Genomic DNA, 55406 nt, shown 5'->3' with positions numbered 1-55406 from the left:
ACTCCTGGACCGGATGCGCGAGGCGGGCCTCAAGCCGTACGGCACCCACCACGCCCACGGGCTGCACAGCCCGTACTGGTGGCTGAAGTGCGCCTTCGGCGTGGGCAAGGACGGTAAGGACGCAGCGTTGCCGGTCCGCGCGTACCACAAGCTGCTGGTCTGGGACATCATGAAGAAGCCACGGGCCACCCGCCTCGCCGAGCAGGCCCTCAACCCCCTCATCGGCAAGAGCTTCGTCGCCTACGCCACCAAGCCGCACGCCCCGGCCGCCCCGGCCGTCCCGTCCAGCACGTCCGCTGCCGGCGAGGGACGAGCGTGACGACACCGGGCCGTACCGAGCGCCTCGTCCTCGCCGGGGTGCTCACCGCCGAGCAGGTCGCGCAGACCGTCGCGGGCATCGCCGCCACACAGTGCCCGGACGGCGCCATACCCTGGTTCCGCGGCCACCACCTGGACCCCTGGGACCACGTCGAGGCCGCGATGGCCCTGGACGTGGCGGGCGAACGGGACCGCGCCGAGGCCGCCTACCGCTGGCTGGCCGAGCACCAGAACTCCGACGGCTCGTGGTACGCCGCGTACGCCGACGGCGACCCCGAGGAGCCCACCGACCGGGGCCGGGAGACGAACTTCGTCGCCTACGTCGCCGTCGGCGTCTGGCACCACTACCTCGCCACCGGCGACGACGCCTTCCTCGACCGCATGTGGCCGACCGTCTTCGCCGCCGTCGAGTTCGTCCTGGGCCTGCAGCAGCCCGGCGGCCAGGTCGGCTGGAAGCGGGAGGACGACGGCACCCCCGTCGACGACGCGCTGCTGACCGGCTCGTCCTCCATCCACCACGCGCTGCGCTGCGCCCTCGCCATCGCCGAGCACCGCGAGGAGCCGCAGCCCGACTGGGAACTGGCCGTGGGCCTCCTCGGCCACGCGATCCGGCACCACCCCGAGCGGTTCCTGGACAAGGACCGCTTCTCGATGGACTGGTACTACCCGGTCCTCGGCGGCGCGGTCACCGGCGCCGCCGCGAAGGAGCGCCTGGAGGCGGGCTGGGACCGCTTCGTCGTCCCGGGCCTGGGCGTGCGCTGCGTCTCCGACCGGCCGTGGGTGACCGGCGGCGAGAGCTGCGAACTCGCCCTCGCGCTCTGGGCGATGGGCGAGTCCGACCGGGCGGTCGCGATCCTCCAGTGGATCCAGCACCTGCGCGCCGAGGACGGCATGTACTGGACCGGCTACGTCTACGAGGACGACGCCGTCTGGCCGGAGGAGCGCACCTCCTGGACCGCCGGCTCACTGCTCCTGGCCGTCGCCGCACTCGGCGGCGACGAGGCGACCACCACGGTCTTCGGCGGCGAACGCCTCCCGTACGGCCTGGAACCGGACTGCTGCGCCTGACCCGCCGGCCGGCCGGGCGAAGCCGGCCCGTCCGGCCGCATCCGGCGCCGCGAGCCCGCTGACCGGCAGCAGCATGCCGGCCGGGTCCCGGCGGCCGCCGGGCGGGACTGCGGAAATCCGGAACCCCACTCGAACGGCCCCCGCCGAGTCGCCCGGCGCCCCCGCCCGCGTCACGCTGGGAGGAGTCAAGCCCACCACCCCCGGAGGGAGCCGCTCCGCCCCAAGGGCCGTCCCGGCCAAAGGGGTTGTCAGTGGCCCGTTCTAGAGTGACGTCATGAGCCTTCTCAGTCACGACCGTTACTGCTCCGAGGTCGAAGCCCAGACCGGACTGCTGCGTTCGGCACTGCACGGCACCGACCTCTCCACCACCGTCCCCACCTGCCCCGACTGGTCGCTCAGCGAGCTGGTCCTGCACGTCGGCGGCGCGCACCGCTGGGCCGAGACGATCGTGCGGACGCGTGCGAGCGAGCCCGTGGGCCCCGATGCGGTCCCCGGCGCGGCCGGCCCGGATCCGCTCGACGCGGCCGGGCTCGACGCGTGGCTGGCCGAGGGTGCCGAGGCGCTCGCGCGGACCCTGCGCGCCGCGGATCCCACCGAGGAGGTGTGGAGCTGGGCGCCGCGGCAGACGCCGGGCTTCTGGGCCCGCCGGATGGCGCACGAGACGGTGATCCACCGGGCCGACGCCTTTGTGACCGCCGGCCTCGACTTCACCCTCGACGCCGATCTCGCGGCGGACTGCATCGACGAATGGCTGGAGATCGGCAGCTATCCGCAGACCGTGGAGCGCAAGCCGGAGCTCAAGGAGCTGCTCGGCCCCGGCCGCACCATTCATCTGCACGCCACGGACACCCCCGCCGAGCTGGAGGCGGAGTGGTTCGTCGACCTCACCGGTGAGCGCGCCACCTGGCGGCGCGCCCACGAGAAGGCGGCCGTCGCCCTGCGCGGGCCGCTCACCGACGTCCTGCGGGTCTTCTACCGCCGCCTCCCGGCGGACACCGACCGCGTCGAGGTGCTCGGCGACCGCGAGCTGCTCGACTTCTGGCTGGAGCGGGTCACCTTCTGATGCGAACCGACGAGCACATATCCGACGGCGGGCGCCGGACGCTCGCACCGCGCCGACTGCTGCGCGGTGCACTGCCGGCGGCCCTGCTGCTCGTCGCGGCCTGTACGGGCGACGGCGGCGGTGGCGTGGCCGCTGCCGCCGCCGGGCAGCCCGGGGTGGCGGGTGTCGGCGATCCGCTCTTCCCCCGCCTGGGCAACGGCGGTTACGACGTCCGCCACTACGGGCTCACCCTCGACTACGTGCCCGAGGGGAACGAGCTGCACGGCATCGCCGTCGTCAAGGCCCGGGCCAAGCAGGAACTGAACGCGTTCAACCTCGACTTCAAGGGCCTGAAGGTACGGACCGCGCTGGTCGACGGGAAGTCCGCACGGGTCTCCCGCAAGGGCGACGAGCTGACGGTGACGCCCCGTTCGACGATCGGCAAGGGAGACGAATTCGAGGCCAAGATCGTCTACGACGGCACGCCCCAGCGCGTCGTCGACGCGGACGACGGCAAGGAGGGCTGGGTCGAGACCGACGACGGCTCGGTGAGCCTCGGCGAGCCCATGGGCTCGATGACCTGGTTCCCCGGCAACCACCACCCCTCCGACAAGGCCACCTACGACATCGACGTCACCGTCCCCAAGGGCTTCACCGCCGTGGCCAACGGCGAGCTGAAGCGCAAGAAGGTCGCCGAGGACGGGCGGACCACCTTCGCCTGGCACACCGCCGAGCCCATGGCCAGTTATCTCGCCAGCGTCGCCGTCGGGGACTTCACCGTCTCCGAGACGAAGACGAAGGACGGCCTTCCGGTGTACGTCGCCATCGACCCGGACGAGGCCGAGCGGAGCAAGGGCGTCGAGAAGCTCATACCCAAGGTCGTCGAGTGGGGGAGCGGACTCTTCGGCCCGTACCCCTTCAGCGGCACCGGCGCCGTCGTCGACAACAACCCCGACGTCGACTACGCCCTGGAGACCCAGGCCAAGCCGTACTTCCCGCACGCGCCCGACGACCTGCTGGTGGTGCACGAGCTGGTGCACCAGTGGTTCGGCAACTCCGTCTCCCCCCGTACCTGGCGGGACATGTGGCTCAACGAGAGCTTCCCGAGCTACGCCGAGTGGATGTGGGAGGAGAAGACCGGCGGCCGGACCGTGGAGAAGATATTCCAGGACTTCTACGACGGCACCGACAAGCTCAGCAAGAACATCTGGGACTTCCCGCCCGGCAGCCCGCCCGCCGACGACGTGTCCGGCGACCCCGTCTACGGCCGGGGCGCGATGGTGCTGCACAAGCTGCGCGTAGCCGTCGGTGACAAGACCTTCTTCGACATCCTCCGCACCTGGACGAAGGAACACCGGCACGGCAACGCCGAGACCCGCGAGTTCATCGACCTGTGCGAGAAGAAGTCCGGCAAGGACCTGGGCAAGCTCTTCGAGGCCTGGCTGTACGGGAAGGCCAAGCCCCCGAGGGGCGCGACAGCGGTGTCGTAGGGCCTTGCCGCCGGGCCGGGCTCCCGTTCACGTGTTGAGCTCGGCCAGCACCCGCAGCGTCTCCGGGTCGGGCGCGGTCACCAGCAGATCCGTGACCGGCCCCGCGCGCCACGCCGTCAGCCGCTCGGCGATCCGCTCCCTCGGCCCGACCAGGGAGATCTCGTCGGCGAAGGAGTCCGGGACCGCCTCCACCGCCTCCGCCCGCCGCCCCGCGAGAAACAGCTCCCGCACCCGCGTCGCCGCGTCCCCGAAGCCCATCCGCGCCATCAGGTCGGCGTGGAAGTTGCGGGTCGCGTGCCCCATCCCGCCGATGTAGAAGCCGAGCATCTCCTTCACCGGCCGCAGCCCCTCGGCGACATCGGCACACATCCGCGCCCGCACCATGGGCGCGACCATGAACCCGGAGGGCACCTCGCCGAGCGAGGCCGTGTAGACGTCCGCGCGCTCGGGCGACCAGTACAGCGGCAGCCAGCCGTCGGCGATCCGCGCGGTCTGGGCGATGTTCCGGGGGCCCTCCGCGCCGAGCAGGACCGGCAGCCCGGAGCGGAGCGGGTGGGTCACGGACTTCAGCGGCTTGCCGAGGCCGCAGGCTCCGGGGCCGGTGTAGGGGAGGGAATGGAAGCGGCCGTCGAGCGTGACGGGGGCCTCCCGGCGCAGCACCTGCCGGACGACATCCACATACTCGCGCGTAGCGGTCAGCGGACTCGCCGGAAACGGACGCCCGTACCACCCCTCCACCACCTGCGGCCCCGACAGCCCCAGCCCGAGCAGCACCCGGCCCCCGGAGAGGTGGTCGAGCGTCAGTGCGTGCATCGCCGTGGCGGTCGGTGCGCGGGCCGCCATCTGGGCCACGGCCGTGCCGAGCAGGATCCGCCTCGTGCGGGCGGCGATCCAGGTGAGCGCGGTGAAGGCGTCGGAGCCCCAGGACTCCGACGTCCACACCGAGTGGTAGCCCAGCCGCTCGGCCTGCCGGGCGAGCTCCACGTGCCGCGGGTCGGGGCCGCGGCCCCAGTAGCCGAGTGCCAGGCCGAGTCGCATGCCGTGCCGCCCCCTCCGCTGGAACTGACGAACCGTCAGGCAAGGTCCGGCGACTGTACGGGCGACCGGCCGGCCCCGGCAAGAGGGACCCGGTGCCGGGAACGGCGAAGGCCCGCCGGGCAACCCGGCGGGCCTTCGATGGCGGAGCTTCCTCCGGCGCGTGCCTCAGCCGCGCTGGATGCCCGTCGTGTCCTGCAGCACGCCGCGTCGGCCGTCCTGCGTCTGCGCGACGAGCGCCTGACCGCGCTGGTCCACCGCGAGGTACCACGTGCCGGGCGCCAGCTCGGCGATCTGCGTCGGCGAGCCGTCCTCCCCGTACAGGGGGCGGGCCACCGGCACCGCGAACCAGAACGGGGCGAAGTCACCGGCGGGCGCCGCGGCGGGCTGGGCCCCCACGGGACCGGCGGGCTGCGCCTGAGCCGGAGCCGACTGGTCCTGCTGCTGGTGCTGCGGCTGACCGGTCTGGCCGGTCTGCGCGCCGTAGGGCTGCTGCTGCGCGCCGTACGGGGCCTGACCCTGCTGCATGCCGCCCGGACCCGGGTAGCCGTAGCCCGGACCGGCACCGTACGGGGACGGGGCCTGCGGGGCCGGAGCGCCCATCAGCGGGGCCTTCAGCGCGGGGATCCGCTGCGTGAGCAGCGCACCGGCGGCCATCACGAGCAGCGCGATGAGCGCCAGGATGCGGCCGACGCCGGCACCGACCTTGTCGTTGTCCTCCAGAGCGCCACCGAACATCGTCCACAGCGAGGACCACGCGGCGAACACCGTCAGAGCGGTGCCCCACTGGTCGAGCGTGAGCCCGAGCAGATTACGGCCCTGGGGCTGGAAGCGGCCCGCGATGATGAGCACCGCGCCGACGATCCCGGCGAGGACGACGGTGGGCAGCACCGGGAAGAGCTTCGAGTCCCACAGGTTGGGAAGTTCCGACTTGTCGCAGAACTGGCCACTGCAATCGACGGAGTAAAAATCGAGGAACGAGGCGATGAACAGCAACACCGCTGCTCCGATCACCACGCCGTCGCCTCGAGTGAGGGAGCGGATGTTCACCTAAAATCCTTTGTCAGATCTGTCAGAAGTCGTCGCGGTCGCCGATACGCGAGCTGCGGGGGCGCGGGGGTGGCCGCCCCATCGTACGGGTGAACCTATCGCCTGGGCGGTCGGGGCGTCTCCTTCGTATCACCCTCGTGACACGGCCGTGGCCTGCTGGTATCTACCCTCGCAGGAAGTCCGTAATGCCGTCCGCGATCCCTCGCGCCGCCTTCTCGCGCCACACGGTGTCGGTGAGCAGAGCGGCGTCCTTCGGGTCACGCATGTTGCCGCATTCGACGAACACCTTCGGCTGGGTGGACAGATTGAGGCCGCCCAGATCGCCCCGGGTGTCCAGGCCGGTGCCGCCCCCGATGTAGTTGGACGGCGCGCTCCCGGTCGTCCGTACGAAGTTCCCGGCGATCCGCGCGCCGAGCTCCTTCGACGGCCCGACGATGGGCGCGGTGTCCGCCCGGCCGCCGCGCACGGTCGCGGGCAGGATCACATGGAAGCCGCGATTGCCGACCGCCGAACCGTCCGCGTGCACGGACACCACGGCGTCGGCCTTCGCCTTGTTGCCGATCGCGGCCCGCTCGTCCACGCACGGCCCGTACGGCCGGTCGCCGTCGTGGGTGAAGCTGACGGTGACGCCCTGGTCCTGGAGCATCGACTTGATGCGGTGGGCGACGTCGAGCGTGAACGTGGCCTCGGCGTAGCCGTCGTCGGTGGACGTGCCGGTGGTGTCGCACTCCTTGCGCCCGGTGCCGATGTCGACGGACCGGTTGATCTCGGCGGTGTGGTCACGGTTACGGGTGTTGTGACCGGGATCGATGACGACGACCTTGCCCTTGAGCGGGCCGTCGGCGCGGGGCCGGCCGGCCGGCCCCGCCGCCGTCGCCTCGTCGGCGGGACGCGACGCCTGGTCCGCCGGCTTCGACGGGGGCGTCACGAGCGGCGAGGGACGCGCGGGCGACGGCTGCTGGGACCGGCCCGCTCCGCTCGGCTGCCCGGACCGGTCCGAGGGTGCGGAACGCGTCGCGGAGGAGGCCGCGACCGGCGACTTGGCGTCGTCCGCACCACCGCCCGAGGCGGCGTCCCACAGCAGCCAGCCCGCCAGGGAGAGCGCCAGTAACGCGGCCAGCCCCAGGAGAAGGGGGGTGCGGATGCCGCCCAGGCGGCCGGGCATGCGGGAATTCCTGCCGTTGGACACCCGGCGATGCTAGCGCCGTGGCCCGCGCCGCGAGACCCCCTCGGTGAAGTACCTACGCGGGCCGGGGTCCGGCCACCCGGCGCAGCACGCGCAGCGAACGCGTCACCGAGACCTCGGTGAACTCGCCGGACTCAAGGGCCCGGAGGTACACGCGGTACGGCGCCTGCCCGCCGTCCGCCGGGTCGGGGAAGACGTCGTGGATGACGAGCAGCCCGCCCGGGGCGACATGCGGGGCCCAGCCCTCGTAGTCGGCGTTCGCATGCTCGTCGGTGTGCCCGCCGTCGATGAAGACCAGCCCGACCGGCGTCCCCCAGACCGCCGCGACCTGCGGCGACCGGCCGACGATCGCGATCACGTGCGGTTCCAGGCCCGCCTTGTAGAGCGTGCGGCGGAAGGTCGGCAGGGTGTCCATGCGGCCCACGCCGGGGTCGTCGTCCACGACGGACGGGTCGTGGTACTCCCAGCCGGGCTGCTGCTCCTCGCTGCCCCGGTGGTGGTCGACGGTCACGGCCGTCGTCCCGGCCTCCCGCGCGGCGGCGGCCAGCAGAAGCGTGGAGCGCCCGCAGTACGTACCGACTTCGAGCAGCGGCCCGAGCGCCGCCGCCTCCTCGGCGGCGGCGTAGAGGGCGAGCCCCTCGTCGACCGGCATGAAGCCCTTCGCCGCCTCGAAAGCGGCGAGTACCTCGGGTTTGGGGGGCATGCGGTCCTCCTGGCGGTGCGGGTCGTGGCGGCTCATGCTGCCGCATGTCGGTGACGGGCGCCGTGTCGGGGGCCGGGCCCTGGGCCTCCGGAGCAGGAGCCGGGGCCGTATATTTTCGGGCCCGTTACCCGGTACCCCGTCGCTTGCCCTCACCTTGGGCCCGCAAATACACGTCAGCGCCCCGGCCCCTGCCCCTGCGGCCCCGTGCCCTCCCGCCGGTGGGCCGACGGCCCGGGTGGGATCGGTCGGCGCCCGTTACAGCCAACCGTTCTGCCGTGCAGCCCGCACCGCCTCCATGCGGTTCCGTGTCGCCGTCTTCCCTATCGCCGCCGACAAATAATTCCGCACCGTCGCGGGCGACAAATGCACCCGTGCCGCGATGTCCGCCACCGTCGCCCCGTCCACCGCCGCGGCCAGCACGTCGCGTTCGCGCTGGGTGAGCGGATTGGGGCCGGCGCTCAGGGCCGCCGCGGCCAGGGCCGGGTCGATGACGCGTTCTCCCGCCAGCACCCGGCGGATCGCCGCGGCGAGTTCCTCCACCGGGCCGTCCTTGACCAGGAATCCTGACGCCCCCGCCTCCATGGCCCGGCGCAGATACCCGGGCCGGCCGAAGGTGGTGAGGATCAGCACCCGGCATTCCGGCAGCCGCTCCCGCAGGTCGGCCGCCGCGTCGAGGCCGCTGCGGCCCGGCAGTTCGATGTCGAGGAGGGCGATGTCGGGCCGGGTCGCCAGGGCCTGGGGCAGGATCTCGTCGCCGCTGCCGACCTGCGCGACGATCTCGATGTCGTCCTCCAGACCGAGCAGCAGCGCGAGCGCGCCCCGCATCATGCCCTGGTCCTCGGCAAGCAGCACGCTGATGACGCGGCTCATGCGGCCAGGCCCTCCTCTTCGTCGTCCACCGGGAGTTCCGCCACCAGGCGGAAGCCCCGCTTGCCGTCGGGTCCGGCGGCCAGTGCGCCGCCCGCGGCGGCCAGCCGCTCGGTCAGTCCCTTCAGGCCCGTACCGCCCTTCGCGCCGCCCGCTTCGGCGGATGCCGAGCCTACGCCGCGGCCGTCGTCGGTGATCTCCAGATGGACCCGGTCCGGCTCGCCGCGCACCTCGATCGCGCAACGGGCCGCGGCGCTGTGCCGGACGACGTTGGTGACGCCCTCGCGCACCACCCAGCCGAGCAGCGCCGCGGTCTGCGGCGGCAGGGGCGGGCCCGACTGGCGGATGTCGGTCGCGATGCCGGAGGCGTCGAGGAGGGAGCGGGCCCGTTCGAGTTCGGTGGTGAGACTGCCCTCGCGGTAGCCGGTGACGGCCTCACGGATCTCGGTGAGGGCCTGGCGGCCCACCGCCTCGATGTCGGCGGCCTGGCCGACGGCCGCCTCCAGGTCGCGCGGGGCCAGCCGGCGTACCGCCTCGGCCTTGACCACGATCACGGACATGGTGTGGCCGAGCAGATCGTGCAGATCGCGCGAGAACCGCAGCCGTTCGCGTTCGACGGCGGCGTGGGCCAGCTCCTCGCGGGTGGCGCGCAGCCGCTCCACCGTCTCGAAGAGGTTCAGCAGGGCCGCCGCGACCAGTCCCGACAGCCCGGTGCCCCAGGCGATGGCCAGGACGTCCTCGGTGTCGTTGTGCACGGCCATCAGCACTCCGACCGTGGTGCCGAACGTGCCCAGCGCCGCCCCGAGCCGGGGGCCGCTGCCGCGCAGGACGATGCCGGCCGCCAGGGACAGCAGGGGGAAGCACAGCAGCCAGTCGCCGCCGTAGCCGATGGTGAGCGCGTAGGTCACGGCGGCCAGGGCGGCGAGCGATGTCAGCGAGGCGCGCGTCTCGCGGCGCCGCTCGTCGAGGCCGAGGAAGACGGTGGTGACGTAGAGCGTGACGAAGGCCGCCAGGCCCGCGGCACCGAGCCAGGGCAGTGGCAGCTTCCCCCGGCACAGGTCGATCACGTCGCCGGTGAGGATGAGAAGCCAGGGCAGGAACGTCCGCCGGTTCGGCGGTCTCATCCGTTCGATCCGCTGCATCGCTCCACTCATGCTCCGACCCTATGGAACAGGGCGGTGAGCTGCGCAGATGCATCTGTCCAAGGCGTGCGGTGACTTTTGTCATGGCAGGTGACGAACCGTCAGACAATGCGGTCCGCGGCCTTCCGGCCCCCACGGCGATCGGCTATACAAGGGTGCATCGGACCGGCTGAAACGCCTTGGAACACGTTCCAGTGCCGAGCGCGTGTGGGGCCGGCCCGGCAGCGACCCCGGCGCGGCCTGCGGTGCGGACGGCCGGGCCGGGGTCTTCGGCCACACCGCGAAGGAGCCGTCGCCCCGATGCCCATCGACGTAAGCCAGGCGGTCGGGGCGCAACCCCGTAGCGTCGAGCTCTCCTGGGACCACAAGGACGTTCTCCTCTATCACCTCGGCATCGGGGCCGGCGCGGCCCGGCCCACCGACCCGGAGGAACTCCGCTACACCCTGGAGAGCAGGCTCAGCGTGCTCCCCAGCTTCGCGACCGTCGCGGGCGGCGGCATGGCCCTGGCCGGCGGCCTCTCCGCGCCCGGTGTCGACGTCGACCTCGCCCGCGTGCTGCACGGCGGACAGGCCATCGCGCTGCACCGGCCGCTGCCCGCCCGCGGCTCGGCCACGCTCACCTCCCGCGTCGCCGCCGTGTACGACAAGGGCAAGGCCGCCGTCATCGTGCTGCGCGCGGACGCCGCCGACGCCGAGGGCCCGCTGTGGACCAGCGACTGCCGGATCTTCGTCCGCGGCGAGGGCGGCTTCGGCGGCGAGCGCGGGCCCGCGGACCGGCTCCCGGAGCCCCCGCACGAGCCGGACCTGACGGCCCTGTGCCCCACCCGCCCCGACCAGGCCCTGCTCTACCGCCTCTCCGGGGACTGGAACCCGCTGCACGCCGACCCGGAGTTCGCCGCCTCCGCCGGCTTCGACCGGCCGATCCTGCACGGCCTGTGCAGCTACGGCATCGTCCTCAAGGCCGTCGTCGACACCGTGCTCGACGGCGACGTGACCCGCGTCCGCTCGTACGCCACCCGCTTCGCGGGCGTCGTCTTCCCCGGCGAGACCCTGCGCGTGCGGATGTGGCGCGAGAGTCCGGGCCCCGGCCGGGTCCAGGTGTCCGTGACGGCCGTCGAGCGCGAGGACGCGCCGGTCCTCACCGACACCGTCGTCGAGCACACCTGAACCAGGCCCCTACCCGCGAATCCTTGACCACCGAAGGGATACGCACCATGCGCGCAGCCGTCCAGCACGAGATCGGCCAGGACAAGCTCGAAGTCCTCGACGACGTCGAAGCCGTGGGCTTCGGCCCGGGAAAGGTCAGACTGCGCCTCAGGGCCGCCGGACTGTGTCATTCGGACCTGTCCGCGATGAGCGGCGTACTGCCGCAGCCCGCCCCCTTCGTCCCCGGCCACGAGGGCGCCGGCGAGGTCCTCGACGTCGGGGACGGCGTCACCGCCGTCACACCGGGCGACCGCGTCCTGGTCTGCTGGCTGCCCTCCTGCGGGACCTGCCCGTCCTGCCGCCGCGGCCAGACCCAGCTGTGCCTCGCCGGACTCGCGGCCGCCGGCGTCCCCAACTTCCGGCGCGCGGGCGGCTCCCCGTCCGACGTCTTCGGCTTCGCCGGCACCGGCACCTTCGCCGAGGAGGTCGTCGTCGGGGCCGTGTGCGCCGTGCCGATCCCGGACGACGTGCCCTACGAGATCGCCGCCCTCATCGGCTGCGGCGTCACCACCGGCCTCGGGGCCGCCCTCAACACCGCGCAGGTCGCCGCCGGTTCCTCCGTCGCCGTCATCGGCTGCGGCGGCGTCGGCATCAACACCATCCAGGGCGCACGGGCCGCGGGCGCCGCCCAGATCGTCGCCGTCGACCCCGTAGCCTCCCGCCGCGACGCCGCGCTGCGCTTCGGCGCGACGGAGGCCGTCGCCCCGGACGCCCTGGCCGACGCCAAGAAGCGGATCACCGGCGGCGAGGGCTTCGACTACGTCTTCGAGGTCGTCGGCACGTCCGCCACGGCCCGCACCGCCTACGAGACGACCCGGCGCGGCGGCACGCTGTGCGTCGTCGGGGCGGGCGCGCTGGACGACCATTTCCAGGTCAGCATGTTCGAGCTGTTCTTCGACGAGAAGCGGATCCTGCCGTCCCTGTACGGCGGCGGCGACGTGCTGCGGTCGTACGAGCGGGCCATCGCCCTGTGGCGGGCCGGCCGGATCGACCTCGCCGGGCTCATCACCCACCGGGTCCCGCTCGCCGGGATCAACGACGCGATCGACCAGATGCGCACCGGTGAGGCGCTGCGCACCTGCGTCGAGATCTGACCGATTCGATTCCGGGAGTGGGAGGCGCATGTCAGCGCAAGCGACCCTGCGGGGCCGGACCGCGATCGTCACCGGCGCCGGGCGTGGACTCGGCCGGGCCGAGGCCCTCGAACTGGCCCGGCTCGGCGCCCACGTCATCGTCAACGACTACGGACAACCGGGCCGCGACGGCTCGGGCGAGGCGTCCGCCGCGCCCGCCGAGGCGGTCGTGGCCGAGATCCGGGCGGCGGGCGGCAGCGCCACCGCCCACCTCGGCGACGTCGCCGACTTCGACGAGGCCGGCGGCCTGGTGCAACTGGCCCTCGACACCGGCGGCTCGCTGGACATCCTGGTCAACAACGCGGGCATCCTGCGGGACCGGATGGTCTTCTCGATGACCGAGGAGGAATGGGACTCGGTGGTCCGGGTGCATCTCAAGGGCCACTTCAACACCGTCCGCTTCGCCGCCGCGCACTGGCGGGACCGGGCGAAGGCCACGGGCCGCCCGGTCTACGGACGGATCGTCAACACCTCCTCCGAGGCCTTCCTCGCCGGCTCGGCCGGACAGCCCAACTACGCGGCGGCCAAGGGCGGCATCGTCGGCCTCACCACCTCGACGGCGGAGGCGCTGCGCAAGTACGGGGTCACCTCGAACGTGATCTGCCCCCGGGCCCGGACCCGGATGACCGAGGACGTCTTCGAAAGCGTCGAGGCGGCCGGCCAGGGGCTCGACCCGCTGGCGCCCGAACACGTCTCGCCGCTCGTGGGCTATCTCGCCTCACCGGCGGCCGCGCACATCAGCGGACAGGTCTTCGTGGTGCACGGCGGCATGGTCGCCGTCGTCGAACGGCCCAAGGTGGCGGCCAGGTTCGACACGGCCGGGGAGGCCTTCAGCGTCGAGGAGCTCGACGGGCTGCTCACCCCTTATTACGCGGGGCGGCCGTCGCGGGAGACCTTCGCGAGTGTGGAGGTGCTGGGCCTGTCCCACCGGACGGACGCCCGAGGCGGCCCGTCCGGCGGGTGAGGAACCTATGGATTCCTCTGGGCTCCTGACGAGTTGTCGTCCTGTCGAGGGGACGGGGTCAGTGGCCGTCCGTCGTATTGCGGCGGTGCTTGCCATGGGCGGGGGCGCCGTGGTCGTTCGGGGAAGCCGGGCCGCGGTGCCTGCCGGAGCCGGTGGCTGCGGCCTGGGCGGACGCCTCGCGGGGGCGCGCCTCGGTCGTGTCGGTTCGGGCGTCGGGCATGGGAAGAGTCACTCCGTGGGAAGGGGATGCGTGCACTGCGCGTCGGGGGCCGTGGCAATGGCGCACGGCATCGACGGACGTCAACACGCTGCACACGCTTCTCACGCGCGACCGTTCGGTTCACCGCCGGTGCCCGGCCGGTACAGCCGCACAGCCCCCGCCCGATTCTAACGGGGACCTTGATCGCGGAGCCACCCGGTTCGCCGGTGTGTTCGCATTTTCGCGACGCCGGAACCAAGCGGAAACGGGCGCGGACAGACGGGCGCCCGGCAACGCGACCAAGCGCGGTGCCGGGCGTCGTGGGCCCGTCGGGTCCGCCGGGGTGGAGCCGCTAAGGGGTCCGGCCCAGGGGGGCTTGCTGGAGCGGGACCGGCCGGGGCGCGGCGCCCGGGTCCGGCTCCGGGAAGCCGGCGCAGCCTTCCGTGAGCGTCGGCTGCACCGCCTGCCAGAGCGGCGGCGCCGGTGCCGTGTGCGGCGCGGGCCGCGGTGCCGCCCCCGGCCCTGCCTCTGCCGCCCAGGCCGTGGGAGGCGCGGACTCCTCGGGCCCGTCCGGCTCGTCGTGCGCGATCGGCCCGTCCGGCGCCGCGGCGTCCGGCGGGACGCAGACCGGCCCCTGTGGTGGGCCGCCCGGCTCCTGCTCGCCGTCCTCTTCGCGGGGCCGCTTGCCGTCCGCGCCCGGCAGCCGCAGTCGCGCCAGCCCGCAGGGCACGTACGGGGTGACGTAGGGCAGCCGCAGCTCGCCGTCGGCGGTCCACAGGCCCGCGCCCGCCAGCCATCCCACCGGCGCGGGGAACTGCTGCACCCGCCGCCCCGACGGCCGCCACACCCCCACCCAGCTGCCCGCCGCCCCGTCGATGCGGAGCGCCACCGCACACCCCTCGGGCATCAGCACCTGCCCCGGCTGCGCGGCGAAGGGGGTCACCGCCGCGTCGGACATCCGCAAGCACTCCGGGAAGCGCACCGGCCGCGCCGAGCCGAGCACCCCCCACCCGAGCCGGTCCTGCCCGGGCGCGTCGGACCGCACGAGCAGCAGCCCGCTGTCCGGGTCGGCCAGCAGCAAACGGTCGTTGCTCTCCTCGGTGATCTGCAGCAGCGGGCTCGTCTCGCCGCCCCGGCCCAGGTCGACCACCACGGCCTTGGTGCGCCCGTCCAGCTCGCGGTCGAGGGCGAGCATCCGGCCCGTGCGGTCGAGCCAGGCGCCGCCGGCGCAGCGGCCGGGCAGCTCGGTGACCCGCTCGGGCCCGAAGGCGCCGCCGTGCACCCGCCACAGGGTGGTCGACCGCTCGCCGTGCACGAGGGCGAAGGCGGACGAGCCGTCGGGCGCGGGGGGCAGGAGGGACAGCCGGGGGCACTCGATCGCGCCGAGCGGCAGCTCGCCGGTGCCGGGGCCGGTGGGGTAGAGCAGCGACAGCGTGTACCGCTCGGCGACCCGGCGGCGGATCAGCACCCGGCCGTCGGCGAGCGGGAGCACCTCGCTGTCGGGTTCCTCGGGCTGGCTGCCGGGCAGCGGGACCGCGTAGGGCTCGGGGCCGCCGAGCGTCCAGCGCTCCGGAAACCAGCCACCGCTGCCACGGCCGAGAGCCAGCCACGCGGCGTACGAACCGTCCGCCGTGACCGTGAACGAGGTGCGGCCGCGGTCCTTCGGTGGGCCGGATGGGGTGTTCGGTGGAGCGCTCTGGGGGACACAGACCGTCATGAGAAACGTCACCTCCGGCACTGAACGTAGTTATCGCACTACGTCCCGAACCTTGAGAGTGAGGCCGCTTCACGCGTAAGGGTGGTGTTCGCCAGGATTGCCTGCGGGGCTGGGGGTGGGTGTGCTCTTCGCTGGGCGTCTGTTTAAAGTAAGGCCGACCTAAGTGGCCGCGGGAGTGGCCGAGCAGGCTCCCTTGACCGCCCTGCCGCCCGGCGCGATTTCCGCCTACGGTTTTCCGCCTTGCGGCCGGCCGGTCACCCCCCTTCCCCCCGACCAGGAGCACTCCATGTCCCTCCGCCGCCGCGGCACCGCCGCCGTCGCCCTTTCCGTAGCCGCCGCGCTCTCGCTCGCGGCCTGTGGTTCCTCCGACGGGAAGGACGGCGAGGCGGGCAAGGACGGGGGCAACGGCTCCAAGTCCGTCGCCCAGGGCGGCAAGGACTTCGGCAAGGCGGCCGAGGAGACCGCGAAGATGGGCACGGACGCGAAGCCCGGCCAGTTCCCGCGCACGATCACCCACGCGCTCGGCAAGACCGAGATCAAGGAGATGCCCAAGCGTGTCGTCGTCCTCGACGTCGGCGAGCTGGACAACGTCGTCTCCCTCGGCATCAAGCCGGTCGGCTGGGCCCCGAGCGAGGGCAGCCAGGAGATCCCCGCGTACCTGAAGAAGGACGTCGGCGACCCCAAGAGCGTCGGCACCATCAGCAACCTCAACCTCGAGGCCATCAACGAGCTCAAGCCCGACCTGATCCTCGGCAGCAAGCTGCGCGCGGAGAAGAACTACAAGGACCTCTCGAAGATCGCCCCGACGGTGTTCTCCGTCCGCCCCGGCTTCACGTGGAAGGAGAACTACCTCCTCAACGCGGCCGCCCTGGACAAGACCGCCGACGCCAAGAAGCAGCTCGACGCGTACGGGGCCAAGGCCAAGCAGCTCGGCGAGGACATCGGCGACAAGAAGCCGACGATCACGATGCTCCGCTACCTGCCGCAGTTCACGCGCCTGTACGCGCAGCAGTCCTTCATCGGCACGATCCTCAAGGACACGGGCCTGCCCCGCCCGAAGAACCAGCAGGCCGACAAGCTCGCGGAAGAGATCAGCCCCGAGAACATCGACCAGGCCGACGCGGACTGGATCTTCACCGGCGTCTACGGCGACCCGGACAAGACCAAGCGCGACAGCGCCCAGGACAACCCGCTCTGGAAGAACCTCAAGGCGGTCAAGGACGGCCGGGCCAAGGACGTCCAGGACGAGACCTGGTACCTGGGCCTCGGCGTCACCGCGGCGAACAGTGTCCTGGACGATCTGCGCGGATACCTGGTGAAGAAGTAGTAGCCCTCTTGCCGCGCGGGCTTCGCCCGGAGTGGGCAGGTCGGTTGCGGCCCGGGAACCGGCGGCCCGCCGCGCGACCGGCGGGTTGCCGGCGCAGCGCCGAGCCGCCCCGGGCGGCGTCCGGTTTTCCGCCGACGAGCCGGCGGGCCCGGCTCCCACCGGGCGGCAGCCCGGCTTCGGCCGGGCGCTGCCGGGACGAGCCGCCCCGCCCGTGGGCGGATTCGCGGCTTCGCCGCCGAGGCGGCAGGCGGCCCGTTCCGCCCGGGTGGCAGCCCGACTTCCGCCGGGCGCGGCCTGGACCGGACCAGCCGTCCGGCCGTGGTCGGCTCCGCCGCCGAGGCGGCTCGCCCTCCGGGCGGCAGGCCGACTCGGACCGGGCGTCGCCCGGACCGGCCGGCCCGCCCGTGGGGCGGATTCGCGGCTCCGCCGCAGACGCGGCCGGTGGTCGGATTGTCGGCACCCCGCCCAGGCGACCCGTGGGGGCACGAGGGACAGGTAGCCTTTCCCCGTGCCCGTACTGTCTGAAGTCATCGCCGCCCTCGACGCCCTCTGGCCCCCGGAGCGGGCCGAGCAGTGGGACGCCGTCGGTACGGTCTGCGGCGATCCCGACGCCCCCGTCGGCCGGGTCCTGTTCGCCGTCGACCCCGTTCAGGAGGTCGCCGACGAAGCCGTGGAGCTGGGCGCGGACCTGCTCGTCACCCACCACCCGCTCTATCTGCGCGGAACGACGACGGTCGCGGCCTCCACCTTCAAGGGCCGCGTCGTGCACACCCTCATCAAGAACGACGTCGCCCTCCACGTCGCGCACACCAACGCCGACCGCGCCGACCCCGGTGTCTCCGACGCCCTCGCCGGCGCCCTCGACCTGCGCGTCACCGGCCCCCTCGTACCCGACCCGAGCGACTCCGCGGGCCGTCGCGGCCTCGGCCGGATCTGCGAGGTCGAGCCCCCGCTGACCCTCGCCGCGTTCGCCGCCCGCGCCGCCGAACGGCTGCCCGCCACCGCGCAGGGCATCCGCGTCGCGGGCGACCCCGAGCGCCTCATCCGCACGGTCGCCGTCTGCGGCGGCTCCGGCGACTCCCTCTTCGACGAGGTACGGGCCGCGGGCGTCGACGCCTACGTCACCGCCGACCTGCGCCACCACCCCGCGTCCGAGGCCCAGCACCACAGCCCGCTCGCCCTCGTGGACGCGGCGCACTGGGCCACCGAGTGGCCCTGGATCGAGCAGGCCGCCGCCCAGCTCGACGAGATCTCCGACCGCCACGGCTGGGGGCTGCGCACCCATATCTCCCGTACGGTCACCGACCCCTGGACCGCCCACGCGGCGTCGTCCGCTTCCTCTTCCCACCACTAATCAGGAGCTTCCACTGAACGCCGCGCCCGCCGACCAGATCCGTCTTCTCGACCTCCAGACCCTGGACACCCGCCTCGCGCAGCTCGCCCACAAGCGCAAGAGCCTGCCCGAGCACGCCGAGATCCAGAGCCTCGAAGGCGATCTCACGCAGCACCGCGACCTCCTCGTCGCCGCGCAGACCGAGGAGAGCGACACCACCCGCGAGCAGACCAAGGCCGAGCAGGACGTGGACCAGGTGCGCCAGCGCGCCGCCCGCGACCAGCAGCGCCTGGACGCAGGCATCGGCATCTCCCCGAAGGACCTGGAGAACCTCCAGCGCGAGATCGCCTCGCTCGCCAAGCGCCAGGGCGACCTGGAGGACGTCGTCCTCGAGGTCATGGAGCGCCGCGAGTCCGCCCAGGAGCGCGTCACCGAGCTGACCGGCCGCGTCGAGTCCGTGCAGGCCAAGGTCAACGACGCCGTCGCCCGCCGCGACGCCGCCTTCGCCGAGATCGACGCCGAGGCCGCCTCGGTCACCAAGGAGCGCGAGATCGTCGCCGGCTCCATCCCGGCCGACCTGCTCAAGCTCTACGACAAGATCCGCACCAAGGAGGGTGGCGTCGGCGCCGCCCGCCTCAACCAGCGCCGCTGCGAGGGCTGCCGCCTGGAGCTCGACATCACCGGGCTCAACGAGGTGCGCGCCGCGGCCCCGGACGAGGTCGTCCGGTGCGAGAACTGCACCCGCATCCTCGTCCGCACCCGCGAGTCGGGCCTGTAAGCCCCATGGCGAATCGCTTCATCGTCGAGGCGGACGGCGGTTCCCGGGGCAACCCGGGCCCCGCCGGCTACGGCGCCGTCGTCCTGGACCCGGTGACCGGCGAGGCCCTCGCCGAGGCCGCCGAGTACATCGGCACGGCCACCAACAACGTCGCCGAGTACAAGGGCCTCATCGCGGGCCTCAAGGCGGCGAAGGCCCTCGACCCGGAGGCCACGGTCCAGGTCCGGATGGACTCCAAGCTCGTCGTGGAGCAGATGTCCGGCCGCTGGAAGATCAAGCACCCGGACATGAAGCCGCTGGCCGCCGAGGCCCGTGGCGTCCTCCCGGCTGGCCAGGTCACGTACCAGTGGATCCCGCGTGAGAAGAACAAGCACGCGGACCGGCTCGCCAACGAAGCCATGGACGCGGGCAAGGCCGGCAAGCGCTGGGAGCCCGGGGCGTCGGCCGCGGGTCTCCACACGCGGATGACGACGCCGGAGCCGGCCGCTCCAGTTTCCGGCTCCCCGGCTTCCGGGGACGCCTCCGGCCCGGCGGCGCTCGCCGAGCCGAAGGCCGTTCCCGTCGGGTGGGCCGCCCCGGCCGACCTGGGAGCGCCGACGACGTTCGTCCTGCTCCGGCACGGCGAGACGGCGCTGACCCCCCAGAAGCGGTTCTCCGGCAGCGGCGGCAGCGACCCCGAACTCTCGCCCGCCGGGCGCCGCCAGGCCGAGCAGGCCGCGGCCGCCCTCGCCGCGCGGGGCACCGTCCAGGCCGTCGTGTCCTCGCCGGTGCGCCGCTGCCGGGAGACCGCGGCGGCCGTGGCGGCGCGCCTCGGACTGGAGGTCCGGATAGACGAGGGGCTGCGCGAGGCCGACTTCGGTGCCTGGGAGGGACTGACCTTCGCCGAGGTCCGCGAGCGCTACCCCGACGACCTCGACGCCTGGCTCGCCTCCTCCAAGGCCGCACCGACGGGCGGCGGCGAGAGCTTCGCCGCGGTGGCCCGCCGGGTCGCGCTCTCGCGGGACAAGCTCATCGCCCGCTACGCGGGCCGGACGGTCCTCCTGGTCACCCATGTGACGCCGGTCAAGACGCTGGTACGGCTGGCGCTCGGGGCCCCGCCGGAGTCGCTGTTCCGCATGGAACTCTCCGCGGCCTCCCTGTCCGCCGTCGCCTACTACGCCGACGGCAACGCCTCGCTCCGGCTGCTGAACGACACGTCCCACCTGCGCCACTGATGTGACGAAGGGCTGATGAAGGGCTGACGAAGGGCCCCCACCGCAGGGTGGGGGCCCTTCGCCGTACGTACGGCCGTTCGCCGTCCCGCCGTTCGCCGTCCCGCCGGGCGGGCCTACTCCGCGTACAGCATGGCGCGTTCCAACAGGGCGAGCGCCTCCAGCCGCTGCCGCTCACGGTCCTCGATGTCCTGGGCGCTCTCCCCGGTGGCCGCGACCCGCGGGCAGTCCGGGCACTGCCACCGGTCCGGAGCACCGAGAGGCGGTGGCCGCATGGCGACGCGGCAATGGGGGCACTCCACGATCACTCCTTCGACATGGCCGCAGGACGCGCAGACCCAGACCGGGCCCTCGGCGTCCTGCTGCCGCCAAGCGGTGCGATGGCACTGCGGGCAGCCGGTCGTGACGATCCCGGCCCGGCTCATGACCGGGGGTTCCGGGGTGGTGTCGGCGTACTCGATGATCCGCGCCCGGACCCTGTCGTCGGTCGTGTTGGCCATCCGGAGCAGGTGGGCGACTCGCGAGCGTGCTTCGTCAACGAAATCGTTCATGGCAGCGGCAGGCTATGGCAGCCGGACCGGCCCCCGGCGCCAGTCGCCGGCCGATCACCCACCGGCCGGGGGCGCGTTCACCGGATGGAGTGGCGGGCGTTCCGCATGCCTTCCCCGGGCGGTGTCACGGGCACTCGTACATCGCGGGCATCAGCCGCGCAACGCCGACGCCGCGCGGGCGAGTTCCTCGATCCGCGCCCAGTCCCGGTCCCGGATCGCTTCGGCGGGCAGCATCCATGTCCCCCCGACGCAGCCGACGTTGGGCAGCGCCAGATACGCGGGCGCCGAGCCGGGCCCGATGCCGCCCGTGGGACAGAAGCGGGCCGTGGGCAACGGCGCGGACAGCGACCGCAGATAGGGCACCCCGCCCGCGGCCTCGGCGGGGAAGAACTTCATCTCGCGCACTCCGCGCTCCAGCAGCGTCACGACTTCCGAGGCCGTCGACACCCCCGGCAGGAACGGCACCCCCGCCGCCCGCATCGAATCCAGCAACCGGTCCGTCCAGCCGGGGCTCACCAGGAACCGCGCCCCCGCCCCGACCGCCGCGGTCACCTGCCCGGGTGTGAGGACCGTGCCGGCGCCCACCACCGCGCCCGGCACGTCCGCCGCCACGGCCCGTATCGCGTCGAGCGCGGCTTCCGTGCGCAGGGTGACCTCGATCGCGGGCAGACCGCCGGCGACAAGGGCGCGGGCGAGGGGAACCGCGTCCGCCGCGTCGTGCAGGACGACGACGGGGACGACGGGCGCGAGGTCGAGGACGGACACGGGCGAGGCGGGTACGGCAGCGCGGGTCACGCGGGCATCCTCGCCGCGCCCGACATGCACCGCAACAGTCATTGCACAGCGTGCAACGAAGCCTGTGTCTACAGCTCGGTGACCACGACGTCCAGCGCCCAGGGCTTCCCGCCCTTGGCCGGAGCCTCGCCCTCCACCGCGTAACCCAGCTCCCGCAGCGCCACGGCCAGCTCTCCCGGGCCGTCCGGCTCGACGCCGGCCGTCAGCAGGTCCCGTACGAGCCGCCCCTTGGTGGCCTTGTTGAAGTGGCTCACGACGGACCGCTTCTCGACCCCGTTCACGACCTTCGACTGGAGCACCCGCACGGTCGCCGTCCGCTCGGCGACGTCACCGGCCGGCTTCCACGCCGAGGCGTACGCCGCGGACCTGAGGTCCAGCACCAGCCCGTCGCCCGCCGACTCGGGCAGGGCACGCGCCATCGGGCCGCGCCAGTACGCGCCGAGCGCGCCCAGCCCCGGCAGCTTCACCCCCATCGAGCAGCGGTAGGAGGGGATCGCGTCCCCGATCCGCACCGCGCCCCACAGCCCGGAGAACACCAGCAGCGACCGCTCGGCCCGCCGCCGGGCCGCCGGGTCCAAGGTGGCCAGACCCAGCGCGTCGTACAGCACACCCGTGTAGATCTCCCCGGCGGGCCGGGTGCCCGCGCCCGGCAGCGCGGCGTTCTTGGCGATCTCACCCCGCAGCCCCGGGCTCAGCCCGAGGACCTCCGCCGCCTTCTCCTCGTCGCCCGCGCACAGCTCCACGAGCTCCGCCAGCACGGTCCCGCGCGCCTCGGTCAGCTCCGGCAGGGACAGCGAACCGAGCTCCAGCGGGGCACCGCCGGAACCGCCCTCGACGGGCGCGGCCTTCCCCTCGGACGGCGGCAACAGCACGAGCACGGTCGTTTCTCCTTCAGTACGTACACCCGCGCGCGCCGTCGGCGGCGCGGAACGGGCAAGGGCCCCGTCGAGCCTAACGCCGCCCGCCACGCTCACCGTGCCGCCCGCCCGCACCCCGCCTACGCTCGGTGCCATGCCCCGTCGCCACATACATGTGACGGATACGGACGGCGCCCCCCTGCGCGCCGCGCTGCGCGAGCTGCGTGCGAAGTCGGACGTACCCGCCGAGTTCCCCGACGCTGCCCTCAGCGAGGCGGAGCAGGCCACGCGGCGACCCCGCCTTCCCGCGCACGACGCCACGGACATCCCCCTGTTCACCATCGACCCGCCCGACTCGATGGACCTCGACCAGGCCATGTTCCTGGCCCGCCGCGACGCCGGCGGCTTCCGGGTGTACTACGCGATCGCCGACGTCGGCGCCTTCGTCCTCCCGGGCCGGGCCCTCGACGCCGAGGCACACCGCCGGGTGACGACCCTCTACTACCCCGACGGACGGATCCCCCTCCACCCCGACATACTCGGCGAGGGCGCCGCCAGCCTCCTCCCCGACCACACCCGCCCCGCCCTGCTCTGGCAGCTCGACCTCGACACGGACGGCCGAGTCGTACGGACCGATGTCCGCCGGTCCCTCGTCCGCAGCCGGGCCAAGCTCGACTACGCGGGCGTCCAGCGGGCCGTCGACTCCGGCACGGCCGAGGAACCGCTGTCGCTGCTGCGCGAGATCGGGATGCGCCGGGAGGAGCTGGAGCGGACGCGCGGCGGCATCTCGCTCAACGTCCCCGAGCAGGAAGTCGTCCGGCGCGGCGACCGCTACCGCCTCGCCTACCGCGCCCCGCTGCCCACCGAAGGCTGGAACGCCCAGATCTCCCTCATGACCGGCATGGCCGCCGCCGAGCTGATGCTCACCGCCGGCACCGGCATCCTCCGCACCCTGCCCCCCGCCCCCCAGACCGCCGTCGAACGACTGCGCCGCGTCGCCCGCTCGCTCGGGGTGAACTGGCCCGAGGGCATGCCGTACGCCGTCGTCCTCCGGGCCCTCGACTCCCAGCACACCCAGCACGCGGCGTTCCTCCAGGAGTGCACCTCCCTCCTCCGCGGCGCCGGCTACACGGTCTTCGACCGCGACCGCCCCACCGTGCACCCCCTCCCCATCAGCCCCGACGTCTCCTTCCACGCCGCCCTCGCCGCCCCGTACGCCCACTGCACCGCCCCGCTGCGCCGCCTCGTGGACCGCTACACCGGCGAACTGTGCCTGGCGGCGGCCGCGGGCACGGACGCGCCGGAATGGGTGCGGTCCGCGCTGGACACCCTCCCGCAGGAAATGGAGACCGGCGCCCGCCGCGCCGCGCGGACCGAACGCGAATGCGTGGACCTGGTCGAGGCGGCGCTGCTGCGGCACCGGATCGGCGAGGTCTTCGATGCGTACGTCGTCGACGTCCGCGAGGACCGCCCGACGGCCGGCACGGTGCACCTGTACGAACCGGCCGTCGTCGGCCACGTCGAGGGCGACGGCGACGGCCCCCCGCTCGCGCTGGGCCACCGGCTGCGGGTCCGCCTGATCGAGGCGTCCCCGGGCCGGGAGAAGGTCTGGTTCGCCCCGGCGTGACGGGGACGTCACGCCTGCCAGGTAGCATGGTCGACACGGCGGACGAGCCGGCCGGGCGGCCGCGTGGGATCTTCGGATCCCCCGAGGAACGTCCGGGCTCCACACGGCAGGGTGGTGGGTAACGCCCACCCGGGGTGACCCGCGGGACAGTGCCACAGAAAACAGACCGCCGGAGGCCGCGAGGCTTCCGGTAAGGGTGAAACGGTGGTGTAAGAGACCACCAGCGTCCGAGGTGACTCGGACGGCTAGGTAAACCCCACCCGGAGCAAGGTCAAGAGGGCCGTCGCAAGACGGCCTGCGCGGACGATCGAGGGCTGCCCGCCCGAGTCCGCGGGTAGACCGCACGAGCCTGCCGGCAACGGCAGGCCTAGATGGATGGCCGCCTCCCCGCGGGCCGCGAGGCCCACGGGAGACAGAACCCGGCGTACAGGCCGGTCTCGTCCGCCGGCTAGCCGAAGCAAGGGCCTCTGACCTGCATTTCCGCGGGTCAGAGGCCCTTTTGCTTGCCCTATGGGCTGTGATTGCTGGAATCCTCGGAGCGAGCAGCGCTTGAGGGGGGTTCCTTGGAGTCAGCGCTTTGTTGCGCTGCTGCGTGACTATCCCTCCGGTGGTGGTTTCGCCAGGCAGCCCTCGCCTTGTGCCAGGCGGTGAATAGTTCAGGAAGTTGCCGCAGCAGCGAGATGGAGAGCATCACGCATAGACCAGTGAAGCCGAATACCCCAAGAGCGAGTAATGTGACTGAGTTCCAGTCCACGGGGGCTGCTGTCCTTTCCGTGATGGCAGTCGTGGTACCCGCGTCTTGGCGGAATGCGACCACGCCATTGTGGTAGATGCGATTCGCGCCTGTCTGAGAGCACAGGGCCCTGGGAGGGGGGTGCGGCGACATCCTCGCCCGGGTGTCCTGGTCCGGGGCTTGGGTTGACTCGTTGCACTGACGATGCGCCTCCCGTCCAAGGGGTTGGGAGGCGCATCGTCATACGTCTGCTACGTGCTGTTCTGTGCTGAGCTCCATGCCTCGCGAAGCTCGGGTCCCCTGTCCACCAGGGCGCCGACCGCCACAACCCCCGCCGCAAGCGCGAGCTTTGCCACGACTGCATGCATTCCCGCCGCCCCCTTGTCCGTTCATGTTTACAAGTAATGAACGGTAGGGCGCTAGCCTAAGTCGCTCGGCCTTGCTGCGGCAAGTGGTGGAGATGTCACAACCCGATCCATCTGACCCCATCAGCCTCATTAAATCCTCGAACCCCAGACGGCTTGCCGCTTGAGCGCCCCGCGAGAGCGGAAACGATTTTGCTGTTGCGTGATTTGGGTAAGCCGGTTGTTTTGAACGATGTCGACGGTGTTAATGTTCCAGCTGATGTAAAAGGGGTTATTCCTTCAAGGCATGAAGGAATATGAGCTCGTAAATATCGGTGCGTGTGCAGGGTTTGAAGATCACCGCTCGATGAAGGCTTCCGGCATCGGACGGTGGCTCGGCAAAGGCTTCGTCACTGGTTCATCCCCAACGGTGAACCGCGTACGTGGGAGGACCCGGCCGCCGCCCGCGCGGAGATCGAGCGCCAGGCCGCCGAGTTGGCAGGTCACGTCGCGCGTGTAGCCGAGCTGGAGCCCGCCGCCATCCGTGCCCAGGTTGCGCACTCGCGCGGCCTCACAGGAGTAGGGCGTCACCTTCACCGACTGCAAGATGACCGGCGTGGACTTCCAGTCAGCCGACATGCACAACGTGCGGTTCCAGGGCTGTGATCTGACCGGCGCCCAGTTCGCCGGCGCGAAAATGGGCACCGTCCGGTTCGAGAGCTGCACGCTCCTCGACGGGGGAGGGGCAGTGAGCCTCAAGGGCGCAACTCTGCGAGGCCCAGGGCCATGGAACTGGCCCTGGGCCTCGCACGAGAGGCGGGGATCTTGTCCGAGTAGCGGCAAGGGCAGGCGGCGAAGGCCGGCATCAGGGTGTCGCGGTCACTGCCAGAAGAGTTCTTCGATCACGATTTGCGGGTCTGCGGTGCGACGGATGAAGACGAAGCGCGCCCATCCGCGACCGTTGTCGAAGGTGAGGACATGGGGGCCTCGGAAGCGGGTCGACCTGGCGGGTTCGACGGGGACCTGTTCCCCGGGCCGGTAGGGGTCCTTGGCAGTGAGGATGTCCAGCAGGGCATCCCGGAAGGTGCTCCTCACTTCTACGGGCAATGAGTCGCGGTAGGTGCGGGCGCCTTCGACGTAGTCGATCTGCCACGGCGGTCCCATAAACCCGTCATCGGTCACTGGCCGGGTTCCGTGTGTCCGGCCTCTCGCCGCAGGTGCGCGGCCTGTTCGAGGAGGGCGTGGGCCTCTGCGGTGTCGTCTGCATCGGCGGCGCGATCCTCGAGGTCGGACACCCGGGCGTCCAGCCGGGGGTCGCGGGCGAGGGCGTACTCGGTCCACCAGCGGGCCATGAACGCCGGGACCGGCGTGAGGTCGTAGGTGTCGGCGATGTCCCGCTTCCAGTGCCGGTCGAAATCGGCAAGGAGTTGTGGAGCGTGGGCAGCGATCGCTTCGCGGAGAGCTTTCGGGCTGCGTTCGGGCATGGGAGGGACACCGGCGGGGCGCTGTGTGGCGGAGTGAGCTCTCACGCGGCTTGCCCCTTGTCCTGTTCGGCCTTGGTGGCTTCGTTGAGGATCTGGCGCACGCGGGAGTCGGAGAAGCCGGCAGCGCCGGCGATCTCCGCCTTGCGGCCATGGACGGGCTTGGCCTGGAAAGCGCGGACGATGGCGGCGTGGAAATCGGCCTCGGCCTTCTTCCACGCGACGCGCGCCGAAGTCACGGCGTCGAGGGTGAGGTCCTCGCCCTTCTTCCTGATCATAGCCCTGAAGCGTATCAGAATTCGCAGTTAATTTCGTTTTGATCTTTGGAAACGCGTCGCCCGTACGGCGTCGTGGCCGATCATCCGAGGGGAGTGGGTAACGGGCCGGAACACTGGGCGCGCGACCCAGTGGGAGGCGTTCGCCGTACTCGCTGGGCTGCTCATGCTCGCCTTCGCCCAGCCCTGGGCGAGGCATGACGCCTCGACACCCGAGAGCGCTGCCGCGCTCCGTTGACGCTTCCGCATGCCGGCGCGGATTCCGCTCGGAGCGGTTTGGGTGGGAAGGCTGACAGCGTACGAGCGCTGCGCAGTGCGGGGCGGAGGCGGGGATGGGGCTGTTCTCGAGGAAGTCCGGGTCGGAATCGGCGCGTAAGCGCAGTAAGAGGAAGGGACGGAGGAAGGGCGAGGTGGGCGGGGAGTCGCATGCGGAGCATGGCGATGACCACGGCACGAACGGTGCTGACGGATCGGGTGACTCCGGTGGGGGCGTGAGTTCCGACGGGGGCGGTGGCGGGGGCGGTTGAGGGGAGCCCGGGGCAGGGCACGTCGACCTGGTACGTGTGCTCGCCCGAGTCGATGTCGTACTCGCTGCCGGTCCAGTACGGGCCGCTTTGACGGAAGTCCAAAGTGACCGTGGCCGCGCCGCACTCGCCGGCCGGCAATTGTCCGCCGCCGACCCAGCCGTTGGCGGACTCCGGGACATAGACCTGCCGTACCGCTTTCACCCGATGGGGTACACCGCGCGACGTGCGAAGCCGGAGCGGACGACAGCCCCGAAGTCGAGCGGCAGGCCCCGCCGACCAGGCGTTTCTTGATCGACATACGATACGAGAAAAGTCTTCCTTGCTCGGAAAAAGTGGGTAATAGCGCATGAACCGCGCCCGTGTCCTCGCCCTCGTCGCCGCTGCCGCGATCGCGCCGGCCGTCCTGGTCTCCTCTCCGGCGGCTGCGGCCGGGCTTCCTCAGTCTCTCGTCGCCTCGGCGCCTGACGAGGCGGGCGATCGGGCTGCCATTCTCGCGATCCTCGCCGACAAGAACTCCGGCGAGATCGTCCGGGAAGCGGCGCGGAAGGCGCTCGACGGCACTCCTGAGGACATGCGCCGCTTCCTTGCGGAAGGCCTTCCGGTCGCCCGTCTGACGGACGACCGGCTTCGGGTCTCGCGTCTCGTGTCTTCTGGGGGGCCGACGATGAAGGAGATGGCGTGGAAGGCGTTGCGGGGAAGTGAGGAGGACCTGCGTCGCTTCCTCGACGAGGGCCAGCACTTCGCGCGCTTGACCGACTACCGCATCAGCGCCTCGCGTCTTATGTCTTCCGGCGGTCCCACGATGAAGGAGATGGCCAGGGAGGCGTTGATGGGTGACGAGGACGATCTCCGGCGCTTCCTCGAGGAAGGCCAGCATTTCGCCCGTCTGACCGACTACCGCATCAGCGTGACCCGGATCGGCGGCACCGGCGGTCCCGCCGTGAAGAAGGCCGCGAGGAAGGCTTTGGACGGTACCGAAGCGGACCTCCGGCGTTTCCTCGACACCGGTCAGTACGAAGCCCGCGCCAAGGACGCGGTCAACGTGAACATGAACGCGAAGGCAAAGGCCAAGGCGTGGGCAAAGACCAAGACCAAGACCAAGACCAAGAAGTAGAACCGTTTCTCATGCCCGTCGAGGACGTCTTCAGTCAGCGTTGGCGAGGCGCGTTCTTCACCGGTCGCATCGAGCGCGGCACCGTCCGGCCGGGCGACGACGTCGAGATCGTCGGCTTCGGGCGGACGGGGAGCGGTGAGGTCACGGCCGTCGAGAGCTTCGGGAAAGCCCTCGACGAGGCGGTGGCCGGGGAGAACGTCGCCGTGTGGCTGCGGGGGCTTCGGCCCGAAGACATTCAGCGGGGACAGGTCGTCGCCGCGCCCGGCACCGTCACCCAGCACGCCGGGTTCGAGGCCGAAGCGCACATCCTGAGCGAGGACGAGGGTGGCCGCGGCGACACCCTCGCCGCCCACGGCAAGCGCGAGGCGCAGTTCTACTTCCGCACCACCGACGTGAGCGGTCCCGTCCACACCCTCCTCCGGGACGGCACGGACGCGCTCATGGCCGTCCACCTCGCCGAGCCCGTCCCCTTGGCGGTGGGGCAGGGGTTCGCCATCCGCGAGCGGGGCAAGGGCGTCGGGTCCGGTGTCGTCACCAAGGTGCTCGATTAGGGAAACCGGTCAGGAGACCTCCAGCGGCACCTCGTGAATCTCCTCGACCGGGTGGCCTGCCCGCTCGTGTATGCGCTTGACCGCGGCCGCCGAGGGGGCGTCGGACAGGCAGTAGACCGTCCCCGACTTCGGGTCGGCCCATGCGTGTTCGAAGCGCACCCCTTCGTCGCCTTGGATCGACGTGTCCGCCCGGTGCGCGGCGGAGAGCTGGTCGGGTGTGATGCCCTTCATGCCGTGGTGGACATCCATGTACTTGCTCATGTCCCGGCACCTCCGGTGTCGTCTGTCGTCACCCCGGTGGGGAGCCCGGGGAGCCCTCCTCCTTCCATCGTCCGCTCGTGACGGCTCGGGCGCGACCCCGGTGGCTCGTTCTCGTCCGGTCCGGTTGCCGTGATCACCACGTGCGGACAGGATCACGTGCCGTAGCGGCAACGTCACCGAAAGAACATCACCGAAAGGGAGAGAAACGTGTCTGTTCGTAACGCGTTCCGTGCCACGGCGATAGTGATGGCCACCGCGGCCCTCGGCCTCGGTCTGGCGTCGGGTGCGCAGGCCGCCGGGACGGCCGCCGCCCCCGCTGCCCGGGACGTCGCCGCCGTGGCCCCCGCCGCCGATCACCCCTTCGAGGCGATGGAGCTGGACGGGCTGAAGGTCAAGCGGCTCACGATGTGGCCCGCGGGGCACCCCGTGTCGTTCTGGGCGCTGGTGCTCGACGAGAAGCGTGCCGGTGAGAAGTACTCGGGCGGGAAGTTCTTCCTCTACGCCCCGGCCACCAAGGAGTTCGGGTGGTTCCTCAACATGGACATCGTCCAGCGCACCGTCTCGCACCCCGGTCAGGTGGTCATCGTCGACAGTGAGTTCCTGAGGTCGCACCCCCGGGTGGAGGTCCGTTACGGCAACCCGGACCGTCCCGAGCGGGCACGTTTCGTCGCCTCCGCCACCACCTGGATGTAGCGGGGGCCCCGCGGGTTCAGTTCAGCGGGCCATTCGCGTCAGCGGGCCGTCCGGATCAGCGGACCGTGACTGTGAACTCCGGGGATATGGCGCCGCCGCCCGCGACGCGCAGCGCGTTCTTGCCCTTGATGCCAAGCTTGACGCGCATCGAGTACGCGGAGTTCTTGTTGGTCGTCACGCTCGCGGGAAGCGAGACCCACTTGGCGCCCTGCTTCTGCTGGAGGGTGACGCGGGTGCCGGGCTTGATGCCGGTCGCCTTGCCGCTGACGCGGAACTCCTGCCAGGCGGCCACCGTGCCGGTGCTCGGCTGTGCGGTCAGGGCGGGCTTCGGGGCCGGGGCCTTGGTGGCGGACGCCGCGGGCCGTTCGGTCGGTGTGGCCGCCGAGGCGGTGGCCGCCGCTCCGGCGACGAGGGCGGCGGCGAGGGCCGCGGTGGTGGTGAGGCGGTATGCACGGTTCATGTCGTGTTCCTCCCTGGTGGGCCGTTTGGGGCCTGCACTGAGGAACACGTGAAAAGCGGGGCGCTGGTTGCGCTACCCATCGAATTTTCGTGCGGCGACTGTCTGTGCTAGTCGGTGGCTGGTCCGTGGCTGGTCCGTGGCTGGTCCGTGTCAGCCGCCGAACGTGAAGTTCGAGTGGTTCGTCGCCAACTGCCTGCCGTCCGGGCCGTACGCCGTCACCTGGATCTGCCACCGCGTGGCGGGGTTGGCGACGAGGAACGTGGGGTGCCAGTTCGTGCTGTCCCACTGGAAGACGGGGGACGGGATGGTGCTGACACTGCTGATGACCTGCTTGGTCGCCTCGTTGTACAGATACCAGCGCAGATAGCCCGTCCGGCCCTTGAGCCCGTTGAACACCGCGTTGACCTGCACTTTGGTGACGGACGACGTGACCGCGCCCAGGGCGCGCACGTCGGCGATCCGCGCCGAGACCCGCAACGGGGTCGAGGTCGACGGCGATGGGCTGACCGTCGGCGACACATGGACCGTGGGCGGCGACGGCGGGCGCGTGGAGGCGGCCGGGGTCGTCGTGCGCGGGCGTGGTGTCGGTGTGTCGTCGTCCTCGGGAGTGCCGTCGTCGCCCGAGGGGGACGGGTCGTCGATCGGCGTGGTGGCCGGGGGTGGTGTGGGCGGGGGTGTGGTGCCTCCGGCGAAGGGGCCCGCCTTCATGAACACCGGGATCACCGCCGCCACGACCAGCGCCAGTCCGGCGGTCACCCAGTACTTCCAGACGTGCGCCCAGAAGGGGCTGCCGGGTGGTGAAGGAGGAGGGTCTCCGTCCGAGCTCACACCGCCCCACCCCCAAGGTGTCGCCGCCCCTCGTCTGTGAGGACGCTACACCGGGAACAGGACATTCAGGCAGGAGTGTGCATGCCGCGCCGGGCGCACGGCGGACGCCGCGCGCCGGTCCCTGACCTGCCCGCCCGGTAAGGCAGTTCAGGCGAGACGGGTGGCCGTTCCGCTGACCCTCACCCGCGGGTCGCCCGCGCGCAGCCCGACCTCCAGAAGTCCCGGCCGACCGAGGTCCTCGCCCTGATGCAGCGTCACCACAGCGTCATCGCCGACCAGTTGGTGCTCCCTCAGATACGCGCCGAAGGCGGCGGCCGCGGCCCCCGTCGCCGGGTCCTCGACGACCCCGCCGACCGGGAACGGGTCGCGGACATGGAAGACGCTCTCCGACTCGCGCCACACGAGCTGCACCGTGGTCAGGTCCAGGGAGCGCATCAGGGCGCCGAGCCGGTCGAAGTCGTAGTCGAGATCGGCCAGTCGCTCCCGGGTCGCGGCGGCCAGCACGAGATGGCGGGCGCCCGCGAAGGCGATCCGTACGGGAAAAGCCGGGTCGAGGTCGGCGGCGGGCCAGGCCAGTGCCGCCAGCGCCTCGGCCAACGCCTCCGGCGCCACCTCCTCGGTGTGCGGCTCGACGCTGGTGAGGGTGGCGCGCAGCGTGCCGCCGCTCTCGGCCACGGTGACCGGGACCGTGCCCGCCGGGGTCGCGAAGACGAAGTCCCCCGCTCCGAGCCGCTCGGCGAGCGCCACGGCCGTCGCGACGGTGGCGTGGCCGCAGAACGGGACCTCCGCCAGCGGGCTGAAGAACCGCAGCGTGAACGCCCGTCCGGGCTCCCCGAGTCCCTCGGGCGGCGCGGTCAGGAACGCCGTCTCGCTGTACCCGACCCCGGCGGCGATGGCGAGCAGCGCCGCGTCGTCGAGCCCCGTGGCGTCCGGCACGATCCCGGCCGGGTTGCCCCCGGCCGGGTCGTGGGAGAAGGCCGTGTAGCGCAGCACTTCGACGCCGCTCGGTGCGCCCGGAGTGTCGTTGCCCGAAGGGTTGTTCGTCGTCATGGCCGCTCCAACCACCCACGCCCCGCCCGCATTCCCGCGCCTCCCCGCGCCCCACGGGCCGCGCAGGGCGTCTTCCCAGTCGCCCCACCCGCGCGCACATTGAGAGCATGACCCCCCAGAGCCGCACCGAGAATCCGTTCACGCTGGGCGTGGCCTCCGGCGATCCGCTGCCGGACTCCGTCGTGCTGTGGACCCGACTCGCCCCCCGCCCGCTCGAGCCGGGCAACGGGCTGCCGCGCGAGGGCGCGATCCCCGTCGACTGGGAACTCGCCCGTGACGAACACTTCCGCCGCGTCGTCCGGTGCGGCACCGCACAGGCCCGTGCGGAGGACAGCTACACCCTCCACGTGGACCCGCGCGGTCTCGACGCCGACAGCGTCTACTGGTACCGCTTCCGCACCGGCTGCTGGACCAGCCCCGCCGGCCGCACCCGCACTGCCCCCGACCCCCGGGCCGCCGTCGGCTCCCTGCGCTTCGCCATGGTCTCCTGCCAGCAGTACGACGAGGGCTACTACACCGCCCTGCGCCACCTCGCCGACGAGGACCTGGACGCCGTCTTCTTCCTCGGCGACTACATCTACGAGAACGCCATCGACGCGCGGGCGGGCGTCCGCGACTACACCGACAACCCCCTCCCCGACTTCTACAACCACTGGCTGATCGACCTCGACGACTTCCGGCAGCGGTACGCCCTCGGCAGGACGGACCCCGACCTCCAGGCCGCGCACGCCGCCCACCCCTGGTACGTCACCTGGGACGACCACGAGGTCGAGAACAACTACGCGGGCGACATATCCCAGGACAACCTCCCGCCCGAGCAGTTCCGCGCCCGCCGCGCCGCGGCCTACCGCGCGTACTGGGAGAACATGCCGCTGCGCCGGGCGCAGCGGCCCGCGGGCGCCGATCTGAGGCTCCACCGCCGCTTCCAGTACGGGCGGCTGGCGCAGTTCGACATCCTCGACACCCGCCAGTACCGCTCCGACCAGGCCTACGGCGACGGCTGGAAGTACCCGGGCCCCGAATCCGAGAACCCCGCCCGCACCCTCACCGGCGCCGAGCAGGAGCGCTGGCTCCTCGACGGCTGGCGCGAGTCCACCGCCACCTGGAACGTGGTCGCCCAGCAGGTGGTCTTCTCGCAGCGCAAGAACACCACCGCCGCCCGCTCGAAGGTCTCCATGGACGCCTGGGACGGCTACCCGGCCTCCCGTGCCCGCGTCCTCGCGGGCGCCCGGCAGGCGGGCATCGAGAACCTCGTCGTCCTCACCGGCGACGTCCACGTCAACTACGCCATGGACATCAAGGAGGACTTCAACGCCCCCGACTCGCGCACCCTGGGCGTCGAGCTGGTCGGCACCTCGGTCTCCAGCGGCTTCGACGGCGACGACAAGCCCCACGACTGGTCCGGCATGCTCGCCGCCAACCCGCACATGAAGTTCTACAACGGCCGCCGCGGCTATGTGATCGTCACCCTCGACCCCGAGCGGCTGCGCGCCGACTTCCGCACGGTCTCGGGAGTCGTCGTACCCGGCGCGCCCGTCACCACGGCCGCCTCCTTCGTCTCCCTGGCCGGAGCCCCCGGATTCCGGCCCGCCTGACCCCTACCGGTGCGTAAGGGCCGGGAGCCGTCGTCACCCATGACAATATGTATGTACTTTCAATCAAAACTCATGGAGCGACGCATGACGGAACCCGGCCCCCGTACCGCCGAGCCCGTGACGGACACGGGACGGATATCCGCCGCCCGCCGGACGAGCCTGCTCGTCACGCTCGTCCTCGGCGGCCTCTCCGCCCTTCCGCCGCTCTCCATGGACATGTACCTCCCGGCCCTGCCGGAGGTCACCGACTCCCTGCACAGCCCCGCCGCGACCGTCCAGCTCACCCTCACCGCCTGCCTCATGGGCATGGCCCTCGGACAGCTCGTCGTCGGCCCCATGAGCGACAAGTGGGGACGCCGCCGCCCGCTGCTCGCCGGCATGGTGATCTACGTCCTCGCCACCGCCGTCTGCGCCGTCGCCCCCACCGCCGAACTGCTCATCGCCTTCCGCCTGATCCAGGGCCTCGCCGGGGCGGCCGGCATCGTCATCGCCCGCGCCGTCGTCCGCGACCTGTACGACGGCGTGGCCATGGCCCGCTTCTTCTCCACCCTCATGCTCGTCTCCGGCGTCGCCCCGGTCATCGCGCCCGTCATCGGCGGCCAGGTGCTGCGGCTGACCGACTGGCGCGGCGTCTTCGTCGTCCTCACCGTCGTCGGAATCCTCCTGACCCTCGTCGTCTGGCGCCGCCTGGACGAGACCCTGCCGCCCGGGCGACGGCAGACCGGCGGCCTCGGCGAGGCCCTGCGCACCATGCGCGGCCTGCTCGCCGACCGCGTCTTCACCGGCTACATGCTCTCGGGCGGCTTCGCCTTCGCCGCGCTCTTCGCCTACATCTCCGCGTCGCCCTTCGTCGTCCAGGACATCTACGGCGCCTCCCCGCAGACCTTCAGCCTGCTCTTCGGCGTCAACTCCATCGGCCTCGTCCTCGTCGGCCAGATCAACGGCAAGGTGCTGGTCGGCCGGGTCAGCCTCGACAAGGCCCTCGCCGCCGGCCTCGCCGTCGTCACCCTGGCCTCCGTCGCCCTGCTGCTGATGACCGCGGGCGTCTTCGGCAAGGCCGGCCTGCTGCCGATCGCCACCGGCCTCTTCGTCCTGATGTCCGCGATGGGCCTCACCCTGCCCAACACCAACGCCCAGGCGCTGATGCGCTCCCGCGACGCGGCGGGGTCCGCGTCGGCGCTGCTCGGTACGTCGACGTTCCTGCTCGGTGCGATCGCCTCACCGCTCGTGGGAATCGCGGGCTCGCAGACGGCCGTGCCGATGGCTGTGGTCCAGGTGGTGTGTGCGGGTGCTGCGCTGGGCTGTTTCCTGGGGCTGTGCCGGCCGTTCGCCGGCCGTTGACGTTCGTCGGCCTCCGCCCCTGGGCGGGGGAAGGATCGGGTGCCCCGTACGTCTGACGCGTGCGTTCCGGCGGCGGCATAGAATTCCTCAAATGCACGCCCCCGAATACGCGCCGACCGGCGAGAACCTGCGCGCCGCGCTCGCCGACCTCCTCGACGGGCTGCCGCCCAAGCAGGCGGCTCAGGCGGTCGAGCGGCTCATCGCCAATTACCGGGGGCGCACTCCGACCGACGCCCCCGTCCTGCGGGACCGCTCCGATGTCGTCGCGTACGCCGCCTACCGCATGCCCGCGACCTTCGAGGCCGTGCGGTCCGCGCTGGAGGCGTTCCGCGACCGGCTGCCCGAGTGGGAGCCCGCCTCGCACGTCGACGTCGGCGGCGGTACGGGCGCGGCGAGCTGGGCGGTGGCGGCCGCGTGGCCGTCGGGGGAGCGGCGGACCACCGTCCTCGACTGGGCCGAACCCGCCCTCGCGCTCGGCGCCGAACTGGCCCGCGGCGCGTCCTCCGCGGCCCTGCGCGCCGCGCACTGGCGCCGCCAGGCCATCGGCGGGGGGCTCGCGATCCCGGACGACACCGACCTGGTCACCGTCTCGTACGTGCTCGGCGAGCTGACCGAGACCGACCGGAACGCGGTCGTCGACGAGGCGGCTCGCGCCGCGCGGACCGTCGTCCTCATCGAACCCGGCACCCCCGACGGCTACCTCCGTATCCGGCATGCGCGCGACCGCCTGATCGCGGCCGGCTTCCGGATCGTCGCGCCGTGCCCGCACAGCGCGGAGTGCCCGATCGAGGTGGGCGCGGACTGGTGCCACTTCTCGGCCCGGGTGAGCCGTTCCTCGCTGCACCGACAGGTCAAGGGCGGCTCGCTGCCGTACGAGGACGAGAAGTTCTCCTACGTCGCCGCCGTGCGCGGCCTCGACGTCCCGGCCGCGCCCGCACGGGTCGTCCGCAAGCCGCAGATCCGCAAGGGCCAGGTCCTCCTCGACCTCTGCACCCCTGCGGACGCCCTCACCCGCGAAACGGTCACCAAGCGCCACGGCCCCCTCTACCGGGCGGCTCGCGACACGGACTGGGGCGACGAATGGCCTCCAGCCGATGCCGACGACTGACCGGCAGTGACTGTTCCCCCCAGGGGCGGAGGCGCCGCAGGCCCACGGACGTGAGGGCACGGGGCGCGCAGGTGGGTCGCGGGGCGTAAAGCGAAGCAGCCCCGCGACCCACCGGAGCGGCACGGGCCCGCCCCACGGCCAGGCCCGCACAAGGGCCGACGGCCCGAACCGCACCCACCCCGCCGGAGGCGGGAAACGGTGCGGTACTCGGCCGACGGCCCGGACCTCAACAGCCCGCCGCAGGCGAAGAGCGCAGCTCAAGCGTGCAGCACTTCACGCTCCCGCCCCCCTTGAGCAGTTCCCCCAGGTCCATCCCGATCGGCTCGTACCCCCGCTCCCGCAGTGGGGCGAACAGTCCCACCGCCGCCTGCGGCAGCAGCACATGGCGGCCGTCGCACACGGCGTTCAGGCCCAGCGCCGACGCGTCCTCCTCCGTGGCGATCAGCGCGTCGGGGAACAGCCGCTCCAGCACGGCCCGGCTGCCCGGGGAGAACGCGCCCGGGTAGTACATGACCTCGTCCCCGTCGAGCACGGACAGGGCCGTGTCGAGGTGGTAGTAGCGCGGGTCGACGAGGTCGAGTCCGATGACGGGGCGGCCGAAGAATTCCTGGGCCTCCGGGTGGGACAGCGGGCTGCTGCGGAAGCCGCGCCCGGCCAGCAGCCAGGAGGCGGTGACCGCGAAGTCGCCCTCGCCCTCGTTGATGTGTTCCGGCTCGCGTACGTCCCGGTAGCCGTTGGCGCGGAACCACTCCGTGTGGACGGCTGCTTCGGCGGCCCGCTCGGGGTGCGCGAAGCGGGCGCCGAGCACCCGGCCGTCGACGACCGTGGCGCCGTTGGCGGCGTAGACCATGTCGGGCAGGTCCGGACGGGGGCGCAACTCGGCGACGGTGTGGCCCAGGGCGCGGTAGCGGTCGCGCAGGTCCTCCCACTGCGCGAGGGCCAGCGGCAGGTCGACCGGCTTGTCCGGGTCCATCCACGGGTTGATCGAGTACGTGACCCTGAAGTGCGTCGGGGGGCACATCACATAGTGGCGCGGGGTGGCTGCACGAGCGGCACGAACGGCACGAGCGGCTGTACGCAAGGAGCGCTCCTCACAGGGGCGTTGGGCACGTACGGAGGTAGCCGTACGTGCCCAAATGGTCCACGCTCACCGCCCACCGCGCATGAACCGTACGGGTGGTTTAGCGGTGGCTCGTTCACACTCCCGTGGTTCCGGTTCGGCCTTCCCGCAACTTGCGCAACAGCTCCCGCTTCTGCGCGTTCGCATCGGCGCCGCCCCCGGCCCGGCCGCCCCGGCCGCCGCCGCGCAGCGCCGTGCGGGAGAGGTTGCTGCGCGTACCGCCGACTCCGAGCATTCCGCCCGCGTTGCCCCGGCTCATGGGGGTCTCCTTTCACTGGAGGGAAGCGAGACGGGGCGTCTCGCTCTGGCTTCACTCTGAACGAGACGGTTCGTCTTGTCAAGCGTCCTGGAGACGATACGGTTCGCCTCGAATCCCGCTAGACTCGTGGGCATGGCCACCACCAAGACCCCCGACGCCACCCGCCGCAGTGAACGGTCCCGCCGCGCGATCTTCGACGCAGCCCTCGAACTCGTGGGCGAGGTCGGGTACGACAAACTCACCATCGAAGGCATCGCCGCCCGCGCGGGCGTGGGCAAGCAGACGATCTACCGCTGGTGGCCGTCGAAGGCCGCCGTACTGCTCGACGCGTTCACCGCGGACGCGGGCGACACCGAGAACGTGCTGCCCGACACCGGCGACCTGGCGGCCGACCTCAAGCTCGTGCTGCGCGCCACCGTCGATGAATTCAACGATCCGAAGTTCGAGGCCCCCTACCGCGCGCTCGCGACCGCCGGGGCGAACGACCGCGAGCTGTCCGAACAGTTCGTGGCCAAGCTCCAGGACACGGGCGTGAAGGCCTACGTCGACCGGCTGGCCAAGGCCAAGGAAGCGGGCCACATCGCCGAGGACGTCGAGGTGCGGATCGCCGTCGAGATGCTCCTCGGCCCCTTCACCCAGCGCTGGCTCATGCGCACGGGCCCGCTCACCTACGACTTCACCGACACCCTCGTCGACCTGCTGATGCGCGCCGTCACCCCCCGCTGACACCCCCGCGGAGCCCCGCCGCACGGCGGGGACGCGTCCGGTCTCACACCCCCCGGATGGGTCCGGCGGTCACACCGGGAGCAGGATGGTGGCAGCATTGACCGGAGACCGCGGTCGAAGTGAGGGGATAGATGGAACGCATGAGCAGGTTCTCCCAGTGGCTGCGCCGTCCCAGGGGAGCGGGCGGCGATGCGGGCACGGAGGCGGCCCTCGCGGCCGCCCGCGAGGAGCTGCTCCTGGCCGCGGCCGCCGCGGGGTATCCCCTGGCCCCCGCCGCGCACCCTTCCGGGTACGGCTGTTCGTGTGAGCGCATCGGCTGTCCCACCCCGGGCCGGCACCCCGTCTCCTTCGCCTGGCAGACCCTCGCCACGACCGACCCCGAGAAGGTCACCAAGTGGCTGCGCGCCCAGCCGGAGGCGAACTTCATCACCGCCACCGGCATCGCGCACGACGTGCTCGACGTACCGGCCGAGGCCGGCCGGCAGGCCCTGGCCCGGCTGGAGGAGGCCGGTGTGGACGTCGGCCCCGTCGCCACCGTCACCCCCGACCGCATGCTGTTCTTCACCGCCACCCGCGGCACCCCGGACGACGAGGACGAGTGGTGGCCCTGCGAGCTGGACAGCCATCCCGAGACGATGGACGAGCATCCCGGGCTGCGCTGGCACTGCCGGGGCAGCTATGTGCTGCTGCCGCCGTCACAGCTGCCCGATGACGGCAAGGTGGCCTGGCTGGCCGGCCCCGAGCGGCCGCTGCCCGACCCGCTGACGCTGCTGGAAGCCCTCACCGACGCCTGCGCACAGTACGTGGGGGACCGCCCCGACCACGATCACCACGACTCCGCCGCCTGGCCGATCGGCCGCTAGTGCCTGGCCGGCGGACTGGTCTGGGCTGAGCCCGGCCACATCAAGCCTCTCCGGCGGACCGGTTCGGGCTGAGCCCGGCCGCATCAAGCCCGTCCGGCGATTGAGGACGCGCCCGCAGGGCGCTCGCCGCCGCAGGCGGCAAAAGAACGGGCCTGTCGCCGAAGTCCCTGGCCAGGTGACGGGCTCGCCGCCGCAGGCGGCAAGGACGGGGCCTGTCGCCGAAGTCCGCCGGCCAGGCCTATTCGCCCTTCGCGGCCGTCAGGCTCTCGATACGGTTGAGGAAGACGACGCGGCGGTCCGCCGACTTCGCCGGGACCTTCACCGCCGACTCCGAGACCCGCACGAAGGTGACCGCGCTCTTGAGCTCGCCGGACAGCAGGGCCTTGGTGCGCCGCTCGGTGAGCGTGGGCCGCAGGCCCTTGGCCATGGTGCGCTTCTCCCGGTGGTGTGCGGTGAAGAACACCAGCGCACCGCCGTCGTCGGTGCGCAGCGCGAACGAGGGGAAGGCGGGGGCCCGCTCGGGGGTGTCGATGAACTCGGTCCAGTAGTTCGGGGTCCGCACCCGCTTGCCCCGGTCCTCGCGGAGCGCCGACGTCGCCTTGCCCGGGGCGAAGACCTGCCCCCGGCCGGTGCGCAGATAGTCCGTGTACGCCGTGCTCACCGCGGTGGGGTCCGTGCGCAGGCCCGCGGCCGCGCCCGACGTACCGTCCGCCCCGCCCGTGGCCGGTACCGGCTCGGCCCAACCGTCCTTGTCGATGGCGAACTTCGGTATCTCGTGGTCGCTGAGGATCGACAGGTACGCGGCCTTCCACGGCTCCTTCGCCGCCGCGCGCGTGAACACCACGAACCAGCGGTTCTTGTCGCGGTTGCTCCGGGCGTCCGCGACGAAGAACTTCGGCCACCCCGCCATCCTCGGAATGGTGAAGCGGGCGTCCGCCAGCGTCAGGGCGGGATAGCCGGGGTTGCCTTCCGGCGTCGCCGCCCGCTGGGCCGCGAGGTCGGCCTTGCCGATCTCGGCCAGGGCGCCGGTCTCGACCCGCTCCACGGCGGCCGGGTCGAGCTTGCGGTACGCCTCGTTGTAGCCCTCGGTGAAGCGCTCCAGGACCTTCGGGGCCTCAGCCCTGCTCACCGACGGGATGATCTCCCGTTCGCCGTGCACCGTCATGCATCCGGTCGCCGTCAGCAGCGTCGTCGCCGCCAGAGCTGTGAACAGTCGACGGGGCAACCGGCGTCTCATCGCGCTTCGACTCCTTGGGGGCTGCTTGGGACGGCGCAACCCTACCCGGGGCGAAGAAGAAGACAAGGGTGGGGACCAGATACAGCGACCACACCGCGACCTGGACCCACGTCGGGTCCGGCTGGAAGTTGAAGATGCCCTTGAGCAGCGTGCCGTACCAGCTGTCGCTCGGGATCTGGTCGCTGACGTCGAAGGCCCGGTCGTGCAGCCCCGGCAGGAACTCCGCCTCCTGCAGATCGTGGAAGCCGTAGGCGAGCACGCCCGCCGCCACGACGATGAGCATCGCACCGGTCCACGTGAAGAACTTCGCCAGGTTGATGCGGACCGCGCCGCGGTAGAACAGCCAGCCCAGCACCACCGCGGTGAGCAGCCCCAGGACCGCGCCGACCAGCGGCCGCACACCGTCGTCCGTGGCCTCCACCGCGGTCCAGATGAACAGCGCGGTCTCCAGGCCCTCGCGGCCCACCGCCAGGAACGCCGTGACGACCAGGGCGGTCGTGCCCATCGCCAGTGCCGCGTCCAGCTTGCCGTGCAGCTCCCGCTTCAGATGCCGCGCGGTGCGCCGCATCCAGAAGACCATCCACGTCACCAGGCAGACCGCGACGATCGACAGCGAGCCGCCCAGCAGCTCCTGCGCCTCGAAGGTCATGGTCCGGGAGCCGAACTGCAGCAGTGCCCCGAAGGCCATGCTGAGCAGCACGGCGGCGCCGATGCCGAGCCAGATGGGCAACAGCGCGTCCCGGCGCCCGGTCTTCACCAGGTAGGCGACGAGAATGCAGACGACCAGGCTGGCCTCCAGCCCCTCGCGCAGGCCGATCAGGTAGTTGCCGAACACGCGGCTTCCCCTTCCGTTGGTGTGGAGAGACCGCCGGTCACGCCGTTGTGCACGCCGTCGGTCACGAGAAGAGCGCCTTGCCCCACCAGTCGCCCTTGTCGCGGACGCCCGGTGGCACGGCGAAGACCGCCGAACCCACGTGCTGGATGTACTCGTTGAGCGCGTCGCTCCGCGAGAGGCGGGTCTGCACCGGTACGAAGCCGTCGCGCACATCGCGCTGGTAGGCCAGGAAGAACAGGCCCGCGTCCAGCCGGCCCAGCCCGTCCGTGCCGTCGGTGAAGGAGTAGCCGCGGCGCAGGATCGTCGCCCCGCCGTTGCTGTCGGGGTGGGCGAGGCGCACATGCGCGTCCGGGAGCATCGCCTTGAGGTTCGGCTCGTCGCGCTCGCGCTGCTTGCCCTGCGGGGCACCCTCGACCTTGTCGCGGCCGAAGATGTCCTCCTGCTCCTTGAGCGAGGTGCGGTCCCAGGTCTCGATGTGCATCCGGATGCGGCGGGCGACGAGGTAGGACCCGTCGACCATCCACTCGGGTCCGTCCTTCTCGCCGACCCAGACGTGCCGGGCGAGGGCCTCGGTGTCGGTGCCCGAGATGTTCCGGGTGCCGTCCTTGAAGCCCAGCATGTTGCGCGGGGTCTGTGCGTCGGGCGTCGTCGAGGACGTCTTGCCGAAGCCGAGCTGCGACCAGCGGATGGCGACCTTGCCCATGCCGATCCGGGCGAGGTTGCGGATCGCGTGCACCGCGACCTGCGGGTCGTCCGCGCAGGCCTGGACGCACAGGTCGCCGCCGCTGCGGGCCGCGTCGAGGTTGTCGCCGGGGAAGACGGGCAGGTCGATCAGGGCCTTCGGCCGCCGGGACTTCAGCCCGAAGCGGTCCTTGCCGTCCTTCTCGAAGAGGCCGGGCCCGATGCCGAAGGTCAGCGTCAGCCGGGAGGGCTTGAGGCCGAGCGCCTCGCCGGTGTCGTCCGGCGGTGCCTCCGGCTGGGTGCCGGCCGTGCCCTCGCCGACCTCGTGCCCGGCGGTCATGAGCGCGGCGGCCGCGGTCCACTCCTTGAGCAGGGCGATCAGCGCGGCACGGTCGCCGGTCGTCACGTCGAACGCGGCGAAGTGCAGCCGGTCCTGAACGGCCGTGGCGATGCCCGCCTGGTGGGTGCCGTGGAAAGGCACCGCGTCACCGCTCAGGGCGGCCGGCTGGGCGTCGCCGCCGGTGCGCAGCGCGGCCGCGGTGCCGCCGGCGGCGACGGCGCCGAGCGCGAGCCCGGCACCGCCCCAGCCGAGCAGCGAGCGGCGCGAGGGCGCCGCCCCGGACTTCGCGGTGGTCTCCGCCGTGGTTTCCGCAGTGGTCTCTTCCGGCATCCCGGGCCCCCCTACTTGGCGACGGCGGCGGCGAGCTTGGACAGCGGCTCGGCGAGCGCGTTGACCGCGTCGGAGAGCTTCTTGCGGTCGTCCTTGCCGACGGTGTCGGTGTCGTAGGACTTGAAGCCGTCACCCTCGCGGTACTCGTCGAGCAGCTTCTTCAGCGCGGCGAACTGCTTGTCCAGCTCCTTGGTGAGCGCCGCGTCGTTCTTCGCGGCGACCGGCTTGAGCAGTTCGTAGGACTTCTCGGCGCCCTCCACGTTGGCGTGGAAGTCGACCAGGTCGGTGTGGCTGTAGCGCTCCTCCTCGCCGGTCACCTTGCCGGTGGCCACCTCGTCCAGCAGCTCCTTGGCGCCGTTGGCCATGCTGGTCGGGGTGATGTCGGCGGTGCCGACGCGCTTCTGCCAGTCCTTGAGGTCGGCCATCAGCTGGTCGGCCAGCTTCTTGTCGTCCTCAGTGATCTTCTTGGCGTCCCACAGGGACTTCTCCAGCTTGTGCCAGCCGGTCCACTTCTGGCCCTTCTCCAGGCCGTCCTCGCGCACGTCGACCTTCGGGTCGATGTCGCCGAAGGACTCGGCGACCGGCTCGGTGCGCTCCCAGCCGACGCGGGAGGGGGCGTAGAGCTTCTTCGCCTCGTCGAGGTCGTCCTTCTTGACCGCGTCGACGAACTTCTGGGCGGCGGGGATCGTCTCCTCGGCCTGCGCCAGGACGTACTTGCGGTACTCCGCGACGGCCTTGTCCAGCTCCGGGTCGCGCTTCTTCGGCGCACCGCCGCCGGTGGCGGTGACCTTCTGCCGGATGCCGTCGCCCTTCATGCCGGGCTTGCACGCGATCTCGTAGGAGCCGGCCTTGATCTCGGCGGCGATCTCCACCTTGGTGCCGGGGCCTATGTTCTCGCGCTCGGTCACGATGCGGTCGCCGGGGGCGTAGACGTAGACCTCGGTGACCTTGTCGCCCTTGTTCTTGACGGCGAGCTTCACATGGCCGGCCGGGAAGGAGGTCTTGGAGACCTCGCACGCGTCGTCGGAGGCCGTGACCTTGATCGCGTCGGATCCCTCGGTGTCCGACTTCTCGGCGCAGCCGGACACGGCGGTCAGGGCCGCCACGGCCGAGACGGCGGCGACGACGGAGGAGCGGAGGACGCGCATGGAAGCTCCAGGCTTGGCTCGGACGGGTCACAAAAAGGACGGAAACAGGCAGGGGCAAATTAAGCCGCCCCAACTTATCTGAGGCTTGCCTAAATAGTTCCCACGGGGGGTCGTGATCCTGCTCTCACGGGGCAAGGACTGTTCAATCCCGGCACGGGATCACCAGGGGCCCGCCGGTGCGCGGATGCGGAATCACTTCTACCGGTTGTTGGTATACACGACCGAGCAGCTCCGGCGCGAAGATACGACCGGGCGGGCCGTCGGCGGCGACGCGGCCCTCGTGCAGCACGGCCACCCGGTCCGCGTAGGCGCCGGCGAGCCCGAGGTCGTGCAGGACGACGACCACCGCGGCCCCCGCCCCGGCCCGCTCCCGGCAGATCCTCAGCACCAGTTCCTGGTGGCGCAGGTCCAGTGCGGCGGTCGGCTCGTCGAGCAGCAGCACCGGGGTCCGCTGTGCGAGGACGCGGGCGAGCGCGACCCGGGCCCGCTCGCCCCCGGAGAGCGCCGAGAACGGCCGGGCGGCGAAACCGGTCACCTCCGTCACGGCCATCGCCGTCCGTACCGCCTCCTCGTCCTCGTCCTCCGCGGCCGTCCCCGCCCAGGGGGCACGCCCCATCCGCACGACCTCTTCGACCGCGAACGGGAACGACAGCGCGGCCGACTGCGGCAGCACGGCCCGGCGCAGCGCCAGTTCGCCGGCCGACCACGCCCCGGCGGGCTGCCCGTCGATCCGCACCTCGCCCGACTCGGGCGTCAGATCGCAGGCGAGCGCGGCCAGCAGCGTCGACTTCCCGGCGCCGTTCGGCCCGACGAGCGCCAGCACCTCGCCCGCGGCGACGTGCACATCGACCCCGTCCAGGACGGTACGAGCGCCCAACCGCAGCCGCACGCCCAGGGCTTCGGCCAGCACGGTGCCCGGCGGCACGGGGGCCGGCAGGCGGCGGGTGCGGGGGGCGAAGAGGGAGCGGAGCACGGTCGCCGTCCTTGTGCGGGGCGGGTGGTGAGGGGACGTCACGCCCACCCCCCCTGCTTGCGCCGCGTCCTCCGCAGCAACCAGAAGAAGAAGGGGCTGCCGAAGAGGGCCGTCAGGACACCCAGCGGCAGCTCCGCCGGCTGGGCGGCCGTGCGGGCCGCGAGGTCGGCGGCGACGAGGACGAGCGCGCCGCCCAGGGCGCTGCCCGGCACGAGGAAGCGGTGGCCCGGGCCCGCCGCCATGCGGAGCAGATGCGGAACCAGCAGGCCGACGAAGGAAATGATGCCGGCCACCGCGACCGCCGCGGCCGTCAGCAGCGCGACGACCAGGACCAGGATGAGACGCAGCCGTTCGACGTCCACCCCCAGATGGCGGGCGGGGCGCTCACCGAGCGCGAGCAGATCCAGCTTCCGCGCGTACAGCGGTGCCACGGCCAGCCCGGCCAGCGCGCACGGCAGCACCGCGAGCACCTTCGGCCAGGTCGCCTGCGCGAGCGAGCCGAGCTGCCAGAAGGTGATCTGCGTGAGCTGCGCGTTGTCGGCGAAGAAGATGAACAGGCCGATGAGCGCGCCCGCGAAGGCGTTCACCGCGATGCCCGTGAGGATGAGGGTGACCACCTCGGTCCGGCCGCCCGACCGCGACAGCGTGTAGACGATCAGGACCGTGACCAGCCCGGCGACGAACGCGCAGGCCGTCACCGTCCAGGTGCCGAGGAAATTCAACCCCAGCGCGATCGCGCCGACCGCCCCCACCGCCGCCCCCGCCGAGATGCCGATGACCCCGGGCTCGGCGAGCGGATTGCCGAACACGCCCTGCATCAGCGCCCCGGCGCAGCCCAGCGACGCCCCCACCAGCAGCGCGAGCACCAGACGCGGCAGCCGCACGTTCCACAGCACGCTCTCGCCGACCCGGTCCAGCGCGGCTCCGCCGAGCCCGAGCCGGTGCGCCAGCGACGACAGGACGTCACCGACCGGGATCCCGTACGCGCCGACGCCCGCCGAGAACAGACAGAGCAGCAGCAGCGCCGCGGCCATGGCGCAGACGAGCGCGGGGGCGCGGCCGCGGGGGCGGGCGGGCTGCCCGGCGGGGGCGGCCGGATCGGCGGCTCTGGCCAGTACGGCCATGTCACTTGCCTCCGGAGTGGATCTGCCGGACGAGGGAGCCGAGCACCTCGTCCGTGCGCGGGCCGAAGTTGAGGAGCACGCCGTCGTCGACGGAGGCGATCCGCCGGTCCATGCCCGCCGGGGTCTCCCCGACACCGGGGATCTTCACCAGGCCGTCCACGCCGCCGACGGAGTCGAGCCCCTTCGTCATCACGAGGATCACCTCGGGGGCGGCCTTGACGAGGGCCTCGCTCGTGATGGGGGTGAAGTCCTTCTTCAGCCCCGACTCCTTGCCCGCGTCGATGCCGCCCGCCGCCTCGATGAGCGAGTCGGCGCCGGAGCCCGCGCCGCCCAGGAGATAGACGGCGGCGGAGCCGCGCAGATAGAGGAAGGCGACGCGCGGTTTCCTGCCGTCGCCGTGCGGGATGCCCTTCTTCGCCGCCGCGAGCCGCTGCTCGGTGCGCTGTCGCAGCTCGTCGCCCGCGGTGCGGACGCCGAGCGCGGCGGCCACCTTGTCGATGCGGGTGCCGACGTCGTCGAGCTTCTTCGCCGGGTCGAGGACGACGAGGGGGATGCCGGCAGCGCGGATCTGGCCGATGGCCTCGGCGGGCCCGTTGGTGGTTTCGGCCAGTACGAGCGTGGGCTTGAGGGACAGCACGCTCTCCGCGGAGACGTCGTGCGCCCGGGTGACCACGGGCAGCTTCCGCGCCTGCTCGAACGTGGCGGTGACGTCCCGGCCGACGACGTCGCCGCCGAGCCCGAGGGTGAAGACGATCTCGGAGAGCGAGCCGGTCAGGGGCACGATCCGGGCCGTGGAGCGCACGGTGGCCTCGCGTCCGTCGGCGCCCCGGACGGTGACGGGCAACTGCGGCCGGGGCTCCTTCGCGAGGGGTGCGACCCGGTCGGCCGTCGCCTTTCGCTCGCCCCCCAAGTCGCCTCCGCCTCCCGAATCACCTGCCGAACCACAGCCGGTGAGCCCTCCAACAATGGCCAGAAGTGACAGCAGTGCGGCGAGTACACCGATATGGCGTGGGGTACGTACTGGTGTACCCGCGGACTGCCGTTGAAGCACGGTTCCTGCCTTTCGCTCCGGCCGGGGGTTTCCGACCTGATGGGACGTAGCTTAGGTTAGCCTTACCTAAATCGCCACGACCCCTCGCGTCGAGGATGCGCTGCGCGATGTCTGCCGTCCTGCCCGGAAGGGGCCCTTCGATGCTGCCCTCCAGACCCGCCCGCGCACCCGTGGCCGTGCTCCTCGCGGTGCTGTCGGCGGTCCTGCTGTCCCCGGCCACCGCGCGGGCGGCGGAGCGCCACGACGTCTCCGGCGGGCGCCTGGACTGGGGCATCAAGTCCTCCTTCCAGAGCTATGTCACCGGGCCGGTGGCCCAGGGCAGTTGGGAACTCCAGGGAGGCGCGGCGACCGTCGGCGACAGCCGGTTCCGCTTCCACTCCGCCCAGGGCTCCTACGACCCGGACACCGGTGACTTCGAGGCGGGCTTCTCGGGGGGCGTGCACTTCACCGGCCACAAGAAGCCGGACGGCTCCCATGAACTCGACCTCACCATCAGTCGCCCCACGGTCCGCATCAAGAACGGCAACGGCACCCTCCATGCCGACATGACCAGCAAGGCGAAGGGGACGGGCCGAGTCACGACGGCCACCGACGTCCCCTTCGCCTCGCTCGACCTCACCGGTGTGAACCTGCGCGGCGGCGGCACCGCCGTCACCCTCGCCGGCATCCCCGCCACGCTCACCGCGCGCGGCGCCGAGGCCTTCGCCGGCTACTACACCGCCGGCACGCCCCTCGACCCCCTCGCCCTCTCGGCCGACATCGTCGCCGCCGAGCCGACCCCGAGCGCCACTCCTTCCGCCTCCGAGGAGGCGAAGGAAAAGCCCTCCGCCAAGGGCGACTTCACGGGCGCGGCCGTCGACTGGGGCGTCCGCCGCACGTTCCGCGAGTACGTCACCGGCTCCATCGCCCAGGGTTCCTGGAAGCTGGGCGACGGCGCCCAGGACGGCGGGGCACTGTTCCGCTTCCCGCACGGCAAGGGCACCTACGAGCGTGGGACCGGCGACGACGCGCACCCCACACTCGACGCGGCCTTCGCGGGCACCCTCCGCTTCACCGGCAGGGACCTCGACCTCGCGCTGAGCGGGGTCCGGGTCGCGGTGAAGGACGGCAAGGGCACCCTGACGGCGGACGTGACCCGGCGCGGCGCGGATGCCCAGAAGGCCGTCGCGCTCGTCACCTTCGACGCCGCGAAGCTCGCGGAGAAGGACGGGCTCGCCTCCGTCACCGAGGCCCCGGCGAAGCTCACGGCCGCCGGTGCGAAGGCGTTCGGCGGCATGTACCAGGAGGGCGCCGACATGGACCCCCTCTCCCTCGCCGTCCCCCTCGACGCCACGGCGAAGCTCCCGCCCCTGCCCGACCTCGGCAGCGGATCGAAGCCCTCCCGAGCCGCCGGGGCCACGCCCCGGACCGAGCCCGTGGCCGAGGCCGGCTCGTCGTCCTCCTTCCCCGTCCTCCCGGTCACCGCGGCGGGCGCCGGCGCCCTGCTCGTGGCGGCCGTGGCCGTCGCCGTGGTGCGCAAGCGCCGCGCCACGGCCGCCGCCTCGTCCCACTCCCCGGCCGAGCCGCCGGCACCCCGGGCCTGACCTGCCCGGCCCCCGCGGCGCGACCCGACATTCACCCCGTACAAGAGGAGAGAACCCACGATGACCGTCATCTCACGCCGCTCCCGCGGCGGCAGGCGCAGCGCGCTCGCCCTCGCGGTCACCGCCGCCACCGCGACGGTCCTCGGGGCCACCGCCCTGACGGTGCCCGCCCACGCGGCCCCCGCGGCGGACGCGCCGAAGCTGGACCTCAAGGACGGCACGCTGGAATGGGGTGTGAAGGAATCGTTCCGCGGTTACGTCACCGGCCCCATCGGCGGCGGCAGGATCGAGGTCGCCGACGGCGCGAAGCAGGCCGCCGGCAACGGCGCCTTCACCTTCACCGACGGCACGGGCACGTACGACACCTCCACCCACGCCGTCGCCACCACCTTCAAGGGCAGCGTCCGCTTCCTCGCGCACGCCAAGGGCGACGCGTGGGAGCTCGACCTCAAGCTCGCCGACCTGAAGCTGTCGACGCAGGGCAAGACCGGCAGCATCACCGCCGACGTCACGGCCGCGGGCAAGACCGAGAACGACGTCGCGATCGCCTCGCTCGACCTGTCCGCCGTCCGGCCGGGCGGCGGCGCGGGCGGTGCCATGACTTATCCCGACATCCCCGCGAAGCTGACGGCGGGCGGCGCGAAGGCCTTCGCTTACCACAAGGACGGCAAGGTCGTCGAGTTCTACAAGGAGGGCCAGGCCCTCGACCCGGCGACCCTCACGGTGAAGGCGGCCGGCGGCGGGCAGCAGCCGTCCCCGAAGCCCACGGCGACCAAGCAGCCGTCCCCGAAGCCGACCGTCACGGCGAAGCCGAGCGCCACGCCCACCGTCAAGCCGACGCAGAAGCCCGGAAGTTCCGGCAACGTCCTCGACGGCAACCTCGACTGGGGCGTGAAGAAGTCCTTCCGCGACTACGTCACCGGCCCGATAGCGGGCGGCAAGGCCGAACTCTCCGCCGGTGCCGTGAAGTCCGGCGACGGCTACCGCTTCCCCAAGGGGCGCGGCACGTACGACGCCAAGGCGTCCTCCCTCGACGCGAACTTCACCGGCGCGGTCCGCTTCACCGGCCACGAAGGCCAGCTGGACCTCAAGTTCAGCGACCTCAAGGTGAAGGCGAACGGCACCACCGGCACCCTGCTCGCCGACGTCTCCGCCAAGTCGCGCGCCACGGGCAAGGTCACCAGGACCGACGACATGCCGGTGGCCAAGCTCAAGCTCCCCGCGGGCGCCCTCAAGGCCAAGAACGGTGTCGTCTCCCTCTCCGCCGTCCCGGCGACCCTGACCGCCCAGGGCGCGAAGGCCTTCGACAACATGTACAAGGAAGGCCAGGCCCTCGACCCGCTGACCGCCGCGGTCTCCGTCGACAAGACCGCGAAGCTCCCGGGCGGCACGGGCAACAGCTCCGCCGCCGCCGGCGGCACGACCGGTGGATCCGGCACGACCGGTGGATCCGGCGGGGTCACGGGCGGCACCGGCACCGCCGCCCTCGCGGCCACCGGCGCCGACACCCCCACCGGCCCGCTGCTCGGCGGGGCCGGAGCGCTGCTCCTCGCGGGCGGCGGAGCGGTTTACGCCGCGCGGCGTCGGCAGACGACGGGGGTCTGACCCCCAGCTACCTCTGGGAGGTGCCCCAGCGGGCCGCCGTGCTGTGTCCTCAAGCGCCGGACGGGCTGCTGTGTCGTGTCCTCAAGCGCCGGACGGGCTGCTGTGTGTCCTCAAGCGCCGGACGGGCTGGGTCCCAGCCCGTCCGGCCAGGCCTACGCGCTCAGCGGGAACTCCCGCCCCAGCTCCTGGAAGACCGCCGTGTTCAGCGCGAAGGCGCGCTTGCACTCGTCCACCACGCGCTGCTTCTCCAGGTCGTCGACCGGCAGCGCGTCCAGCAGCTCGCGGTACTCGCGCTTGAAGGCGGCGGGGTTGCCGATGGCCTCGAAGACGTAGAAGCGGACGCCGTCGCCCTTGCGGGCGAAGCCCCAGGTCTTCTCGGCGGTGCCGCGGATGATCTGGCCGCCGGACAGATCGCCCAGATAGCGCGTGTAGTGGTGGGCGACGTAGCCGGCGGGCCAGGTGCGGGCGCACTCCTCGACCCGGGCCGCGTAGGCCGCCGTCGCGGGCAGCGGCGTGAGCCCGGCCTGCCAGCCGGGTCCGCCGAGGTGGGCGAGGTCGCGCTCCAGCTGGGCGGTCCGGGCCAGCTCGGGCCGTATGAACGGACCGGCGACGGGGTCGGCGGCCAGCAGGGCCGAGGCGGACTCCAGGGCGCGGTAGACGAACCAGAGCTGTTCGGTGTAGCGGCGGTAGGCGGCGACACCGAGCCTGCCGCCGAGCATGTCGCTCATGAACGACGAGTTCTCGGCTTCCGTGTGCTGCTCGTGCGAGGCGGTACGGATCAAGGTGGAGAACGGCGTCGTGACGGGCGAGTCCAAGGCGGACCTCCGGTGACGGAGAGGGCGGGAGGGGACGGTGCCGGGGGCGCGCGAGCGCGCCGACACCGCCGATTCTCTCTAGTTAGGCTTACCTAAGTCAATCTCTTCCCGACGTGCTGTCGGTAAAACCCTACCGCCCCCGGCCGCACTACGGGAGGGTGAGGATTTCCGCTCCCGTGTCGGTCACCACCAGTGTGTGTTCGAACTGCGCCGTGCGCTTGCGGTCCTTCGTGACGACCGTCCAGCCGTCCGCCCACATGTCGTACTCGTACGTCCCGAGGGTGAGCATCGGCTCGATCGTGAACGTCATGCCCGGCTGGATCAGCGTGTCGTGGTGGGGGCTGTCGTAGTGCGGGACGATCAGACCGGAGTGGAAGGACGAGTTGATGCCGTGGCCGGTGAAGTCGCGCACGACGCCGTAGCCGAAGCGCTTGGCGTAGGACTCGATGACCCGGCCGATGACGTTGATGCGGCGGCCGGGCTTGACCGCCTTGATGGCACGGTTCAGCGCCTCGCGTGTGCGCTCCACGAGCAGCCGCGACTCCTCGTCCACGTCGCCGCAGAGGTAGGTGGCGTTGTTGTCGCCGTGCACGCCGCCGATGAACGCCGTCACGTCGAGGTTCACGATGTCGCCGTCGCGCAGCACCGTGGAGTCCGGGATGCCGTGACAGATGACCTCGTTCACGGAGGAGCACAGCGACTTGGGGAAGCCGCGGTAGCCGAGCGTCGAGGGGTAGGCACCGTGGTCGCACATGTACTCGTGCGCGACCCGGTCCAGCTCGTCCGTCGTGACGCCGGGGGCGATGTGCTTGGCCGCCTCCTCCATCGCCCGCGCGGCGATGGAACCGGCGATCCGCATCAGCTCGATCGTTTCGGCATCCTGGATCTCAGGGCCGGAATAGGGGGTGGGGGCGTCCTTACCGACGTACTCGGGCCGCGGGATCGAGGCGGGGACGGGGCGGGCGGGGGAGAGGGTCCCCGGGGTGAGAAGCGACTGGCCAGACATGTCAGCGAGTGTAGCCAGCGGCTTTCGGGGACCATGTGGTCGAGCACCCACGCTGGAGGAGACCTGATGGCACTGTTCAAGCGGCGCACGGCCGGCAAGCCCGGTGAGTGGTACTACTGCCTCAAGCACGGCACGGTGGAAGAGGGCCCCCAGTGCCGGGCCGCCGACCGCTTCGGTCCGTACGAGACCCGCGAGGAAGCCGCGCACGCGATGGAGACGGCGCGCGAGCGCGAAGAGGAATGGCGCGAGGACCCCCGCTGGAACGACGGGGACAAGGACAGCGGGGACAAGAAGGGCTGAGGCAGTGAGCGCGGGACGGGCCGGCCGGCCCGTCCGGCGTTCGAGGACAGAACACAGCAGCCCGCGGTCGCGTTCGGCTGGTTCGCGGTCTTCCCCCGGCCGCCCCGCCCTGACCGAATGAGAGGGCCACCCCTCGCCCGGCACCACGACGTCCCGGAGGTCACCGGCCATGCGGATCGCCTATCTGCACTCTGGAAGCGTCCCCTCCGTCTATGCCAACGGGGTCCACGTCATGCGGATGTGCGACGCGTTCGCCGACGCCGGGCACGACATCGAGCTGTACGCCGTCCCGGGCACCGCCCGCACCGACGACCTCCACGCGTACTACGGCACCCGCAACCGCTTCCCCGTGCACACCGTCCCCCTCCCCTCGGCGCCGGTCCTCGGGCCGCTCCTCCGCGCCCGCCGGGTACGCGGCGCCTTACGGCGCCGGGCCGCACCCGACGTCCTGTACGGGAGGGATCCCTACGCGCTGCTCGCGGCCGCCGGGACGGCCCCGGTGGTCTACGAGACCCACCTGCTGTGGCCGGACCGGGCCGTGCGGGGGATCGAGCGGCTGCTGTTACGCCACCGGGCCCTCACCCGGGTCGTCTTCGTCTCCCAGGCGCTCGCCGACGACTACCGCAGGGCGTTCCCGCAGCTCCGGGCACGTACGGACGTGGATCTGGTGACGGCCTCCGACTGCGCCGACCCCGTACCCCCCGGCGGGCCCGTGGCCACGCTGCCCGGCCGGCCGGAAGCCCTCGCCGTCGGCTACGTCGGGCACCTCTACCCCGGGCGGGGCACCGACGTCATCCTCGCGCTCGCGGAACGCCTGCCCGCCGTCGACTTCCACCTGGTCGGGGGCACCGACCAGGACCGCTCCCACTGGCAGAGCCGGAGCAGCCACCCCAATGTCTTCTTCCACGGCCACCACCCGCCGGCCGCGCTGCACCCCTACTACCGCGCCTTCGACATCGTCCTCGCGCCCTACCAGACGAAGGTGGGGTGCGCCGGCGGCTTCGGCGACATCAGCCGCTGGGTCTCACCGATGAAGCTGTTCGAGTACATGGCCCACGGCAGGGCGATCATCGCCTCGGACCTGCCGGTGCTCCGTGAGGTGCTGACCGACGGGGTCGACTGCCTGCTCCGCGCACCCGACGACGTGGCGGCCTGGGCGGACGCCGTCACGCACCTCGCGGCCGACGCGTCCGCCCGGCAGGCCCTCGGCGCCACGGCCCGGCACCGGCTGACCACCCGGTACACCTGGCGGGCGCGCGTCGACCTCGTCCTGCCCGGCCGCACGCCCGCCACCGTCGCCGGGCAGCCGTGATGCGGGCGCTCGTGACCGGCGCGGCCGGCTTCATCGGCTCCCACTTATGCGCCCACCTGCTCGCGGCGGGCGACACCGTCGTGGGCGTCGACTCCTTCACCGATGTCTACGACCCGGCGCTGAAGGAACGCAATCTGCGCACCCTGACCCCCCGCCCGGGGTTCACCTTCCACCGCGCCGACCTCCTCACGGCCGACCTCGGCCCGCTCCTCGACGGCGCCGACACCGTCTACCACCTCGCGGGCCAGCCGGGGGTGCGGCCCTCCTGGGGAGCGGAGTTCCCGGTCTACACCGCCCGGAACGTCCTGGCCACCCAGGCCCTCCTGGAGACCGTACGGACCCGCCCGGTCGGCAAGTTCGTCTACGCCTCCAGCTCCTCCGTCTACGGCGACGCCCCAACGCCCACCCCCGAGACCGCCTGCCCCCGGCCGGTGTCCCCCTACGGGATCACCAAGCTCGCCGGGGAGCACCTGTGCGAGCTCTACCGCACGGCCTACGGGCTGCCCACCGTCTCCCTGCGGCTCTTCACCGTCTACGGGCCCCGGCAGCGCCCCGACATGGCCTTCGCCCGCCTCCTCGACGCCGCCCGGGGCGGCGCCCCCTTCCCGCTGTACGGCGACGGTGAGCAGACCCGCGACTTCACCTACGTCCTCGACGTCGTCACCGCGATGCGGGACGCCGCCCGGTCCCGCTTCACGGGGGTGGCCAACCTCGGCGGGGGCTCGCCCGTGTCCATGAAACAGGCCGTCGCGGCCGTCGAATACCTCGTCGGCCCGGTCGAGGTCGTCTCCCGCCCCGCGGGGCCCGGCGACGCCCGGCACACGGGCGCCGACATCACGCTCGCCCGCCGGGCGTTCGGCTTCCACCCCCGCACGGCACTGCACGACGGCATCACGGCCATGGCGGGAGAGAGCCCGTGAACGAACGGCCCGACCGGACCGGCACCCCCGGCGGCCCGCAGCCACCGCGGCCCGCGCCCGTCCACACCGTGACACCGGCCGGGCACGGCATCCCCGTCTCGCTGCGGCACGTCCTTCGCGGCGCGCTGGTCGTGGTGGAGGGCGGTCTCCGGCGCGCCGGGGCCCTGGAGGAGATCCGGTGCGAGACGGGCCGCGCGGTGGCGCGGATCCTGCCCGGCCCCGCCGCCGCGCGCGTCGGGGACTCCCTGGAGAGGCTGCACCTCCACGCGGACACCGAGCAGATCACCGCGATCCGCACGGATCTGGAGACCCGGCTCCGCCCCCTCGCAGAGGCGGTCCTGCGCGATGTCGCGCGGGCCCTGGAACCGCAGGGCGCGCGCCTCTACCTCGGCGGTCACCTCGGGATCCGCGTCATGCCCCCGCAGCGGTCCCTGGCCGGGGGCGTGCCGAGCGGTCTCGAAGGGTTCCTGACACCGCGTGACGCGCACGTCGACTCGTGGTTCAACACCGCCGTCAATTCGGTCAACCTGTGGATGGCCGTCGGACCGGTCCGCAGGGGCAACGGTCTCGTCTTCTATCCCGACGCCTACCACCGCCGCCCACGGCACGACGGACGGCACACCCTCGTCCCGGGCCAGCACACCGGCCCGCCCATGGACATCGAACTGGCCGCGGGGGACATCCTGTTCTTCGCCGGGGACCACCTGCACGCCTCGCAGCCCAACACCACCGACGAGACGCGCTTCGTCATCACCAAACGCCTCTGTCTCGGCCCGCCGCGCTACCCCCGGCACGCCACCGGCTGGGTGCCCTACGAGGACCCGCGGCTGCTGGGCGGCCCGCTGGAGCCCCTGGCGGCACTGCGCTCCCGGCTCACCGCGGGTGGTGTCCGCGACCTGCTGCGGGCGTGGCCCCGCCGCGGGCTGCCGCGGCGATCAGGGCGCTCTGGTCCAGCAGCCGCCGGCCGTGCCCGGTGAGCTGTGCCCGGTGGGCCTCCAGCGCGGTCACCGCCGCGCCCAGGTCACCGAGCAGCCGGTCGTGCCGCTCACCCGCGGCCTGCCCGGCGGGCCCGCCCGCCCCCTGTCCTCCGGCGATCCGCCGGTACAGCTGCACACAGCGGGCGAGCACCACCGTCTGCTGGAACAGCCCGCTCAAGGGCCGCGGATCGGCCCGCAGCGGCGTTGCGAGCAGGCCCGCGCGCTCGTCGGCGGCGGGCGT

57 protein-coding genes and 1 other RNA gene (2 of these 58 only partly in view) are annotated in these 55406 nt (G+C 72.2%); 28 read left to right on the top strand and 30 right to left on the bottom strand.

The genetic code is table 11. The features are described from left to right. The 4 genes from JO379_RS10360 to JO379_RS10345 form a co-directional block, all read left to right on the top strand. On the top strand, positions 1-319 hold the 3' portion of the coding sequence (locus JO379_RS10360; RefSeq protein ID WP_130877524.1) for a class I SAM-dependent methyltransferase. 461 nt of this gene lie to the left of the window's left edge; only the last 319 of its 780 coding nucleotides appear in the window; the start codon falls outside the window, past its left edge; its stop codon occupies positions 317-319. Beyond that, positions 316-1386: a prenyltransferase gene (locus JO379_RS10355; RefSeq protein WP_209514692.1), complete on the top strand. Its 1071-nt coding sequence runs from the start codon at positions 316-318 to the stop codon at positions 1384-1386. Before JO379_RS10360 ends, JO379_RS10355 begins: the two co-directional genes overlap by 4 nt. A 274-nt stretch (positions 1387-1660) precedes the next feature. Further along, positions 1661-2449 carry a maleylpyruvate isomerase family mycothiol-dependent enzyme gene (locus JO379_RS10350; protein ID WP_130877522.1) on the top strand — a complete coding sequence of 263 codons (789 nt, stop codon included), beginning with the start codon at positions 1661-1663 and terminating at the stop codon, positions 2447-2449. Beyond that, positions 2449-3918, top strand: a complete 1470-nt coding sequence (locus tag JO379_RS10345; RefSeq protein ID WP_209514689.1) for a M1 family metallopeptidase — start codon at positions 2449-2451, stop codon at positions 3916-3918. Before JO379_RS10350 ends, JO379_RS10345 begins: the two co-directional genes overlap by 1 nt. 27 nt (positions 3919-3945) lie before the next feature. Here the strand turns inward: JO379_RS10345 and JO379_RS10340 are convergent, their stop codons facing one another. From JO379_RS10340 to JO379_RS10315, 6 genes are all read right to left on the bottom strand, one after another. After that, entirely contained in the window at positions 3946-4956 is a 1011-nt protein-coding gene (locus JO379_RS10340; RefSeq protein ID WP_209514687.1) for an LLM class F420-dependent oxidoreductase, read from the bottom strand. Between the two features lie 165 nt (positions 4957-5121). Continuing rightward, on the bottom strand, positions 5122-6003 hold the full coding sequence (locus tag JO379_RS10335; protein WP_130877519.1) for a hypothetical protein: 882 nt from the start codon (positions 6001-6003) through the stop codon (positions 5122-5124). 163 nt (positions 6004-6166) lie between these two features. Beyond that, positions 6167-7168 (bottom strand): N-acetylmuramoyl-L-alanine amidase, encoded by a 1002-nt coding sequence (locus tag JO379_RS10330; protein WP_209514685.1) that lies wholly within the window; start codon positions 7166-7168, stop codon positions 6167-6169. A gap of 76 nt (positions 7169-7244) precedes the next feature. Next, positions 7245-7892, bottom strand: coding sequence for a class I SAM-dependent methyltransferase (locus JO379_RS10325; protein WP_130877517.1), 648 nt, complete (start codon positions 7890-7892; stop codon positions 7245-7247). A gap of 255 nt (positions 7893-8147) precedes the next feature. Beyond that, positions 8148-8762: a response regulator transcription factor gene (locus JO379_RS10320; RefSeq protein WP_130877516.1), complete on the bottom strand. Its 615-nt coding sequence runs from the start codon at positions 8760-8762 to the stop codon at positions 8148-8150. Further along, positions 8759-9913 (bottom strand): sensor histidine kinase, encoded by a 1155-nt coding sequence (locus JO379_RS10315; RefSeq protein WP_130877515.1) that lies wholly within the window; start codon positions 9911-9913, stop codon positions 8759-8761. The genes JO379_RS10320 and JO379_RS10315 overlap by 4 nt, the downstream gene beginning before the upstream one ends. A 288-nt stretch (positions 9914-10201) precedes the next feature. Here JO379_RS10315 and chsH3 point away from each other — a divergent pair, with 288 nt between their 5' ends. The 3 genes from chsH3 to JO379_RS10300 are packed head-to-tail and all read left to right on the top strand — an operon-like array spanning position 10202 to position 13204. Continuing rightward, complete coding sequence (gene chsH3 / locus JO379_RS10310) at positions 10202-11068, top strand: enoyl-CoA hydratase ChsH3 (protein WP_130877514.1); 867 nt, start codon at positions 10202-10204, stop codon at positions 11066-11068. Positions 11069-11115: 47 nt separating this feature from the next. Beyond that, entirely contained in the window at positions 11116-12201 is a 1086-nt protein-coding gene (locus tag JO379_RS10305; protein ID WP_130877513.1) for an alcohol dehydrogenase catalytic domain-containing protein, read from the top strand. A 28-nt stretch (positions 12202-12229) separates the two neighbouring features. After that, on the top strand, positions 12230-13204 hold the full coding sequence (locus tag JO379_RS10300; RefSeq protein ID WP_130877512.1) for a 3-oxoacyl-ACP reductase: 975 nt from the start codon (positions 12230-12232) through the stop codon (positions 13202-13204). Positions 13205-13262: 58 nt separating this feature from the next. On the opposite strand, the gene JO379_RS10295 is transcribed toward JO379_RS10300, so the two are convergent. Beyond that, positions 13263-13424: a hypothetical protein gene (locus JO379_RS10295; RefSeq protein WP_165451524.1), complete on the bottom strand. Its 162-nt coding sequence runs from the start codon at positions 13422-13424 to the stop codon at positions 13263-13265. 331 nt (positions 13425-13755) lie between these two features. Further along, positions 13756-15120, bottom strand: a complete 1365-nt coding sequence (locus JO379_RS10290; RefSeq protein ID WP_245381431.1) for a hypothetical protein — start codon at positions 15118-15120, stop codon at positions 13756-13758. Positions 15121-15406: 286 nt separating this feature from the next. On the opposite strand from JO379_RS10290, the gene JO379_RS10285 reads away from it, so the two are divergent. The 4 genes from JO379_RS10285 (at position 15407) to JO379_RS10270 (ending at position 19772) form a co-directional block, all read left to right on the top strand. Beyond that, entirely contained in the window at positions 15407-16447 is a 1041-nt protein-coding gene (locus JO379_RS10285) for an ABC transporter substrate-binding protein (protein WP_130877511.1), read from the top strand. Between the two features lie 508 nt (positions 16448-16955). After that, positions 16956-17801 carry a Nif3-like dinuclear metal center hexameric protein gene (locus tag JO379_RS10280; protein WP_209514683.1) on the top strand — a complete coding sequence of 282 codons (846 nt, stop codon included), beginning with the start codon at positions 16956-16958 and terminating at the stop codon, positions 17799-17801. 13 nt (positions 17802-17814) lie between these two features. Continuing rightward, positions 17815-18558: a zinc ribbon domain-containing protein gene (locus tag JO379_RS10275; RefSeq protein ID WP_130877509.1), complete on the top strand. Its 744-nt coding sequence runs from the start codon at positions 17815-17817 to the stop codon at positions 18556-18558. 5 nt (positions 18559-18563) lie between these two features. After that, positions 18564-19772 (top strand): bifunctional RNase H/acid phosphatase, encoded by a 1209-nt coding sequence (locus JO379_RS10270; protein WP_130877508.1) that lies wholly within the window; start codon positions 18564-18566, stop codon positions 19770-19772. Positions 19773-19885: 113 nt separating this feature from the next. Here JO379_RS10270 and JO379_RS33185 read toward each other — a convergent pair whose 3' ends face one another. The 3 genes from JO379_RS33185 to yaaA all read right to left on the bottom strand — a co-directional run bounded on the left by JO379_RS33185 (position 19886) and on the right by yaaA (position 21993). After that, the gene (locus JO379_RS33185; RefSeq protein ID WP_242626004.1) at positions 19886-20320 is read right to left on the bottom strand and encodes a hypothetical protein; all 435 of its coding nucleotides are present in this window, start codon (positions 20318-20320) and stop codon (positions 19886-19888) included. Positions 20321-20470: 150 nt separating this feature from the next. Further along, positions 20471-21157, bottom strand: coding sequence for a bifunctional 4-hydroxy-2-oxoglutarate aldolase/2-dehydro-3-deoxy-phosphogluconate aldolase (gene eda / locus JO379_RS10260; protein WP_209514680.1), 687 nt, complete (start codon positions 21155-21157; stop codon positions 20471-20473). A 26-nt stretch (positions 21158-21183) separates the two neighbouring features. Further along, positions 21184-21993, bottom strand: coding sequence for a peroxide stress protein YaaA (yaaA, locus tag JO379_RS10255; protein ID WP_130877506.1), 810 nt, complete (start codon positions 21991-21993; stop codon positions 21184-21186). A 133-nt stretch (positions 21994-22126) separates the two neighbouring features. On the opposite strand from yaaA, the gene JO379_RS10250 reads away from it, so the two are divergent. Then, a complete protein-coding gene (locus tag JO379_RS10250) occupies positions 22127-23599 on the top strand; it encodes an RNB domain-containing ribonuclease (protein ID WP_209514677.1) in 1473 nt (490 codons plus the stop codon). A gap of 43 nt (positions 23600-23642) precedes the next feature. After that, an RNA gene (rnpB, locus tag JO379_RS10245) (RNase P RNA component class A) lies at positions 23643-24043 on the top strand. Between the two features lie 990 nt (positions 24044-25033). Here rnpB and JO379_RS10240 read toward each other — a convergent pair. Next, complete coding sequence (locus JO379_RS10240) at positions 25034-25402, bottom strand: hypothetical protein (RefSeq protein ID WP_242626058.1); 369 nt, start codon at positions 25400-25402, stop codon at positions 25034-25036. On the opposite strand from JO379_RS10240, the gene JO379_RS34340 reads away from it, so the two are divergent. Further along, complete coding sequence (locus JO379_RS34340; RefSeq protein ID WP_505016573.1) at positions 25284-25718, top strand: pentapeptide repeat-containing protein; 435 nt, start codon at positions 25284-25286, stop codon at positions 25716-25718. The genes JO379_RS10240 and JO379_RS34340 overlap by 119 nt on opposite strands. Positions 25719-25854: 136 nt before the next feature. On the opposite strand, the gene JO379_RS10225 is transcribed toward JO379_RS34340, so the two are convergent. Together JO379_RS10225 and JO379_RS10220 are read right to left on the bottom strand one after the other, a co-directional pair. Further along, positions 25855-26160, bottom strand: a complete 306-nt coding sequence (locus tag JO379_RS10225) for a DUF6247 family protein (RefSeq protein ID WP_209514673.1) — start codon at positions 26158-26160, stop codon at positions 25855-25857. Between the two features lie 41 nt (positions 26161-26201). Beyond that, the gene (locus JO379_RS10220; protein ID WP_130877502.1) at positions 26202-26435 is read right to left on the bottom strand and encodes a hypothetical protein; all 234 of its coding nucleotides are present in this window, start codon (positions 26433-26435) and stop codon (positions 26202-26204) included. A gap of 870 nt (positions 26436-27305) precedes the next feature. On the opposite strand from JO379_RS10220, the gene JO379_RS10215 reads away from it, so the two are divergent. Both JO379_RS10215 and JO379_RS10210 read left to right on the top strand, forming a co-directional pair. Further along, positions 27306-28073 (top strand): ALF repeat-containing protein, encoded by a 768-nt coding sequence (locus tag JO379_RS10215; RefSeq protein WP_209514671.1) that lies wholly within the window; start codon positions 27306-27308, stop codon positions 28071-28073. 11 nt (positions 28074-28084) lie between these two features. After that, a complete protein-coding gene (locus JO379_RS10210) occupies positions 28085-28624 on the top strand; it encodes an EF-Tu/IF-2/RF-3 family GTPase (RefSeq protein ID WP_209514670.1) in 540 nt (179 codons plus the stop codon). A 9-nt stretch (positions 28625-28633) separates the two neighbouring features. On the opposite strand, the gene JO379_RS10205 is transcribed toward JO379_RS10210, so the two are convergent. Then, complete coding sequence (locus JO379_RS10205) at positions 28634-28885, bottom strand: SCO4226 family nickel-binding protein (protein ID WP_130877499.1); 252 nt, start codon at positions 28883-28885, stop codon at positions 28634-28636. Positions 28886-29092: 207 nt separating this feature from the next. Between JO379_RS10205 and JO379_RS10200 the strand changes: the two genes are divergently transcribed. After that, complete coding sequence (locus JO379_RS10200; protein WP_130877498.1) at positions 29093-29578, top strand: hypothetical protein; 486 nt, start codon at positions 29093-29095, stop codon at positions 29576-29578. A 55-nt stretch (positions 29579-29633) separates the two neighbouring features. On the opposite strand, the gene JO379_RS10195 is transcribed toward JO379_RS10200, so the two are convergent. The 3 genes from JO379_RS10195 to JO379_RS10185 form a co-directional block, all read right to left on the bottom strand. Further along, complete coding sequence (locus JO379_RS10195; protein WP_209514668.1) at positions 29634-30038, bottom strand: hypothetical protein; 405 nt, start codon at positions 30036-30038, stop codon at positions 29634-29636. 150 nt (positions 30039-30188) lie between these two features. Beyond that, complete coding sequence (locus JO379_RS10190; RefSeq protein ID WP_209514666.1) at positions 30189-30866, bottom strand: hypothetical protein; 678 nt, start codon at positions 30864-30866, stop codon at positions 30189-30191. A gap of 147 nt (positions 30867-31013) precedes the next feature. Beyond that, positions 31014-31916, bottom strand: a complete 903-nt coding sequence (locus JO379_RS10185; protein ID WP_209514664.1) for a PhzF family phenazine biosynthesis isomerase — start codon at positions 31914-31916, stop codon at positions 31014-31016. Positions 31917-32023: 107 nt separating this feature from the next. Between JO379_RS10185 and JO379_RS10180 the strand changes: the two genes are divergently transcribed. From JO379_RS10180 to JO379_RS10170, 3 genes are all read left to right on the top strand, one after another. After that, positions 32024-33511 carry an alkaline phosphatase D family protein gene (locus tag JO379_RS10180; protein WP_209514662.1) on the top strand — a complete coding sequence of 496 codons (1488 nt, stop codon included), beginning with the start codon at positions 32024-32026 and terminating at the stop codon, positions 33509-33511. A gap of 84 nt (positions 33512-33595) precedes the next feature. Continuing rightward, the gene (locus tag JO379_RS10175) at positions 33596-34852 is read left to right on the top strand and encodes a multidrug effflux MFS transporter (protein ID WP_242626003.1); all 1257 of its coding nucleotides are present in this window, start codon (positions 33596-33598) and stop codon (positions 34850-34852) included. Positions 34853-34943: 91 nt separating this feature from the next. Next, positions 34944-35960: a small ribosomal subunit Rsm22 family protein gene (locus JO379_RS10170; protein ID WP_130877492.1), complete on the top strand. Its 1017-nt coding sequence runs from the start codon at positions 34944-34946 to the stop codon at positions 35958-35960. A 226-nt stretch (positions 35961-36186) separates the two neighbouring features. Here JO379_RS10170 and ddaH read toward each other — a convergent pair whose 3' ends face one another. Both ddaH and JO379_RS10160 read right to left on the bottom strand, forming a co-directional pair. Next, positions 36187-37041: a dimethylargininase gene (gene ddaH / locus JO379_RS10165; protein WP_372449063.1), complete on the bottom strand. Its 855-nt coding sequence runs from the start codon at positions 37039-37041 to the stop codon at positions 36187-36189. Positions 37042-37156: 115 nt separating this feature from the next. Beyond that, the gene (locus JO379_RS10160; protein ID WP_130877491.1) at positions 37157-37339 is read right to left on the bottom strand and encodes a DUF6243 family protein; all 183 of its coding nucleotides are present in this window, start codon (positions 37337-37339) and stop codon (positions 37157-37159) included. Positions 37340-37471: 132 nt separating this feature from the next. On the opposite strand from JO379_RS10160, the gene JO379_RS10155 reads away from it, so the two are divergent. After that, positions 37472-38065, top strand: coding sequence for a TetR/AcrR family transcriptional regulator (locus JO379_RS10155; RefSeq protein ID WP_130877490.1), 594 nt, complete (start codon positions 37472-37474; stop codon positions 38063-38065). 131 nt (positions 38066-38196) lie between these two features. Then, positions 38197-38928: a bifunctional DNA primase/polymerase gene (locus JO379_RS10150; RefSeq protein WP_130877489.1), complete on the top strand. Its 732-nt coding sequence runs from the start codon at positions 38197-38199 to the stop codon at positions 38926-38928. A 238-nt stretch (positions 38929-39166) separates the two neighbouring features. Here JO379_RS10150 and JO379_RS10145 read toward each other — a convergent pair whose 3' ends face one another. The 7 genes from JO379_RS10145 to JO379_RS10115 form a co-directional block, all read right to left on the bottom strand. After that, entirely contained in the window at positions 39167-40153 is a 987-nt protein-coding gene (locus tag JO379_RS10145; protein WP_505016581.1) for an SCO2278 family lipoprotein, read from the bottom strand. After that, positions 40044-41000 (bottom strand): iron uptake transporter permease EfeU, encoded by a 957-nt coding sequence (gene efeU / locus JO379_RS10140; RefSeq protein WP_130877487.1) that lies wholly within the window; start codon positions 40998-41000, stop codon positions 40044-40046. The genes JO379_RS10145 and efeU overlap by 110 nt, the downstream gene beginning before the upstream one ends. Before the next feature lie 61 nt (positions 41001-41061). Beyond that, complete coding sequence (efeB, locus tag JO379_RS10135) at positions 41062-42351, bottom strand: iron uptake transporter deferrochelatase/peroxidase subunit (protein ID WP_130877486.1); 1290 nt, start codon at positions 42349-42351, stop codon at positions 41062-41064. 11 nt (positions 42352-42362) lie between these two features. Further along, complete coding sequence (gene efeO, locus JO379_RS10130) at positions 42363-43499, bottom strand: iron uptake system protein EfeO (protein WP_209514661.1); 1137 nt, start codon at positions 43497-43499, stop codon at positions 42363-42365. A 142-nt stretch (positions 43500-43641) separates the two neighbouring features. Beyond that, the gene (locus JO379_RS10125; RefSeq protein ID WP_209514659.1) at positions 43642-44472 is read right to left on the bottom strand and encodes a heme ABC transporter ATP-binding protein; all 831 of its coding nucleotides are present in this window, start codon (positions 44470-44472) and stop codon (positions 43642-43644) included. A gap of 38 nt (positions 44473-44510) precedes the next feature. Next, on the bottom strand, positions 44511-45596 hold the full coding sequence (locus JO379_RS10120) for a FecCD family ABC transporter permease (protein WP_209514657.1): 1086 nt from the start codon (positions 45594-45596) through the stop codon (positions 44511-44513). Between the two features lies 1 nt (position 45597). Continuing rightward, positions 45598-46647 carry a heme/hemin ABC transporter substrate-binding protein gene (locus JO379_RS10115; protein WP_209514655.1) on the bottom strand — a complete coding sequence of 350 codons (1050 nt, stop codon included), beginning with the start codon at positions 46645-46647 and terminating at the stop codon, positions 45598-45600. Positions 46648-46787: 140 nt separating this feature from the next. On the opposite strand from JO379_RS10115, the gene JO379_RS10110 reads away from it, so the two are divergent. Then, positions 46788-48230 carry an HtaA domain-containing protein gene (locus tag JO379_RS10110; RefSeq protein WP_209514653.1) on the top strand — a complete coding sequence of 481 codons (1443 nt, stop codon included), beginning with the start codon at positions 46788-46790 and terminating at the stop codon, positions 48228-48230. A gap of 60 nt (positions 48231-48290) precedes the next feature. Next, complete coding sequence (locus JO379_RS10105) at positions 48291-49835, top strand: HtaA domain-containing protein (RefSeq protein WP_209514651.1); 1545 nt, start codon at positions 48291-48293, stop codon at positions 49833-49835. Between the two features lie 152 nt (positions 49836-49987). On the opposite strand, the gene JO379_RS10100 is transcribed toward JO379_RS10105, so the two are convergent. Both JO379_RS10100 and map read right to left on the bottom strand, forming a co-directional pair. After that, on the bottom strand, positions 49988-50650 hold the full coding sequence (locus JO379_RS10100) for a biliverdin-producing heme oxygenase (RefSeq protein ID WP_130877481.1): 663 nt from the start codon (positions 50648-50650) through the stop codon (positions 49988-49990). Between the two features lie 148 nt (positions 50651-50798). Then, positions 50799-51656: a type I methionyl aminopeptidase gene (gene map / locus JO379_RS10095; protein ID WP_130877480.1), complete on the bottom strand. Its 858-nt coding sequence runs from the start codon at positions 51654-51656 to the stop codon at positions 50799-50801. 66 nt (positions 51657-51722) lie between these two features. Between map and JO379_RS10090 the strand changes: the two genes are divergently transcribed. The 4 genes from JO379_RS10090 (at position 51723) to JO379_RS33885 (ending at position 55165) form a co-directional block, all read left to right on the top strand. After that, positions 51723-51956, top strand: coding sequence for a hypothetical protein (locus JO379_RS10090; protein ID WP_130877479.1), 234 nt, complete (start codon positions 51723-51725; stop codon positions 51954-51956). A gap of 169 nt (positions 51957-52125) precedes the next feature. Next, the gene (locus JO379_RS10085) at positions 52126-53268 is read left to right on the top strand and encodes a glycosyltransferase family 4 protein (RefSeq protein ID WP_130877478.1); all 1143 of its coding nucleotides are present in this window, start codon (positions 52126-52128) and stop codon (positions 53266-53268) included. Then, complete coding sequence (locus JO379_RS10080; RefSeq protein WP_130877477.1) at positions 53268-54188, top strand: NAD-dependent epimerase/dehydratase family protein; 921 nt, start codon at positions 53268-53270, stop codon at positions 54186-54188. Before JO379_RS10085 ends, JO379_RS10080 begins: the two co-directional genes overlap by 1 nt. Beyond that, on the top strand, positions 54185-55165 hold the full coding sequence (locus JO379_RS33885; protein WP_130877476.1) for a phytanoyl-CoA dioxygenase family protein: 981 nt from the start codon (positions 54185-54187) through the stop codon (positions 55163-55165). The genes JO379_RS10080 and JO379_RS33885 overlap by 4 nt, the downstream gene beginning before the upstream one ends. Here the strand turns inward: JO379_RS33885 and JO379_RS10070 are convergent. Continuing rightward, positions 55062-55406: the end of an aKG-HExxH-type peptide beta-hydroxylase gene (locus tag JO379_RS10070; RefSeq protein WP_165451522.1), read on the bottom strand. It continues 639 nt past the right edge of the window; the window shows 345 of its 984 coding nt (coding positions 640-984); its start codon lies off the right edge, out of view — the gene reads right to left on this strand; it ends in the stop codon at positions 55062-55064. The genes JO379_RS33885 and JO379_RS10070 overlap by 104 nt on opposite strands.

Source organism: Streptomyces syringium, assembly GCF_017876625.1.
In the GTDB taxonomy this organism is placed as follows: Bacteria; Actinomycetota; Actinomycetes; order Streptomycetales; family Streptomycetaceae; genus Streptomyces; species Streptomyces syringius.
This window is presented reverse-complemented; position numbering and strand designations above follow the sequence as displayed.

Coding starts and splice junctions, on each gene's coding strand:
- JO379_RS10220 (WP_130877502.1), bottom strand. CDS start 26,435: ATGATCAGGAAGAAGGGCGAGGACCTCACCCTCGACGCCGTGACTTCG.
- JO379_RS10350 (WP_130877522.1), top strand. CDS start 1,661: ATGAGCCTTCTCAGTCACGACCGTTACTGCTCCGAGGTCGAAGCCCAG.
- JO379_RS10110 (WP_209514653.1), top strand. CDS start 46,788: ATGCTGCCCTCCAGACCCGCCCGCGCACCCGTGGCCGTGCTCCTCGCG.
- chsH3 (WP_130877514.1), top strand. CDS start 10,202: ATGCCCATCGACGTAAGCCAGGCGGTCGGGGCGCAACCCCGTAGCGTC.
- JO379_RS10270 (WP_130877508.1), top strand. CDS start 18,564: ATGGCGAATCGCTTCATCGTCGAGGCGGACGGCGGTTCCCGGGGCAAC.
- JO379_RS10285 (WP_130877511.1), top strand. CDS start 15,407: ATGTCCCTCCGCCGCCGCGGCACCGCCGCCGTCGCCCTTTCCGTAGCC.
- JO379_RS10330 (WP_209514685.1), bottom strand. CDS start 7,168: ATGCCCGGCCGCCTGGGCGGCATCCGCACCCCCCTTCTCCTGGGGCTG.
- JO379_RS10185 (WP_209514664.1), bottom strand. CDS start 31,916: ATGACGACGAACAACCCTTCGGGCAACGACACTCCGGGCGCACCGAGC.
- map (WP_130877480.1), bottom strand. CDS start 51,656: ATGTCTGGCCAGTCGCTTCTCACCCCGGGGACCCTCTCCCCCGCCCGC.
- JO379_RS10160 (WP_130877491.1), bottom strand. CDS start 37,339: ATGAGCCGGGGCAACGCGGGCGGAATGCTCGGAGTCGGCGGTACGCGC.
- efeO (WP_209514661.1), bottom strand. CDS start 43,499: ATGCGCGTCCTCCGCTCCTCCGTCGTCGCCGCCGTCTCGGCCGTGGCG.
- JO379_RS10175 (WP_242626003.1), top strand. CDS start 33,596: ATGACGGAACCCGGCCCCCGTACCGCCGAGCCCGTGACGGACACGGGA.
- JO379_RS10315 (WP_130877515.1), bottom strand. CDS start 9,913: ATGAGTGGAGCGATGCAGCGGATCGAACGGATGAGACCGCCGAACCGG.
- JO379_RS10120 (WP_209514657.1), bottom strand. CDS start 45,596: ATGGCCGTACTGGCCAGAGCCGCCGATCCGGCCGCCCCCGCCGGGCAG.
- JO379_RS10300 (WP_130877512.1), top strand. CDS start 12,230: ATGTCAGCGCAAGCGACCCTGCGGGGCCGGACCGCGATCGTCACCGGC.
- JO379_RS10210 (WP_209514670.1), top strand. CDS start 28,085: ATGCCCGTCGAGGACGTCTTCAGTCAGCGTTGGCGAGGCGCGTTCTTC.
- JO379_RS10325 (WP_130877517.1), bottom strand. CDS start 7,892: ATGCCCCCCAAACCCGAGGTACTCGCCGCTTTCGAGGCGGCGAAGGGC.
- JO379_RS10320 (WP_130877516.1), bottom strand. CDS start 8,762: ATGAGCCGCGTCATCAGCGTGCTGCTTGCCGAGGACCAGGGCATGATG.
- JO379_RS10085 (WP_130877478.1), top strand. CDS start 52,126: ATGCGGATCGCCTATCTGCACTCTGGAAGCGTCCCCTCCGTCTATGCC.
- efeB (WP_130877486.1), bottom strand. CDS start 42,351: ATGCCGGAAGAGACCACTGCGGAAACCACGGCGGAGACCACCGCGAAG.
- JO379_RS10080 (WP_130877477.1), top strand. CDS start 53,268: ATGCGGGCGCTCGTGACCGGCGCGGCCGGCTTCATCGGCTCCCACTTA.
- JO379_RS10105 (WP_209514651.1), top strand. CDS start 48,291: ATGACCGTCATCTCACGCCGCTCCCGCGGCGGCAGGCGCAGCGCGCTC.
- JO379_RS10305 (WP_130877513.1), top strand. CDS start 11,116: ATGCGCGCAGCCGTCCAGCACGAGATCGGCCAGGACAAGCTCGAAGTC.
- JO379_RS10205 (WP_130877499.1), bottom strand. CDS start 28,885: ATGAGCAAGTACATGGATGTCCACCACGGCATGAAGGGCATCACACCC.
- JO379_RS10215 (WP_209514671.1), top strand. CDS start 27,306: ATGAACCGCGCCCGTGTCCTCGCCCTCGTCGCCGCTGCCGCGATCGCG.
- JO379_RS10150 (WP_130877489.1), top strand. CDS start 38,197: ATGGAACGCATGAGCAGGTTCTCCCAGTGGCTGCGCCGTCCCAGGGGA.
- JO379_RS10170 (WP_130877492.1), top strand. CDS start 34,944: ATGCACGCCCCCGAATACGCGCCGACCGGCGAGAACCTGCGCGCCGCG.
- JO379_RS10290 (WP_245381431.1), bottom strand. CDS start 15,120: ATGACGGTCTGTGTCCCCCAGAGCGCTCCACCGAACACCCCATCCGGC.
- JO379_RS10090 (WP_130877479.1), top strand. CDS start 51,723: ATGGCACTGTTCAAGCGGCGCACGGCCGGCAAGCCCGGTGAGTGGTAC.
- JO379_RS10250 (WP_209514677.1), top strand. CDS start 22,127: ATGCCCCGTCGCCACATACATGTGACGGATACGGACGGCGCCCCCCTG.
- JO379_RS10225 (WP_209514673.1), bottom strand. CDS start 26,160: ATGCCCGAACGCAGCCCGAAAGCTCTCCGCGAAGCGATCGCTGCCCAC.
- JO379_RS10295 (WP_165451524.1), bottom strand. CDS start 13,424: ATGCCCGACGCCCGAACCGACACGACCGAGGCGCGCCCCCGCGAGGCG.
- JO379_RS33185 (WP_242626004.1), bottom strand. CDS start 20,320: ATGAACGATTTCGTTGACGAAGCACGCTCGCGAGTCGCCCACCTGCTC.
- JO379_RS34340 (WP_505016573.1), top strand. CDS start 25,284: ATGACCGGCGTGGACTTCCAGTCAGCCGACATGCACAACGTGCGGTTC.
- eda (WP_209514680.1), bottom strand. CDS start 21,157: ATGACTGTTGCGGTGCATGTCGGGCGCGGCGAGGATGCCCGCGTGACC.
- JO379_RS10345 (WP_209514689.1), top strand. CDS start 2,449: ATGCGAACCGACGAGCACATATCCGACGGCGGGCGCCGGACGCTCGCA.
- JO379_RS10340 (WP_209514687.1), bottom strand. CDS start 4,956: ATGCGACTCGGCCTGGCACTCGGCTACTGGGGCCGCGGCCCCGACCCG.
- JO379_RS10155 (WP_130877490.1), top strand. CDS start 37,472: ATGGCCACCACCAAGACCCCCGACGCCACCCGCCGCAGTGAACGGTCC.
- JO379_RS10180 (WP_209514662.1), top strand. CDS start 32,024: ATGACCCCCCAGAGCCGCACCGAGAATCCGTTCACGCTGGGCGTGGCC.
- JO379_RS10195 (WP_209514668.1), bottom strand. CDS start 30,038: ATGAACCGTGCATACCGCCTCACCACCACCGCGGCCCTCGCCGCCGCC.